Source organism: Limnohabitans sp. TS-CS-82 (assembly GCF_002943475.1).
This window is the reverse complement of sequence record NZ_PTQX01000012.1, coordinates 1-56,200: the sequence shown is the minus strand read 5'-3', so window position 1 is coordinate 56,200 and position 56,200 is coordinate 1. Positions and strand designations below refer to the sequence as shown.

Here is a 56,200-nt window from a genome sequence, read left to right as displayed (position 1 = left end):
TGAAATACAAGGGGGATAGAAAAGTAAAGCAGAAACGAAAAAGGCTCCTTGCGGAACCTTTGACTTTTGCTTTTGAAGAAGCGATGGGACTGGTAAAAATGGTGGGCGATGCAAGTTTCGAACTTGCGACCCCACAGTGTAAAGACTCTTTACGCTTGTCCTTTTCAGTTACTCCTTAGGAGCACCAGAGTTCTTGACGATAGCTTCGTAACGTTTCAACTCTGAAGTGGTGAATTTTGCAAACTCAGCAGATGTTCCCCCCATCACCTCAGCCCCCATTTCAACCAACCGAATATTAACTTCTTTAGATTTCAAGATTTTGTTGATTTCGGTGTTGAGGCGATTGACAACATCTTCGGGGGCTCCTGCTGGAAGAACCAATCCGTACCATGCAGACGCAACCATCGGGACACCAGCCTCATTGAATGTTGGCACATGAGGCAGCACAGAAAGTCGCTTAGATGAAGCTACAGCGATAGGTCGCAATAAACCACCTTTGATACTTCCCAGTGATCCAGTATCAATCATCATGTCGATGTGACCAGCGACCAAGTCCTGAGCAGCTGGCCCACTCCCCTTGTATGGCACATGACGTATGTCGATGTTGGCCGTTGTTTTAAATTGAGCGCCCGCCAAGTGTTGTGATCCGCCGATCCCAGCGGAACCATAGGTGAAGTTACCGGGTGATTTGGTAGACGCATCAACGATGTCTTTGAGTGAATTCCAAGGTGACTTCGTTGGTACAACCATCACGTTTGGAATAGAACATAGTGAAACCACAGGTGTGAAATCATTCACTGGATCAAAACCAAGTTTTGAGTAGAGATACGGAGCTGCGGCATTTGTCGAGCTGGTCGCAAGCAACACCGTATAGCCATCAGCTTTTTCTTTTACAAACAACTGTGTACCGATAACACCACCAGCACCGGCCTTGTTTTCCACGACCACAGGAACGCCCAGCGCCTGCGACAGGGGCTGAGCGAGCATACGTCCAACTTGATCAGTCGCACCACCTGGGGCCCAAGGAACAATGATTTTGATCGGCTTCTCAGGATAAGCCGCATAACCAAGAATTGAAGTTAAGCAAAGCAAGCTGCCAATTACTGCATTTCTACGACTCAATTTTTTCATGATGTCTCTCTTTATTTTTCGTTGAAGATTCACAAATAGGACTTATGCGCCCTTTTGACGAAGCAGTTCATCAACCCATGCAGGGCTGTATGCGCCAGATTTGATGTCAGCAATCATTTGGTGCTCAACCAAGACCTTGTCTTTTGCAGCTTTGGCCACAACCAGTGCTTGACTTGAAGGTACAGCAACGACTCCGTCGGAGTCCCCCAAAACAATGTCGCCCGGATTTACCAACATGCCACCTACAGTGATCGGTTCATTAATAGAACCCGGCCCATCTTTATAGGGTCCACGCAGATTCACACCTCTCGCCCAACACGGGAATTTGTGCTCCTCAAACGCATCGACATCACGGATTGCGCCATCAATCACAAATGCAACTGCACCATGAACGATTGCAGATGTCATCATGATTTCGCCAACTAGCGCTCGGGACACATCACCCTCCCCGTCAACTACTAGTACATCTCCAGGTTTGAGCATTTCAAGCGCTTTATGAATCAGCAGGTTGTCGCCAGCCCTCACGCGAACTGTGAATGCATTGCCGCAAACTGAGACGCTCGATCGATTAACAGGATGCAAACCTGTTGTTCCAACCAATCGCCCCATCGCATCACCTACAACAGAGGATGGAAGCCCATTTAAGGCTTGAACTCCCTGTGCAAATGCCTCTACTCTGGGGTTGATATGAATTCCATTGGACATAGTCAGACCGATCTATTAATCTACTTTTGCACCAGAGCGCTTAACCAAAGATTCCCAGTAGGGCAATTCTTTTTGAACAAACTGGTTAAATTGCTCAGCTGAGCCAGCAACGTCACTGGAGCCCATCTTGGCCAGACTTGCAGCTACCTCCGGTGACTTCATGACCTTGTTCAATTCTTGATTCAATCTTTGGACCAATGGGGCTGGCGTTTTAGCAGGAGCAAAGATGCCGTACCAGTTTTCAATCACAAAGTTGTTATAGCCAAGTTCTTTCATGGTCGGTACGTTCTCAAGACCTTTGGTGCGCACACTGCCCGTGGTAGCCAATGGGCGAATGCGTCCTGAGTTGAGCTGTGCGGCAATTGCTGTAGTTGTTTCGAATGCCATTTGCACCTGACCCGCAATCACATCAGCCAAAGCCGGCCCTTGCCCTTTGTATGGAATGTGAGTGATATCTAATTGTTTTTCTAATTTCAGCATCTCGCCCATCAAATGCTGAGGGCTACCGCTTCCACCCGATGCGTAGCTGTACTTGCCTGGGTTCTTCTTCACCTCATCCACAAGTTGATTGAGGTTGGTTGCAGGCACGGTGGTATTGACATAAAGCACTAGCGGCACAGAAGCGACTTCAATCACTGGTGTAAGGCCTTTAACGGGATCGGTACGCAACTTGTAGAGATTACGGTTGATCACCACACCGGTGTTGTTACCCAAAAGAAGCGTGCATCCGTCAGGCGGCGCATTCGCTACATATTCAGTACCAATGTTGCTGCTAGCGCCTGCCTTGTTTTCCACGATGACTGTTGTACCAAGCTCTTTTGACAATCCCGGAGCCAGCAATCTCGACAAGATGTCAGTTGTTCCTGCCGGTGGGTAGGGAGAGATGATTTTTACAGTTGGGCAAGGATAGGCGCTCTGCGCCATTGCACCTACTGATGTAATGACACTGGCTATTGCAACCAATGCGAATTTTGTTTTATTGAGGTATTTCATATCTTCTCCTATGTGATGATTTAAGCGGCAAGGGTTGAGGTTTCTGCCCTCTGAAGGGTGTGATATTTAAATTTTTTGCGGGCCTCGTTCAATGGCATTCCAGATAAAGCAGCCTCGAGAATTTGGATTTCAATCTCTCGAGTAGCGAGAGCTTTGGAAAGAACCTCTTTGATCTTCAAAGAAGGCACTACAACCACCCCGTCGGCATCGGCGACGATTAAGTCACCAGGACGAACACGTACATCGCCCAACATGACAGGCTCGTCATATGCCTCGACCTGTACACGGTCTTTGCCAGTTCGCATGAACTTGCCCAATGCATAGAGTGGATAGTTAGCCGAATCAGCTTCGGCTGTATCTCGACATACGCCATTGATGACCGTGCCACCGAGTTTTTTATGGGCAGCTAGTTGACTAAGAATTCCACCCCAAACAGTGCAATCTATGCGTCCGCCGTTGTCGAGCACAACGACAGTACCCGGGTTCAACCTATCAATGAAGTCACCCACTGTCCCTGGCTTAAAGGGATCGATTGCCGCAAATCGAACCGTGAATGCAAAACCAAATATCTTCTGTGCACCTGCAATTGGCTTGATTCCAAGCGCACTTCCCGGAAGACTCAGCGCATCCAATGCATCTGAAACCTCTGCTGTAGATAGTGATTTGGCGCTTTCAAACCAGGCCTGTTCTTGGAACTCACCACTCATACACACCTCTTGAATAAAACTACGTTTAGGAAGAGTCCATATTCTTTGGTAAAGTTGAATTGATTTCAACCATCATATTTTGAACTTATATTCAATTTTTATGAACATAAAGCAATTGCGCTACTTTTGTGAAGTAGTCGATGCGGGCAATGCCAACATTGCAGCAAAAAACCTATTCGTTGCACCCACAGCCATCAGCATGCAAATCAATTTGCTGGAAGATGAGCTCGGAGGGAAACTCTTCGACAGGGCTTCAAGGCCAATGACATTGACCACCTTGGGCGAGTTTTTTTACCCAAAGGCCAAGTTGCTTTTATCTGATGCATCCCAACTGGTCGAAGAAGCGAAAGAGATCGCCACCGGCAACCTTGGTTGGTTGAGCATTGGATTTACAAGATCAACCATCTTTTCTGTATTGCCTGAGGCTGTTCGCCAGATGAAGTCGAAGCACCCTCAAATCAAGATTGAGCTAATTGAAGTTTTGTCCGAACACCAAGTAGAAGCTCTTCGGAAAGGAACTATTCATATCGGTCTATCGCGCGTGATAGGTCCATATCGCAAGGAAGAAGACGCCACGTATACCCCTCTGATAGAGGATGCCATGTACGCGGCTATTTCGATTGATCATCCACTTGCCAAAAATAAATTCATAACAGCAAGTGACTTCGATGACATCCCTTACATCATGTATCCCAAAGATCCCAACAGTAATTTTGGAAAACAGACCTTGAGGATTTTGGAGAACTCCGGAGCTTCTCCAAAAATTGGCTATGAGGCGATTGAAATTCACACAGCCTTAGGACTAGTTGCCGCTGGGCTTGGCATAACAATGGTCGGTGGAACAGTTACAAAGAACAATCGCACAGACATACGTTTTTTACCGATCAAGGACATCTCCACTAAGGCATCCATTTTTACTGTTCAACTTTCGAGTGTCGAAAATTTACTTTCCACAGAGTTTCTCAACATATTGATGACGAACCTAAGCGTCAAAAAAGCACGAACACTAACACCCCAATTGAGGAGTAAACAAGCATAAGAAGTAGTTGAACTGTTAGACCAGTTCGTAGACATCGCATCAAAGAACCTAATCTCCAGTTTGTTTAAAACTTGCTCACGTAGCGTGAGCATATGAAGTTTTGTAACCCAATTCAATCAGTTCTAGCCTGATGAATCAAACAACAGGATGCAACTTTTGACAGGCGAAAAAAATGCTTCCTAGGGAAGCATATGTAGAACTCTTAAAAAGTAAATTCTGAAAACAACCTAAGTGGCTGATAGCTTTCAGATTTGGCAAAAATGGTGGGCGATGCAAGTTTCGAACTTGCGACCCCCACAGTGTGAATGTGGTGCTCTACCCCTGAGCTAATCGCCCATCTTTACCGGTTTTCCATCTCTGGAAAGACAGCAATTATGCCACAGAATTTTCCAGTTTTCGCCAAACTGTATTTCCACCGCTCGATTTATCAAGCTGAGCCAACACATCGGTGTGCTGCGTCATCTCTTGTTCCGTCGCTGCAATCACGGGCAGCTGATAGCTGCTGAGGTCCACACGGTCTGTGGTGCGGGTTTGTTCGTCGTTGCTCTCCACCTCCATGAGCAAAGCGTCTTGGCCGCGCGTCATGTTGATATACACATCGGCCAACAGCTCGGCATCAAGCAAGGCACCGTGCAGGGTTCGGCCTGAGTTGTCGACCTCTAAGCGGTCGCACAAAGAGTCGAGCGAGTTGCGCTTGCCCGGGAACATTTCTTTGGCCATCACCAAGGTGTCGGTGATGCCATCCACAAACGTGGTGAAACGCGGACGGCCTTGCAGCTCTAGCTCTTTGTTCAAAAAGCCCACGTCAAACGGGGCGTTGTGAATGATGACTTCTGCGCCTTCGATGTATTCCAGAAACTGATCGACCACCTCAGCAAACTTGGGCTTGTCTTTCAAAAACTCATTGGTGATGCCGTGAACGCGCAAGGCGTCTTCATGACTGTCACGCTCAGGATTCAAATAGAAATGCAGGTTGTTGCCCGTGAGCTTGCGATGCAGCAGCTCGACGCAACCAATCTCAATGACGCGGTCGCCGTTCTCGGCCGAGAGGCCTGTGGTTTCGGTGTCTAGAAAAATCTGGCGCATGGTCAGTGGTTTTCTTTGGCGTGGTTGATGGTGTACTTTGGAATTTCCACCACCAAGTTTTGCTGGGCCACGATGGCTTGGCAGCTCAAGCGTGAATTGGGCTCCAAGCCCCAAGCACGGTCGAGCAAGTCATCTTCGTTTTCATCGGCCTCATTGAGCGACTTGAAACCTTCGCGCACGATGACGTGACAGGTGGTGCAAGCGCAGCTCATGTCGCAAGCGTGTTCGATGTTGATGTGGTTTTCCAACAGCACTTCGCAGATGGTGCTACCGGCGATGGCTTGCAACTCTGCGCCTTGTGGGCAGAGTTCGGCGTGAGGCAAAATTTTGATGACAGGCATTTAGATGTTCTCGATGTTTTGTCCGGCCAAGGCGTGTTGAATGCCTCGGTTCATGCGTTGTGCTGCGAAAGCTTCTGTACCTTTGGCCAGCGCTTCTGTAATGGCTTCAATGGTGGCTGCATCTTCCAGCTTTTTAGCGTCAAGCGTTGCAGTCATGAGTGTGTCGATACGTGTCCGATCTTCGACAGACAGCAAATCACCATCAGCTTGCAAGGCGCTTTGTGTGGCCAGCCACATGCGGTCGGCATCCACGCGGGCTTCGACCAAAGCACGCGCTTTGATGTCTTGCTCGGCGGTCTTGAAGCTGTCTTGCAGCATGGCGGCAATTTGGTCGTCCGACAAACCATACGAGGGCTTGACGGTGATGTTGGCCGTGACGCCGCTGAGCTGCTCTAACGCGCCCACGCTCACCATGCCATCGGCATCGACCGTGAAGGTCACGCGAATGCGCGCGGCGCCTGCGGCCATGGGGGGAATGCCACGCAACTCAAAGCGGGCCAAGCTGCGGCAATCAGCCACCATGTCACGCTCACCCTGCACCACGTGCAAAGCCAAGGCGGTTTGGCCGTCTTGGTAGGTGGTGAAGTCTTGCGCCATCGCAGTGGGAATGGTTTGGTTGCGCGGCACGATGCGCTCCACCAAACCGCCCATGGTTTCAATACCCAGCGACAAAGGAATCACGTCAAGCAATAGCAACTCACCATCGGGGTTGTTGCCTGCGAGTTGGTTGGCTTGAATAGAGGCACCGAGTGCCACCACTTCGTCAGGGTTGAGGTTGTTCAGGGGTGCGCAGCCCAACAGATCAGCCACGGCTTGCTGCACTTGCGGCATGCGGGTGGAGCCGCCCACCATGACCACGCCTTTGATGTCGTCTTTGCTGAGCTTGGCATCACGCAAGGCTTTGCGCACAGCAGACAAGGTGCGCTGGGTCAACGCGGCCGTGGCGGCTTCAAACTCGGTGCGTGTGACGGTGTGGCGCAATGCGCCGCTCGACAAAGTCACTTCAAACGTAGCGCTATCAACTGCGGACAAAGTTTCTTTACAAGCACGCGCAACTACCAACACGTTCGATTTATCTGCCGGTGTGGCAATGACGCAGCCGGTTTGAGCTTGCACCCAATCGACCAAAGCGCGGTCGTAATCGTCGCCGCCCAAAGCGGAATCGCCACCGGTGGCCAACACTTCAAACACGCCGCGTGTCAAACGCAACACAGAGATATCAAACGTGCCGCCGCCTAGGTCGTACACGGCGTACACGCCTTCGCTGGCTTGGTCTAAACCGTAAGCAATGGCCGCAGCGGTGGGTTCGTTGATGAGGCGCAGCACGTTGATGCCTGCGAGTTGCGCAGCGTCTTTGGTGGCTTGGCGTTGGGCATCGTCAAAGTACGCGGGCACGGTGATGACCGCGCCGTACAAATCGTCGTTGAAGGTATCTTCGGCGCGAAAGCGCAAGGTGGCCAAAATTTCAGCGCTCACCTCAACAGGCGACTTTTCGCCCACACGGGTTTGAATGGCCAACATACCGGGCTTGTCGACAAACACGTAGGGCAACTGATCGCGGTTGGCAATGTCAGCCACGCCACGGCCCATGAAACGCTTGACAGACACCAGCGTGTTTTGTGGGTCTTCGGCTTGCGAAGCCAACGCAGCACGGCCAATTTGGCGGCCATCGTTTTCAAGGTAGCGCACTGCCGACGGCAAGATGACATGACCCTCAGCATCGGGCAAGCACTCGGCAAAACCGTTGCGCATGGAAGCCACGAGCGAGTGGGTGGTGCCTAAGTCAATGCCCACCGCGATGCGTCGCTGGTGTGGGTCTGGGGCTTGGCCAGGTTCGGAAATTTGTAACAACGCCATAGGTGTGTATTGTCGCTTTCAGGAGGCGTCTAGTTGGTCAATTCGGGCTTCGATGTCGTGCAAAAACTTCTCGATGAACATCAGCCCCCTCACCTGCTGCGCGGCAGCGGGCAGGTCGTGTGCGGTGTCGATGAGCTGTGCGCATTGCTGCAAGGCTGTTTTGTGGGCTTGCTGCACTTCGTCAAACAAGGCTTCGAGCGCGGCCACATCGGCGGCATCGTCCATGGCTTCGCGCCATTCCATGTGCTGCATCAAAAATGCAGCGGGCATGGCCGTGTTGTTCTCGGCTTGAATGGGTGCACCGCCCAATTCGCACAAATAGGCGGCGCGGCGCATCGGGTCTTTCAAGCGTTGATACGCCTCGTTGATGCGCACCGACCACTGCATGGCTACACGTTGTGCGGCTGTGCCTTGAGAAGCAAATTTGTCAGGGTGGGCTTCGCGCTGCAAGTCTTTCCAGCGTGCATCAAGCTGGGCGCGGTCTTGTGCAAACTGCACGGGCACGCCGAAGAGTTCAAAGTCGCTGACAGCGAGCTGCGCCGACAACGGCTTGGCCGATTCGTTCACGTCACGCCTCGCTTTGATCTATCGAAATTTAAATACGGAACGATTCGCCGCAACCGCAACGGTCACGTTCGTTCGGGTTCAAAAACTTGAAGCCCTCGTTCAGGCCTTCGCGCACGAAGTCGAGTTGCGTGCCGTCGATGTAGGCCAAGCTCTTGGGGTCGATCAACACCTTCACGCCGTGGTCTTCAAAGATCACGTCTTCTGGTTCTTGGTCATCCACGTATTCGAGCTTGTAAGCCAAACCCGAACAGCCTGTGGTCTTGACACCCAAACGCACGCCCACGCCCTTGCCGCGTTTGGCAAGATAGCGGGTCACGTGTCGTGCCGCGGCTTCAGTCAATGTGATGGCCATGGTGTTCTTCTTGGGTTAGGCAGTAGCGTGTTTCTTTTTGTAATCATCCACAGCCGCCTTGATGGCGTCTTCAGCCAAGATGGAGCAGTGAATTTTCACAGGTGGCAGCGCCAGCTCTTCAGCGATTTCGCTGTTTTTCAAAGCCGCTGCTTCGTCCAAAGTTTTACCCTTGACCCACTCGGTCACGAGTGAAGAAGAAGCGATGGCAGAGCCACAACCGTAGGTTTTGAAACGTGCATCTTCAATCACGCCCGTCACAGGGTTGACCTTGATTTGCAACTTCATCACGTCGCCGCAAGCGGGCGCGCCCACCATGCCAGTGCCCACAGAATCGTCGCCCTTATCAAATGAGCCCACGTTGCGGGGGTTTTCGTAGTGGTCAACCACTTTTTCAGAATAAGCCATGGTGAATCTCCTAAATTAGTGAGCAGCCCATTGGATGGTGCTGATGTCGATGCCTTCTTTGTACATGTCCCACAAGGGGCTCAGTTCACGCAGCTTGGCCACGTTGAGGCGAATGGTTTCAATCGCGTAGTCGATTTCTTCTTCGGTGCTGAAACGACCAATCGTCATGCGCAAGCTGCTGTGTGCCAACTCATCGCTGCGGCCCAAGGCGCGCAACACATAGCTAGGCTCCAAGCTGGCGGATGTACAGGCGGAGCCAGACGACACTGCCAAGCCCTTGATGCCCATGATGAGCGACTCGCCTTCCACGTAGTTGAAACTGATGTTCAAGTTGTGTGGCACACGGTGCTCCATGTTGCCGTTGATGAAGACTTGCTCCATATCTTTGAAGCCATCCAGCAAACGCTTTTGCAAAGCTTTGGCTTTGGCCAAGTCTTTGGCCATGTCTTCTTTGGCAATGCGAAACGCTTCGCCCATACCCACGCACTGGTGGGTTGGCAATGTGCCGCTGCGCATGCCGCGCTCGTGGCCACCGCCGTGCATTTGCGCTTCGAGGCGCACGCGAGGTTTGCGACGCACATACAAAGCGCCAATGCCTTTGGGGCCATAGGTTTTGTGAGAGGCCAAGCTCATCAAGTCGACAGGCAATGTCGCCAAATCGATCTCAACTTTACCGGTGGCTTGTGCAGCATCCACGTGGAAGATGATGCCTTTTTCGCGGCACATCGCGCCAATGCCAGCGATGTCTTGGATCACACCGATTTCGTTGTTCACGAACATCACGCTGATCAAAATGGTGTCAGGGCGAATGGCTGCTTTGAGCGCATCCATGCTGAGCATGCCGTCTTCTTGCACGTCGAGGTAGGTCACTTCAAAGCCTTGACGCTCCAACTCACGCATGGTGTCGAGCACGGCTTTGTGCTCGGTCTTCACGGTGATGAGGTGCTTGCCCTTGGACTTGTAGAAATGTGCTGCGCCTTTGATGGCGAGGTTGTTTGACTCTGTCGCGCCCGAAGTCCACACGATTTCACGTGGATCAGCGCCGATGAGTGAGGCGACATCTTCACGGGCTTTCTCAACGGCGGCTTCTGCTTCCCAGCCCCATGCGTGGCTGCGAGAAGCGGGATTGCCAAAGTGCTCGCGCAACCAAGGAATCATGGCGTCCACAACGCGTGGGTCACACGGGTTGGTCGCGCCGTAGTCGAGGTAAATGGGGAAATGGGGTGTCATGTCCATGATGGGTCCGTAAAAATTAAAGAGGCTTCGCGAAGGCGTTGCCTAAAGCAAACACCGAGTTGGGTGCATTGACGCGAATAGGTTTGACCACAGGCATGGGCTGAATAGCGCGCTTCAACGTGGGCTTGTTTTCAATTTCCACGCCTTTGGCGATTTGTTCGTCCACCAGCTTTTGTAGATTGACCGAGTCTAAAAACTCAACCATGCGTTGGTTGAGCGATGCCCACAGCTCATGCGTCATGCAGCGGCCGGTTTCGCCCAAACAGTTTTCTTTGCCGCCGCAGTGGGTAGCGTCGATGGGCTCGTCCACCGACAAGATAATGTCGGCCACGGTGATGTCGGCAGCCTTGCGCCCCAGCGAATAACCGCCACCTGGGCCACGGGTGGATTCCACCAAGTCGTGGCGGCGCAATTTACCGAACAGCTGCTCGAGGTAAGACAACGAGATTTGTTGGCGCTGGCTGATGGCCGCCAAGGTGACGGGGCCTGTGTTTTGACGCAGGGCCAAATCGATCATGGCAGTGACCGCAAAACGGCCTTTGGTGGTGAGACGCATGGCAAGCTCCTTGATGGTTGGGCTTTGTCGACTAATTAGGTCAAGTATAGCTTAATCCCCACGGATTTGCTCGGGTACTCGGCCAATAACCCTACTTGTCGATGACAAGAACGAAGGGTTGGCTGTCAGGCTTTTTGCGCCAGCACCGCCACGTTGTCGTGCCCCGCTCCGCCAAAAGCTTGCTCACGCAGAGTAGCAAGTTGGTCACGCACGCGGGCGGCGTTTTCAAACTCTAGGTTGCGGGCGTGTTCCATCATCAGCTTCTCTAAGCGTTTGATTTCCTTGGCTACATCGCGTTCGCTCATGTCTTCGAAAGCGGCGCGTTGGATCTCGCGCTCTTGTGCCTCTTTGCCCGCCTTCTCGCTGTAAACGCCATCAATCAAATCGCGAATGCCCTTGACCACACCGCGTGGCGTGATACCCATCTCGAGGTTGTGCGCGATTTGCTTGGTGCGGCGACGCTCGGTTTCGCCAATCGCTTTCTTCATCGACTCGGTCATGCGGTCGGCATACAAAATGGCTTTGCCACTCAGGTTACGCGCCGCACGGCCAATGGTTTGAATCAAGCTGCGCTCAGAACGCAAAAAGCCTTCTTTGTCGGCATCCAGAATGGCCACCAGCGACACCTCGGGCAAGTCGATGCCCTCGCGCAGCAAGTTGATACCCACCAGCACGTCAAAGGTGCCCAAGCGCAAATCGCGCAAGATTTCCACGCGCTCCACCGTGTCCACATCGCTGTGGATGTAGCGCACTTTCACACCGTTGTCGGTCAGGTAATCGGTCAGCTGCTCAGCCATGCGCTTGGTGAGTGTGGTGATCAGCACGCGCTCATTTAGATCCACACGGATGCGAATTTCTTGCAGCACGTCGTCCACTTGGTGTGTGGCTGGGCGCACTTCCACCAAGGGGTCGACCAAGCCCGTGGGCCGCACCAACTGCTCCACCACTTTGCTGGCATGGGTCTTTTCGTAGTCGGCGGGCGTGGCCGACACAAACACAACTTGGCGCATGCGCTTTTCAAACTCTTCTAGCTTCAAGGGGCGGTTATCCAAGGCGCTGGGCAAACGGAAGCCGTATTCCACCAGCGTGGTCTTGCGCGCACGGTCACCGTTGTACATGCCACCCAGCTGGCCAATCATGACGTGGCTTTCGTCCAAAAACATCACCGAGTCTTTGGGCATGTAATCGGTCAAGGTGCTGGGTGGCGCACCAGGAGGTGCACCCGACAAATGGCGGGTGTAGTTCTCAATGCCTTTGCAGTGGCCGACTTCGCTGAGCATCTCAAGGTCAAAGCGTGTGCGTTGCTCTAAGCGCTGCGCTTCGACAAGTTTGTTCATGCCCACCAGTTCTTTCAAGCGGTCAGCCAACTCCACCTTGATGGTTTCTACCGCAGCCAACACGCGGTCACGAGGTGTGACGTAGTGGCTGGACGGGTAAATGGTGAAGCGCGGAATTTTTTGGCGAATACGGCCTGTGAGTGGGTCAAACAGTTGCAGGCTTTCGATTTCGTCATCGAACAGTTCAATGCGAATCGCCAGCTCAGAGTGTTCTGCGGGGAACACATCAATCGTGTCGCCACGCACGCGGAACTTACCGCGTGAAAAATCTTGGTCGTTGCGCTCGTACTGCATGCGCACCAGCTGGGCAATGGCGTCGCGCTGGCCCACTTTGTCGCCGGCACGCAGCGTCATGATCATCTGGTGGTAGCTCTCGGGCTCACCAATACCGTAGATGGCCGACACCGTGGCCACCACGATCACATCGCGGCGCTCCAAGATGCTCTTGGTGCAACTCAAGCGCATTTGCTCGATGTGTTCGTTGATGGCACTGTCTTTTTCGATGAACAAATCGCGTTGCGGCACATAGGCCTCGGGCTGGTAGTAGTCGTAGTAGCTGACGAAATACTCCACCGCGTTGTTGGGGAAAAACTCACGGAACTCGCTGTACAGCTGCGCGGCTAAGGTTTTGTTGGGCGCAAAGATGATGGCTGGCCTGCCTAGCTGAGCAATCACATTGGCCATGGTGAAGGTTTTGCCCGAGCCCGTCACGCCCAGCAGGGTTTGAAACACCTCGCCGTCATTCACCCCTTCCACCAGCTGGGCAATGGCCGTGGGCTGGTCACCCGCAGGCGGGTAAGGCTGAAACAGCTCAAACGGCGAGCCTGGGTAGCTGACCATCGTGCCCTTTGGCTGTTCTGGCGCTTCTGTGGCGGCTGGCGATGCGTCAGGAAGTGTTTCTGCGGTGTCAGACATGGTGGTGCAAACGGTATGGCTCGAAAAAAACGCATGATTTGAAAAACCATACGGGTTGACCCTTAAAATTGGGGCCGAACACGCAAGCCTACCGCAGACTGCGACTGTTTACCTAACCTCCCCTCTTTATCCGTGATCAAGGACTGACGATGTCAATGTTTACCGCTGTCGAAATGGCACCCCGCGACCCCATCTTGGGTCTCAACGAGCAATACAACGCCGACACCAACCCCAACAAGGTCAACCTCGGCGTGGGTGTGTACTTCGACGACAACGGCAAACTGCCCCTGTTGCAATGCGTGCAAGCCGCTGAAAAAACCATGATGGCCACGCCCACTGCCCGCGGCTACTTGCCCATCGACGGCATCGTGGCGTATGACGCCGCTGTCAAAGGCTTGGTCTTCGGTGCTGACTCCGAGCCCGTCACGTCTGGCCGCGTGGCCACGGTGCAAGGCATTGGCGGCACAGGCGGCTTGAAAATCGGCGCTGACTTCTTGAAGCGCCTGAGCCCCAACGCCACTGTGTTGATCTCTGACCCCAGCTGGGAAAACCACCGCGCGTTGTTCACCAACGCTGGTTTTAAGGTCGACACCTACGCTTATTACGACGCTGAAAAACGCGGCGTGAACTTTGAAGGCATGTTGGCTTCGTTGAACGCTGCCGCTGCTGGCACCGTCGTGGTGTTGCACGCTTGCTGCCACAACCCAACCGGCTACGACATCACTGCGGCCCAATGGGACCAAGTGGTGGCAGTTGTCAAGGCCAAAAACCTGACCGCCTTCTTGGACATGGCCTACCAAGGCTTTGGCCACGGCATTGCCGAAGACGGCGCTGTGATTCAAAAGTTTGTGGCTGCTGGCCTGAACTTCTTTGTATCCACCTCGTTCTCTAAGAGCTTCAGCTTGTACGGCGAGCGCGTGGGTGCGTTGAGCGTTTTGTGCGCTGACAAAGAAGAGTGCAGCCGCGTGTTGTCACAACTCAAAATCGTGATTCGCACCAACTACTCCAACCCACCTATCCACGGCGGTGCTGTGGTGGCTGCGGTGTTGAACAACCCAGAGCTGCGCGCTTTGTGGGAAAAGGAGTTGGGCGAAATGCGCGTGCGCATCAAAGCCATGCGCCAAACCTTGGTCGACGGCCTCAAAGCGGCTGGTGTGAAGCAAGACATGAGTTTCATCACCACCCAAATCGGCATGTTCAGCTACTCAGGTTTGAGCAAGGACCAAATGGTGCGCTTGCGCTCTGAGTTTGGCGTGTACGGCACCGACACAGGCCGTATGTGCGTGGCTGCGTTGAACAGCAAGAACATCGACTACGTGTGCCAAGCCATCGCGAAAGTGATGTAACTGCACACCGTTTGCACGCATCACGTGCAACAAAGAAAAAGGGCCGTGAGGCCCTTTTTTCATGGTGCTGCGAACCTCAACATTGCGCGGCCGAGATTCAATTGGACTCAATTCAGCCCCAAATGACAGAACGCATCGCAATCGATGCCAGCTGATACCCCTCGTTAAAAAACTCAACCGGCTCACCCGCCTCTGCTGCCCCCGCGGCATAGAGCAATGGCAAGAAGTGGTCGTAGCTGGGGTGCGACATCTTTGCAGCTTCGCCTTGGGCTTGAAAGTCCACCAAAGCTTCAAGATGGCCCGATGTAATTTGCTGAGCCACCCATTGGTCAAACTTAATCGCCCAATCGTAGGCTTGGTTGTCAGCGGCTGAGCGGTTCATGGTGCGCAGGTTGTGCACGGTGTTGCCGCTCGCCAGGATCAACACGCCCTGCTCGCGCAAGGCACGCAACTGCTGACCCAACGCAAAGTGTTCAGCGGCTGGGCGATGGTAATCAATGCTCAGCTGCACCACAGGAATATCTGCAGCAGGAAACATGGGCTTGAGCACCCCCCACGCGCCGTGGTCTAAACCCCAGGCGGTCATATCCACGCCCACGGGTTGACCATTGTTTGGCTGACGCAACTGCTGCGCTGTGTGTGCAGCCCACTCAGGCGCACCGGGTGCGGGGTATTGCTGGTCAAACAGCTCTTGCGGAAAACCACCAAAGTCGTGAATGGTTTTCGGTTGTGCCATACCCGTCAACCACCAGCCTTGCGTGATCCAGTGCGCAGAGACGCACAAAATCAGTTTGGGCTTGGGCCAACGCACGCCAAACTGGACACCCAAGTCTTGCCATGCGCGGCGATAAGGGCTGTCCTCGATCACATTCATAGGGCTGCCGTGGCCGACAAACACAACCGGCATGCGTGTAATATTTATGTATGAATTCATCAGTAGCCTTCGTCGGTGCCTGCTTTATGTCAATTGGAGGACAAACTCCATTTTCAACCAAGTAAGTGCGCTATATTGCACTGCAACATTTTTGAGACAACACCATGCTTTACCAAATCTTCGAGACGCAACGTAGCCTGATGGAGCCGTTCGCAGACTTTGCGCAAGCCGCCTCCAAACTTTACGGCCAAACCAACTCCCCCATTGCACAAAACCCAATGGCTCAGCGCGTATCCGCCGGTTATGACTTGCTCTACCGCTTAGGAAAAGACTACGAAAAGCCACAATTCGGCATCAAATCTGTCGAAGTCGAAGGCACAGAGGTTGCCATTCACGAACGCATCGAAATGGACAAACCGTTTTGTGAGCTGCGCCGCTTCAAGCGCTTCACCGACGACGCCGCCACACTGACCAAACTCAAAGCACAACCTGTGGTGCTGATCGTGGCCCCCTTGTCTGGCCACTACGCCACCTTGCTGCGCGACACCGTCAAAACCATGCTCAAAGACCACAAGGTCTACATCACCGACTGGAAGAATGCACGCTTGGTCCCACTGAGCGATGGTGAATTCCACCTCGACGACTACGTGAACTATGTGCAAGAGTTCGTCCGTGATTTGCAAAGCAAATACGGCAACTGTCACATCATGAGCGTGTGCCAGCCAACCGTTCCTGTGCTGGCTGCTGTGTCTCTCATGGCCAGCCGTGGCGAGAAGACCCCCATCACCATGACCATGATGGGCGGCCCGATTGACGCCACCAAGTCGCCCACAGCGGTGAACAACTTGGCGATGAACAAGAGCCACAGCTGGTTCGAGAACAACGTGATTTACCGCGTGCCCGACAACTTCCCAGGCGCCGGTCGTCGCGTCTACCCAGGCTTCTTGCAGCACACGGGCTTCGTGGCCATGAATCCCGATCGTCACTTGAAGAGCCATTACGACTACTTCAAGGACTTGATCAAAGGTGACAACTCCAGCGTCGAGTCACACCGTGATTTTTATGACGAGTACAACGCCGTGCTCGACATGGATGCCGACTATTACTTGGAAACCATCAACACCGTGTTCCAAGACTTCAAGCTGGTGCTCGGTACGTGGGAAATCAAAAACCCACAAGGCAAGCTCGAGTTGGTGCGCCCACAAGACATTCGCACCACAGCGTTGTTGACTGTGGAAGGCGAGTTGGACGACATCTCTGGCTCAGGCCAAACCGAAGCCGCGCACAAGCTGTGCAGCGGCATCGTGCGCCAAGAACACCACCACCTCGAAGCCAAAGGCGCAGGCCACTACGGCATCTTCAGTGGCCGCCGTTGGCGCGATGTGGTGTACCCACACGTCAAGAGCTTCATCTTGGAACACAACAAAGGCCAAGGCGCGGCAAAGGCGGTTGCAGTTAAGCCCAAAGCTAAAGTTGTTGCCAAGACAGCCGCACCCGTTGCGAAAAAAGCTGCGCCAGTCAAAGCCGCTGCAAAGCCTGCCGCTAAAAAAGCTGCTGCCGCACAAAAGTGAGTCTGGTCGAACAGCTCAACAACGCCCTGCCACAAACGCAATGCACGCGTTGTGGCTACCCTGACTGTCAGCAATACGCCGAGGCCATCACCCAAGGCGAGGCTGACATCAACCAGTGCCCACCAGGCGGTACAGAAGGCGTTGAACGGCTGGCAGCCCTCACAGGCAAGCCTGCCCTACCCCTGAACCCAGAAAACGGCTTAGAAGGCCCGCGCACCATCGCCATCATTGACGAGGCGTGGTGCATTGGCTGCACGCTGTGCATTGCGGTATGCCCAACCGATGCAATCATCGGCGCCAACAAGCGCATGCACACCGTGGTGGAAAGTTATTGCACGGGCTGCGAGCTCTGCATTCCTGCTTGCCCTGTGGACTGCATCTCACTCGAACCCATCGACATCAACCTCAGCGGTTGGGCCTCATGGCCGCAAGAACTGGCTAACCTCGCGCGTCAGCGCTACGACACACGCCTTGCCCGTTTGAAGCGTGAGGCAGTAGAACATGACGAGCGCTTGCAAGCCAAAGCTGTGAAAAAACTTGCCGACCTGCCCGCACACACCAAAGGGACCGAGCACGCACCCGAGGTCGATCGCAAACGTGCGATCATTGAGGCTGCACTCGCCAAAGCCAAAGTCCGCCAAGCCACCAAAGCTTGACTGACACAGCGGCATCAAAGGGCACCTTCTGCCCTCCCCGCGATACCTGACATTTCAATGCACACCCAACTCACTGCACGCAGAGAACTTCTGCTTCTTTTGTCGCTCGCCGGCATTCAGTTCACACACATCGTGGACTTCATGATCATGATGCCGCTCGGCCCACAGCTGACCAGCTTGTTTGCAATCAGCTTCGCGGAGTTTGGTTTGTTGGTCTCGGCCTACACCGTGGCGGCGGGCCTGTCTGGCTTGTTTGCCACCACTTTCATTGACCGCTTTGACCGCAAGCGTTTGTTGCTCACGCTCTATGTGTTGTTCGCCCTCACCACCGTGGCCTGCGGCATTGCACCCACCTATGGCTGGCTGATGGCCGCACGCATTGCCTCTGGCTTTTTTGGAGGCGTGCTGTCCACCATGACGCAAACCATCATTGGCGACGTGGTGCCGTTCGAACGCCGTGGTCGCGCCACCGGCATTGTGATGACGTCGTTCTCTGTGGCCACCGTGGCTGGCGTGCCTGCCGGTTTGCTGTTTGCCAACCTCTGGGGTTGGCACACCGCCTTCTTTGGAATTGGTGTGATGTGCATCGCTGTGGGCGTGTTGGCCAACTACAGCGTGCCCAAGTTAGATGCCCATGTGGCCCACGCCAAAGACAAACATGTGCTGCACGCCATGGGCCAAGTGCTGAGCGAGCCCAACCAACGCATGGCCTTGCTGTTATCAGCCACCATGATGTTTGCCGCCTTCACCATCATTCCGTACATCACGCTGTATTTGCAAAACAACCAGGTGATGGCCCCCCACGAGATTCCGTGGCTGTACTTTTGTGGCGGTGTGGTCACCCTGTTCAGCGGTCGCTGGGTGGGCGGCGTCACAGACCGCTTGGGCAAGCGTGAAACGTTTCAACGCGCGGTGCTGTTCTCAATCATTCCGATGTTTGCCATCACGTTGATCGAGCCTGTGCCGCTGTATGTGGTGTTGCTGGTCACCAGCACTTTGTTCTTCGCCATGAACGCACGCATGATTCCAGGCATGGCCTTGCTCACCTCGGCAGCCAATCCTAAATTCCGTGGCACGTTCATGTCACTCAACGGTGCGGTTCAATCGTTCTCCATGGGGGTAGCAGCCTGGGTCGGCGGCATGCTGCTACAGAACGAACCGAGCGGACAAGTCACGCACTATTGGCTGTGTGCCGTCGTGGCAACCTGTGCGTCTTTGCTGGCATATCAACTTGCCAAACGCGTGCACATGAACGAATAAAAGAGACTCTTGGAACGCAACAAAAAAGCCGTGACTGCATCGCAGCCACGGCTTTTAATTTGTAAAAACACTTAGGCTTTGTCGAGGCCCAACAAACGCACCGCGTTGTCTTTCAAGATGCCAGGCATCACTTCAGGTTTGAAGCCTGCGACTTCAAAGTCTTTCATCCAGCGCTCAGGCGTGATCAGCGGGTAGTCACTGCCAAACAACACGCGGTCTTTCAACAAGGTGTTGGCGTATTGGATGAGTTGCTTCGGAAAGTACTTGGGGCTCCAGCCTGAGAGGTCAATCCACACATTGGGCTTGTGCGTGGCCACGCTCAAGGCCTCGTCTTGCCAAGGGAAGCTGGGGTGCGCCATGACGATTTGCATGTCAGGCCAATCAATCGCCACATCATCCAAGTGCATGGGGTTGCTGTAGGCCAAACGCAGGCCGCCACCGCAACGCATGCCGCTGCCAATGCCGCTGTGGCCTGTGTGGAAGATGGCAGGCAATTTGTATTCGTTGATCACCTCATAGATGGGCCATGCCATCTTGTCGTAAGGGTGGTAGCCCTGCACCGTCGGGTGAAATTTGAAACCTTTGATGCCGTCTTCTTTGATCAAGCGCTCAGCTTCGCGTGCGCCCATCTTGCCCTTGTGCGGATCAATGCTGGCGAAGGCCACCATCATGTCGCTGTTCTTTTTGGCAGCATCTGCGATCTCTTCGTTCGAGATGCGACGACGCCCTGTCTGGGATTCGCTGTCCACCGTGAACATGACCAAGCCCATTTTGTGCTCCCGGTAGTACGCCACGGTTTCGTCAATCGTGGGGCGATGGCTGGAGCCAAAGTATTTATCGGCTGCGCGGTCGTACTCTTCGCCGTAGTTGTCAAAGGGGTTACGACAGCTCACCTCGGCGTGGGTGTGGATGTCAATGGCAATCAGATTTTTGTAGTCCATGGTCAATCTCCAGAGTGGTTTTATTTTCCAACAAGTTTAGGGTAAGTCCCAATTATTTAGTTATTAGACATAACCATAATTCATTTCCAGATCAAAAGCAACCACGAGCAAACCCGACCATGAATCAAAACTCAGACATCCACTTTGAAATGCGCGGCGACATCGCGGTCATCCGTTTGACACGCCCAGCAAAGCGCAACGCTCTCAACGATGCCTTGATTGCCTCTCTGCGTCATATTTTTGAGAACCTGCCCGAGAACGCGAAAGCCGCTGTCATCGCAGGCGATGGTGACCATTTCTGCGCGGGCTTGGACTTGAGCGATTTGAAAGAACGCGATGCCGGCCAAGGCATGCACCACTCACGTTCATGGCACTACGCCTTGGAGCGTTTGCAATACGGCCCCGTGCCTGTCGTCGCTGCCTTGCATGGCGCAGTGGTGGGCGGTGGTTTAGAACTAGCCAGCGCATGCCACATCCGCGTAGCAGATGAAAGCACCTTTTACGCACTGCCCGAAGGCACACGCGGTATTTTCGTGGGCGGTGGCGGTGCCGTGCGTATCCCTCGTTTGATTGGCGTCGCGCGTATGACAGACATGATGATGACCGGCCGCGTCTACAACGCGGTGGACGGCGAGCGTGCTGGTTTTGCGCAATACCTGGTACCCACTGGCACATCGTTTGACAAAGCCTTCGAGTTGGCACAACGCATTGGCAGCAATGCCCCACTCACCAACTACGCCTTGATGAATGTGTTGCCACGCATTGCGGAGCAACCTGCGGACCAAGGCTTCATCACCGAATCCATGATGTCGGCGATTGCACAAGCGGCCCCCGAAGCCAAGCAGCGTGTGCGTGATTTCTTAGAAGGCCGCGCCGCCAAGGTTCAGAAGAGCTGATCACAGCCTCAACCGGAGACACCCCATGACTGCAGTGAAATTTCGTGACATGAAGTTTGGCGTCACACGCGTGAACATGCGTGAAGGCCGAAACGGCATCCGCTACATGATGGCCGACCAAGCACTCGCCCCCTATGCCGAACGCATGACCGACCGCTTGGTGCACTGGGCCAAAGAAAAGCCCGAGCAAACTTTGTTTGCGCGTCGCGTTAAAAATGCAGATGGCACTTCGGGTGACTGGCAACACATCAGCTTCTCTCAAGCGCTGGATTCGGCTCGCCACATTGCACAAGGTTTGATCAACCGCGGGCTCAACGCCGATCGCCCTGTGGTGATCTTGTCTGAGAACGACCTTGAACACGCCTTGATGGCTTTGGGTTGCATGGTGGCCGGTGTGCCGTATTGCCCTGCATCGCCCGCCTACTCCACCATCAGCCAAGACTACGACAAGCTGCGCCACATCCTCAGCACGCTCACGCCAGGTTTGGTATTTGCCGCTGATGCCGCGCGCTACGGCAAAGCCATTCAAACAGCAGTTCCCGCTGATGTGGAAGTGGTGCTGACGCACGGCACCGCAGAAGGCCACACCAACACCTCGTTTGCAGACCTGTTGGCCACCCCCATCACACCTGCCGTGGATGCAGCCATGCAAGCCACAGGGCCTGACACCATCGCCAAGTTTTTGTTCACCTCGGGCTCCACCAAGATGCCCAAGGCCGTGATGAACACCAACCGCATGTGGTGCGCCAACCAACAGCAAATGTGCCAATCCATGCCCTTGTTGGCCGAGCAGCCACCTGTGCTGATCGACTGGTTGCCATGGAACCACACCTTCGGTGGCAATCACAACTTCGGCATGGTCATCTACAACGGCGGCACGCTCTACATTGACGATGGCAAACCCACGCCCGCATTGATACAAGAAACCTTGCGCAACTTGCGCGAGATTGCCCCCACGGTTTACTTCAACGTGCCCACTGGTTTTGAAGCCATTGCCAGCGCGATGCAAACCGACGATGTGCTGCGCAAAAACTTGCTCAGCCGCGTCAACATGTTTTTCTATGCAGGTGCTGCGATGGCTCAGCCTATTTGGGACAGCCTGTACGCCAGCCAAGAGCGCGAAGTGGGTGAACGCATTGCCATGACCACAGGCTTGGGCATGACCGAGTCTGGCCCCTTCGCTTTGTTTGTCACCAACCCGCATGTGAAAACCGCCGACCTGGGCGTACCCACACCCGGCTTGGAAATCAAGCTCATTCCCGATGGCGACAAAATCGAAATTCGCTACAAAGGCCCCAACATCACGCCCGGCTACTGGCGCGCGCCCGAAGAGACACGCGACCACTTTGACGAAGAAGGCTTCTTCTGCACAGGCGATGCGGTGAAGTGGATTGATGAGTCCGATGTGCACCAAGGCCTGCGGTTTGATGGCCGCATCGCCGAAGACTTCAAACTCGCCACAGGCACCTTTGTGAGCGTGGGCCCTTTGCGCGCCAAAGTGATTGGCGCCGGTGCGCCGTACATCCAAGACGTGGTGGTCACAGGCTTGAACCGCAAAGAAGTGGGCGCCATGATTTTTCCAACCGCCGCTGTGCGTGGCCTGAGTGGTTTAAGTGCAAACGCCAGCATGGCCGATGTACTGGCCAGCGCCCCCGTGGTGGCGCACTTTCAAGGTGTGCTCAACCACTTGGCTGAAACCGCCACCGGCAGTGCCTCGCGCATTGCGCGTGCAGTGTTGCTGAGCGAGCCGCCCTCCATCGACAAAGGTGAAGTGACCGACAAAGGCTCTATCAACCAACGCGCTGTGCTCAAACACCGCGATGCTTTGGTGCAAGCCATGCACGAAGGCACCGCCCCCAACATCTTGCTGCCTCAGTAAAGGACAACGCACATGGACATTCAAGGACAAGCCGTTTTAGTCACCGGTGGCGCATCAGGCCTCGGTGAAGCCACCGCACGCGAACTGGCGCGACTGGGCGCCAAAGTCGCCGTCATCGACGTGAACTTAGAGCTCGCTGAAAAAGTGGCCGCAGACATCGGCGGCGTTGCTTGCCAATGCGACATCACAAACACCGACAGCGTGCAAGCAGCCTTGGCCAAAGCCACTGCAGCGCATGGCCCTGCCCGCATCTTGATGAACATTGCAGGCATTGGCACCGCCAAACGCATCGTGGGCAAAGACGGCAATGCCGCCCCCTTGGAAGACTTTGCACGCGTGGTCAATGTCAACCTTGTGGGCGCTTACAACATCAGCCGTTTGTTTGCCGCTGAATGTGCCAAGTTACCTGCAGGCGTCGATGGCCAACGCGGCGTGATGATGTTCACCGCATCGGTCGCGGCCTTCGACGGACAAGTGGGTCAACAAGCCTACAGCGCCTCCAAAGGCGGCTTGGTCAGCATGACCTTGCCCATGGCGCGTGACTTGGCGCAACACGGCATTCGCGTGTGCACCATCGCCCCCGGCCTGTTTGCCACACCACTGATGAAGACATTGCCCGAAGCGGTGCAACAGTCATTGGCCGCATCGATTCCCTTTCCTTCGCGCTTGGGTAAACCCGAAGAGTTTGCCCAACTCGCTTGCCATATCGTGACCAACGACCACTTGAACGGCGAAGTCATTCGCTTGGATGGTGCTTTACGTATGGCACCCCGTTAATTCGTTTTCCCTCACTCAACTCACCACAACCATAGCTAGGAGACAAAACCATGAGCAACCGTCGTCAATTCATCCAAACCGCCCTCACGCCCGTCGCGATGGCAGCCATTGCACCTTTCAGTGCTTTTGCACAAAGCGGTGCACTGCCTTTGGAGCAAATCAAAATCATCAACGGCTTTCCTGCCGGTGGCACCGCTGACGTGACCAGCCGCCGTATCGGCGACAAGCTGGGCAACGGCGCGTACAGCAAAAACGCTGGCGTCGTCGAAAACAAAACCGGTGCTGCAGGTCGCATCGCTGTTGAGGCCGTCAAGATTGCTCCCGCCGATGGCGGCACTTTGTTGCTCACGCCTTACTCCATGATGTCGATCTATCCACACATCTACAGCAAGCTCAGCTACGACCCGTTCAAAGACTTCGTGCCTGTTGCGATCGCATCTATGCTGACGCATGGTTTGGCTGTTGGCCCCATGGTGCCCGCCTCTGTGAAAAACGTGAAAGACTTTTTGGCTTGGGCCAAAGCCAATCCAAACGATGCCAGCTACGGATCGCCCGCTGCGGGCTCTACCCCTCATTTCTTGGGCGCGTTGTTGAGCATCAACACAGGTGTTGAACTCAAGCACATCCCCTACCGCGGTTCTGTGCCTGGTGTCACCGATGTCATTGGCGGCCAGCTCGCCGCCATGGTCACACCACACGGCGACTTCTTGGCCAACCACAAAGCCGGCAAGTTGCGCGTGATCGCCACCTCTGGTGCCAAGCGTTCACCTTTCTTGCCCGATGTGCCAACTTTTGCTGAGCAAGGTTTCCCTGATTTGGTGATTGAGGAGTGGTTCGGTTTCTACGCGCCCGCCAAAACACCCGTCAACGCCGTGGCTGCTGCCAATGCCGCCATCAACGTTGCTTTGAAAGACAAAGTGGTCATCGACAGCTTGGCACTCTCTGGCTTGGTGCCTGTCGGCGGCACCCCCGAAGACATGGTGCGCGACATGAAGAAGCAATACGACGTGTGGGGCCCACTCGTCAAACGCATTGGCTTCACCGCTGAATCTTGATCAACCGCTAGAGCACACACATGAACTACCAACCCCGTCTTGAAGATATCCAATTCATTTTGGAGAAGGTGCTTCATGTGCCACAACGCATTGCTGAATTACCAGCGTTTGCGGAAGTTGATGCCGACTTGATGAACCAAGTGCTCGACGAAGCTGGCAAATTTGTGGCCAACGAAATCGCGCCACTCAATCGCGTCGGCGATGAAGTCGGCGCACAATTCAACCAAGGGCATGTGACCATGCCGCCTGGTTTCAAAGACGCGTACCAAGCGTTTTGGCAATCGGGCTGGGCATCTTTGTGCACAGCCACCGAAGATGGCGGTCAAAGCCTACCTGCCGTGCTTGAGAGCGTGTTGTACGAGTGGCTCTCTGCTGCCAACCATGGCTGGACCATGGCGCCCGGTTTGTTGCACGGCGCATATGAGTGCATCAAGCACCACGCCAGCGACGAGCTGAAAGCACAGTACCTCAGCAAAGTAGGCACAGGCGAATGGCTGGCTACGATGTGCTTGACCGAGCCCCATGCGGGCAGCGACTTGGGGCTGGCACGTACCAAAGCCGTGCCGCAAGCGGATGGCAGCTACCACATCAGCGGCACCAAAATTTTCATTTCTGGCGGCGACCACGACCTGACCGAAAACATCGTGCACTTGGTGTTGGCACGCTTGCCCGAGGCACCGGCAGGCCCCAAAGGTTTGTCACTCTTTTTGGTGCCCAAGTTTTATGCCGATGGCTCGTGCAGTGCGGTGCATTGCGAACGCATCGAAGAAAAAATGGGCATCCACGGCAGCCCCACTTGTGTGATGCGCTTTGATGAAGCCAAAGGCTGGTTGGTCGGCGAAGTGGGCAAAGGCCTCAACGCTATGTTTGTGATGATGAACGCCGCACGCCTGCATGTGGGCCTGCAAGGCGTTGGCTTGCTCGATGCCGCTTGGCAAAAAGCCAATGCCTACGCACACGAGCGCCGCCAAATGCGCGCGCCCAAACCTGCAGGTGTGAAGGGTGAGCCCACCGACTTCATCATTGAACACCCCGCCATGCGCCGCATCTTGGACACGCAACGTGCGTGGATTGATGGCTCGCGCGTGCTGGCTTATCAAACTGGCCTCGCATTGGACATTGCCAAGCATCACCCCGATGCAGCGCAGCGCGAATCTGCGCAGCGCTGGTGCGCACTGACCACGCCCATCTTGAAAGCGGCTTGCACCGAGCAAGGTTTCCACGGTGCGAGCGACTGCTTGCAAGTGTTTGGTGGCCACGGCTATGTGAGTGAATGGGGCATTGAACAAAACGTGCGTGATGCCCGCATCGCCATGATTTACGAAGGTACCAACGAAATTCAAGCCATCGATCTGCTGATGCGCAAAGTCTTGGGCGATGGCGGTGTCGCTTTGAATGCCATGTTGGACGAACTGTCCGCTGGCTTGAATGCGCAAGCACCGCACGAAGCGCAAGTGCTGCACTTGTTTGCACAACTGCGTGACATCACCCAACAAGCCACGCAAGTGCACACACGCCCCGATGGCAGTGTGACCTTGAGCTGGATTACCGGTGACTACTTGCGTGTGGCCACCCTCGCCTTGCTGGCTTGGAGCTGGACACGCATTGAAGCCGCTCAGCCCACCGATGCTGCCCGTTGGCATGCACCTGCGGCTGCCTTGCGTGCTTGGGTAATGCCAGAGTTTGAAATGCGCTTGAACATAATTCGCGCACAATTCAAACCAGCATGACCGACAAGATAGACACCCGTTACCTCGAAACCCTCCTCGGCTACAACACCCGCCGCGCCACCCTGACCATCATCAGTCGCTTCATCGAGCGCATGGCTGAGTTTGATCTGAGGCCGGTGGATTTTTCGGTGCTGTCATTGATTGGGCATAACCCAGGCATCACCTCGCGTGAGCTGTGTAATGCGCTGAACATCTTGCCTCCCAACATGGTGGGGTTCTTGAAAGCGTTTGAAAAACGTGAGTTGATCGACCGTGCCCCCCATCCCACCGATGGAAGGGCCATGGGTTTGTCGCTCACACAAAAAGGTCAGCAACTCATGCAAAAAGCAGAAGTTGCGGCCATTGAATCAGACGCCAGCGCCGCGCATCAACTCAGTGCAGCAGAGCAAAAAACATTGATGCGTTTGCTGCAAAAGATTTACAGAACCCCTGATTGATCAAGCTTCACGCCATTTTTCTGGCAACAAAAAAGCCGTGACTGCCTAAGCAATCACGGCTTTTTGTTGCCAAAGTTTAAGCGTGCGAAGCCGCCAAAGCTGCAAAAGCCTTCACCACTTCAGCTGGTGCTTGCACCAACTCAATCAAAACGCCTTCGCCACCGATGGGGAACTCATCGTTCGCCTTGGGGTGCATGAAGGTGATGTCAAAGCCAGCAGCGCCCTTGCGGATGCCGCCGGGTGCAAAGCGCACACCTTGCGCCGTGAGCCATTCCACAGCCACGGGCAGATCATCGATCCACAAGCCAATGTGGTTCAACGGCGTGGCGTGCACCGCAGGCTTTTTCTCGATGTCCATGGGCTGCATCAAATCGACTTCGACCTTGAAGGGGCCGACGCCAATGGCGCAGATGTCTTCGTCCACATTCTCGCGTTCGCTTTGAAACGTACCCGTGACTTCTAGGCCAAACATGTCAACCCACAGCTTCTTCAAGCGGCCCTTGTCAGGGCCGCCAATGGCGATTTGTTGAATGCCGAGAACTTTGAATGGGCGGCTTGCGGCGCTCATTTATTCGAACTCCACAATCATCTGGTCCACAGTCAATGATTCGCCCTTCGCGGCCACCACTTTTTTGACCACGCCGTCTGCGGCTGCAAACAACACGTTTTCCATCTTCATCGCTTCAATGACAGCCACGCGCTCGCCCGCTTGCACTTTTTGGCCAGGTGTCACAGACACTTCGACCAACAAGCCAGGCATAGGCGACAACACGTACTTACTCAAGTCTGGTGGCGCCTTGAATGGCATGAGTTTGTGCAACTCGGCCATGCGTGGCGACATCACCAAAGCTTCGATGCGTGTGCCGTTGTGCTGCACTTGCAAAGCCAATGGGTTTTTCAAAGTGCCGCGCTCAACTTGCGCTGTGAAAGGCTTGCCGTTGCAAGTGCCTTCGATGCGGATGTCGTTCAAACGTGACTTGCTTTCGATCGCGTAGGTTTTGCCAGCGATGGTGATTTGCGCCACACCGGGTTTGCCGATGAACTCATCCACATGCACCGACACGTAGCGGTTGTCGCCGCCTTGGCCCAATTCGACCACAGCATAGTCTTGACCAACTTGCACGTCGTAGCCAGGCAACTGACCGCTCAAACCCGCAGCGCGTTCGCGTGATTTGCGACGCACAAACGCAGCCAAGGCAGCCAAGAAATCGTGATCTTCGTGCGGCACGTCTTCAGCGCGGAAGCCGTGGGCGTATTGCTCAGCAATGAAGCCCGTGTTGAAGTCACCCGAGACAAACTTGGGGTGCGCCAACAAAGCCGCTTGGAATGGGATGTTCGAGCTGATGCCGCGAATCACAAAGCCGTTCAGGGCTTCGCGCATTTTGGCGATGGCGTCGTTGCGGTCTTTGCCGTGCACGATGAGTTTGGCGATCATCGAGTCATAGAACATCGGAATCTCGCCACCGTCTTGCACACCGGTGTCCACGCGCACGCCGAGCAAGTCAGCGGTGTTGCCTTGGAACATGGTTTGTTTTGGCGTTTGGAAACGCACCAAACGGCCAGTGGAAGGCAAGAAGTTGCGGAATGGGTCTTCGGCGTTGATACGGCACTCAATAGCCCAACCGTTGCGTTTGACATCGGCTTGCGTCAAGGTGAGTTTCTCGCCTGCTGCCACGCGAATCATTTGCTCGACCAAGTCGAGGCCTGTGATGGCTTCGGTCACAGGGTGTTCCACCTGCAAACGTGTGTTCATCTCGAGGAAGTAGAAGCTTTGGTCTTTGCCGACCACAAACTCCACCGTACCTGCGGATTGGTATTTCACCGCCTTGGCCAACTGCACGGCTTGCTCGCCCATGGCTTTACGCGTGGCTTCGCTGATGAAGGGTGATGGCGCTTCTTCAATCACTTTTTGGTGACGGCGTTGAATCGAGCACTCGCGCTCGTTCAAGAACACCACGTTGCCGTGGCTGTCGCCCAGCACTTGGATTTCGATGTGACGCGGCTCTTCGACAAACTTCTCGATGAACACGCGGTCATCGCCAAAGCTGTTGCGCGCTTCGTTGCGGCAAGAGGTGAAACCTTCAAAGGCTTCTTTGTCGTTGAACGCCACGCGCAAGCCTTTACCACCGCCACCAGCCGAAGCTTTGATCATGACGGGGTAGCCAATGCCTTGGGCAATCTTCACAGCTTCTTCAGCGGTGTCGATGGCGTCGTTGTAGCCAGGAATGCAGTTCACGCCCGCAGCGCCAGCCAGTTTCTTGGATTCAATCTTGTCGCCCATGGCGGAGATTGAGAAGTGGCGTGGGCCGATGAAGGCAATGCCTTCGTCTTCGCAGCGCTTAGAGAACTCGGCGTTCTCACTCAAGAAGCCGTAGCCAGGATGAATGGCTTGTGCGCCCGTTGCTTTTGCAGCCGCGATGATTTTGTCAGCCACGAGGTAAGACTCGCGCGAGGCCGCAGGGCCAATCAACACAGCTTCATCAGCCAGTTGCACGTGACGTGCTTCTTTGTCAGCTTCAGAGTAAACGGCCACGGTTTTGATGCCCATCTTGTGAGCGGTGGCGATGACGCGGCAAGCGATTTCGCCACGGTTTGCAATCAGAATTTTTGTAAACATGTTCTTCTTCTCCTAGCGGCTTAGAGCGGAATGTTGCCGTGCTTGCGCCATGGGTTTTCGATCTTCTTGTCTTTCAACATCACCAGCGAGCGGCAGATGCGCTTGCGTGTTTCGTGCGGTTGAATCACGTCGTCGATGAAGCCGCGTGCGCCAGCCACGAAGGGGTTGGCAAAGCGGGCTTTGTATTCGGCTTCGCGGGCAGCCAGTTTTTCTGGATCGTTTTTGTCTTCGCGGAAGATGATTTCCACCGCACCCTTGGCACCCATCACTGCGATTTCGGCGTTAGGCCAAGCAAAGTTCACGTCGCCGCGCAAGTGCTTAGAGGCCATCACGTCATACGCACCGCCGTAGGCTTTGCGTGTGATGACGGTGATTTTTGGCACCGTGCACTCGGCATACGCGTACAGCAACTTGGCGCCGTGCTTGATGATGCCGCCGTACTCTTGTGAGGTACCGGGCATGAAGCCGGGCACGTCCACAAAGGTGATGACGGGAATGTTGAACGCATCGCAGAAGCGAACAAAACGTGCGGCCTTGATCGAGCTCTTGATGTCCAAGCAACCAGCCAACACCAAAGGTTGGTTGGCCACGATGCCGACGGTTTGGCCTTCCATGCGGGCAAAGCCGATCAGGATGTTTTTGGCGTAGTCGGGTTGCAGCTCAAAGAAGTCGCCGTCATCCACAGTTTTGAGGATGAGCTCTTTCATGTCGTAGGCTTTGTTGGGGTTCTCAGGCACCAAAGTATCCAAGCTCATGTCCATGCGGCTCGATGGATCACCGCTGACGCGCACAGGTGCTTTTTCTTTGTTGTTGAGTGGCAGGTAGTTGTAGAGGCGACGCAGCATGAGCAAGGCTTCCACGTCGTTCTCAAAAGCCATGTCAGCCACGCCGCTCTTGGTGGTGTGTGTCAGAGCGCCACCCAATTCTTCGGCTGTCACTTCTTCGTGGGTCACAGTCTTGACCACATCAGGACCGGTCACAAACATGTAGGACGTGTCTTTGACCATGAAGATGAAGTCGGTCAAGGCGGGTGAATACACCGCACCACCCGCTGATGGGCCCATGATCATGCTGATCTGTGGCACCACACCGCTGGCCATGACGTTGCGTTGGAACACGTCGGCGTAGCCGCCCAATGCGGCGACACCTTCTTGAATACGCGCACCGCCCGAATCGTTCAAACCAATCACAGGTGCACCGACCTTCATGGCTTGGTCCATGATCTTGCAGATTTTTTCAGCGTGTGTTTCAGACAAAGAGCCACCCAACACAGTGAAGTCTTGGCTGAACACAAACACCAAACGGCCGTTGATCATGCCGTAGCCAGTGACTACGCCGTCACCTGGAATTTTGTCGTCGCCCATGCCGAAGTCGGTGCAACGGTGTTCAACGAACATGTCCCACTCTTCGAAGGTGCCTTCGTCCAACAACACTTCGATGCGCTCGCGTGCTGTGAGTTTGCCTTTGGCGTGCTGTGCGTCAATGCGCTTTTGGCCGCCACCTAAGCGAGCCGCAGCGCGCTTTTGTTCCAGTTGTTCGATGATGTCTTGCATGGTTGCTCTTTCTTTACTCCAGGAAGATTTTCAAATTAACCCTGCGCTTGATAAGCGCTGAGCAGTTGACGGGAAGCCGTCGAGGCGGCCAGCTGGCCCGCCGCGACTTGTTGACTCAATTGGGGCAGCAACGTTTGCACACGCGGCTGCGCTCTAAAGTTTTGTTTCAAGCCAGCATCGATGCGTTCCCACATCCATGACAGGGCTTGGTTTTGGCGGCGCTCAGAGAAGCGGCCGTTTTGTTTTTGAATGGTTTGAAACTCACCCACCGCTGCCCAAAATACATCCACGCCTTGGCCCAGTAACGCGCTGAGTTGCACCACCTTGGGGTGCCACACCTCGATGTTGCGGTGCGCGTGGCCAGAGCCACCGTGCATGCCCAACAACTGCAAAGCGCTGGTGATTTGCAGCTCGGCGCGCGTGGCTGCGATGGCGTCGATGTCTGCTTTGTTGATGACCACCAAATCGGCAATCTCCATCACGCCTTTTTTGATGGCTTGCAAATCGTCGCCTGCATTGGGCAACTGCAGCAACACGAACATGTCGGTCATGTTGGCCACAGCGGTTTCGCTTTGGCCCACACCCACGGTTTCCACAATCACCACGTCGTAACCTGCGGCTTCGCAGACCAACATCGACTCACGCGTTTTTTCGGCCACACCACCCAAGGTGCCACTCGATGGGCTGGGTCGAATGTAGGCTTGGTCGTGCACACTCAAAAACTCCATGCGGGTCTTGTCACCCAAAATAGAGCCGCCAGATACTGTCGACGATGGGTCAATGGTCAACACCGCCACACGGTGGCCTTGACCAATCAAATACAAACCCAGGGCTTCGATGAACGTGGACTTGCCCACACCCGGCACACCACTGATGCCCAGTCGAAACGACTTGCCCGTGTGCGGCAACATAGCCGTGAGTAACTCATCCGCCAATACACGATGGTCCGTGCGCGTGGACTCCAGCAAGGTGATTGCTTTGGCCATCGCACGGCGTTGCACGGGCGAGTTGCCCTGCAACAGTCCATCGAGCAACTGAGCAGGTGTCACCCAATGGCCTTTTTGATTTGCTCCAACACGTCTTTGGCGCTGGCTGGAATAGGAGTGCCTGGGCCGTAAATGCCTTTGACACCCGCTTCGTACAAGAAGTCGTAGTCTTGACGTGGAATCACGCCGCCCACGAACACGATGATGTCGTCAGCGCCTTGCTTCTGCAACTCAGCAATGATGGCGGGCACCAAGGTTTTGTGGCCAGCAGCGAGTGTTGACACACCTACGGCGTGCACGTCGTTTTCAATGGCTTGGCGAGCGCACTCTTCAGGTGTTTGGAACAAGGGGCCCATGTCCACGTCGTAGCCGAGGTCAGCAAACGCGGTGGCTACCACTTTGGCACCACGGTCGTGGCCGTCTTGGCCCAACTTAGAAATCATCACGCGAGGACGACGTCCATGATCTTCGGCAAACGCTGCGATGTCGGCCTTGAGGGCGTTCCAATATTCCATGGTGTCTCCCACGTTTTCGCCGTCGTCATAGGCAGCGGCGTAAACGCCGGTCACCTTTTGTGTGTCGGCGCGGTGGCGGCCGAACACTTTTTCGAGGGCATCACTCACCTCGCCCACCGTGGCGCGCAGGCGAATGGCCTTGATGGACAAGTCGAGCAAGTTGCCTTCGCCAGTTTCAGCTGATTGCGTCAACGCGGCCAATGCGGCTTCCACCTTGGCAGTGTCACGTGTTGCTTTGATTTTTTGCAAACGCTCAATCTGACCGTCGCGCACGCGGACGTTGTCAATCGACAGGGTTTCGATCGGATCTTCTTTGGCGAGTTTGTATTTGTTCACGCCCACGATGACGTCTTTGCCAGAGTCGATGCGCGCTTGCTTTTCAGCGGCGGCAGCTTCGATCTTCAACTTAGCCCAGCCGCTGTCCACGGCTTTGGTCATGCCGCCCATGGCTTCGACTTCTTCGATGATGGCCCAGGCTTTGTCGGCCATTTCTTGGGTGAGTGACTCCATCATGTATGAGCCGGCCCATGGGTCGATCACGTTGGTGATGTGGGTCTCTTCTTGAATGATGAGCTGTGTGTTGCGGGCAATGCGTGACGAAAACTCTGTCGGCAAAGCAATCGCTTCGTCAAACGAGTTGGTGTGCAGTGACTGTGTGCCACCAAACACCGCAGCCATCGCTTCGATGGTGGTACGCACCACGTTGTTGTAGGGGTCTTGCTCGGTGAGCGACCAACCAGAAGTTTGGCTGTGCGTGCGCAGCATCAAGCTCTTTGGGTTCTTGGCGTCAAAGCCCTTCATGATGCGGCACCACAGCAAACGGGCGGCGCGCATCTTGGCAATTTCCAAATAGAAGTTCATGCCCACCGCCCAGAAGAACGACAAGCGGCCCGCAAAGGCGTCCACATCCAAGCCTGATGCAATGGCGGTTTTCACATACTCTTTGCCGTCGGCCAAGGTGAAAGCCAATTCCAAGGCTTGGTTGGCACCGGCCTCTTGCATGTGGTAACCCGAAATCGAGATCGAGTTGAACTTGGGCATGTGCTTGGCGGTGTAGCCAATGATGTCGCCAATGATCTTCATCGAAGGCTCTGGCGGGTAGATGTAGGTGTTGCGCACCATGAACTCTTTCAGAATGTCGTTCTGAATCGTGCCAGACAGCAACTCTTGGCTCACGCCCTGCTCTTCGGCGGCCACCACGTAGCCAGCCAGCACAGGCAGCACCGCGCCGTTCATGGTCATAGAGACCGACACTTTGTCCAACGGAATTTCGTTGAACAAGATCTTCATGTCTTCCACCGAGTCAATCGCCACACCGGCCTTGCCCACGTCGCCCGTCACACGGGGATGGTCAGAGTCGTAGCCACGGTGGGTGGCCAAGTCAAACGCGACCGACACGCCTTGACCACCGGCGGCCAAAGCCTTGCGGTAGAACGCGTTGGATTCTTCTGCGGTGGAGAAGCCTGCGTATTGGCGAATCGTCCATGGACGCACCGAGTACATGGTGGCTTGCGGGCCGCGCACATAGGGCTCGAAGCCTGGCAATGTGTTGGCGTAAGGGAGGTTTTGGGTGTCTTCAGCGGTGTACAACGGCTTGACGCTGATACCGTCCAAAGTCTTCCAGTTCAGGGCGTTGACGTCGCCGCCTGGGGCTGATTTAGCAGCGGCTTTGGCCCATGCTTCGAGGTTGGCGGCGTTGAATTCGGTTGGCTTTTGGCTCATGGCAAATCACTCTTGAAAGGGGTGTGCAGCGATCAAAGAAACCCAAGGTTAACCTAGGGTTTTGATCCGTTACAGAATCATATCATTCATAATTATTGATTCAAAATCTTATATCAGCTTACAATTCGAGTCCATGTCCGCCGTCACCCTCACCCCTCGTGCCCTCTACGAAGAAGTCGCTGAACTGCTGCGTCAGCGTATTTTTGCGGCCGAATTAGAGCCCGGCAGCTGGATTGATGAGATGCGCTTGGCCGAGGAATACGGCATCAGCCGCACGCCCATGCGCGAAGCCCTCAAGGTGCTGGCCGCTGAAGGCTTGGTCACCATGAAAGTGCGCCGCGGCGCGTATGTGACCGAGGTCAACGAAAAAGACCAGCGCGATGTGTACCACCTGCTGTCTTTATTAGAGTCAGACGCTGCGGGCGTAGTGGCAACGGAGGCAACAGCCGAACAACTGCAAGACTTACAAGCCCTGCACGCCGAGCTGACCGAGGCGAAGGCAGACCGTGAGAAGTTTTTTGAAGTGAACGAGCGTTTTCATATGCGCTTGCTGGAAATCGCCAACAATCGTTGGCGCGACCAAATGGTGGCTGACTTGCGCAAGGTGATGAAGCTCAACCGCCACAACTCGCTGTTCAAAAGCGGGCGCCTCGAAGAATCGCTCAAAGAGCACCAAGCCATCATGGACGCATTGATGGCACGTGACACAGCACTGACGGTGCAGCGCATGAACGAGCACTTTGCCAACGGCTTAGAGGCCGCCAGCTAAAGCGCCATACTGTCAGTTTGTCTCTGCGGGATGTTCTGCGCCGCGAGCCAAAGCCTCACGGGCAATTTTCAGCACTTCACGCGGTGGCAATGGTTTGAGCTTGTGGTTGCTCCATACCTGACGCCACAAACGCGCACCGCGTTGTCCATGAAATAGACCTAGCATGTGACGTGCAATCGGATACCAAGGACAACCATCTTCGGCGTGCGCACGCTCCATGTAAGCGACCATAGCCTCCTCCACCGCTTCGCGGCTGAGAGTTTCATGCGGGTCGTTGTAAAACTCGGCGTCCCACGTGGTCATGAGCCACGGGCGGTAATAAGCTTCGCGCCCCAACATCACACCATCGACATGCTGCAAATGCTCGGCCATCTGCGCGTTGGTGGTGATGCCGCCGTTGATGGCGATTACCAAGTTGGGAAAATCTTTTTTCAGCTGGTAACCCAACTCGTAGCGCAGCGGCGGAATTTCGCGATTTTCTTTGGGGCTCAAACCATCGAGCCACGCATTGCGTGCATGGACGATGAACACCTTGCAACCGGCATCGCTGACCGTACCCACAAAGTCACGCACAAAGTCGTAGCTCTCGATGCGGTCAATGCCAATGCGGTGCTTAACGGTGACAGGAATGCTCACCACATCCATCATGGCTTTCACGCCATCGGCCACGGTTTTGGGCTCGTTCATCAAACACGCGCCAAATGCGCCGCGCTGCACTCGGTCGGACGGGCAACCGCAGTTGAGGTTGATTTCGTTGTAGCCCCATTGCTCGCCCAACTTCGCACCATGCGCCAAATCAGCCGCGTCGCTGCCACCTAATTGCAAAGCAACAGGATGCTCTTCGGCGTTGAAGCGCAAATGCCGCTGCGTATCGCCATGACGCAGCGCACCGGTGGTGACCATCTCGGTATAGAGCAATGTGTTGCGGCTGAGCAGGCGGTGGAAGTAACGGCAGTGGCGGTCAGTCCAATCCATCATGGGTGCAACTGAGGTGCGCCAAAGCGAGGCATCGGGAAAATTCATGCCCCAATTATCCCGTGCCACTCTTTTCAAATTAGGCACAATGGTGATGTACCTAAAAATATTTAGTTCAAGGTGTGAATGATGGATAACCCAACCCTCTGGTTGATCGTCGCAGGCGTGCTCGTGATGGCCGAACTGCTGACCGGCACGTTTTATTTGCTCATGCTCTCGCTAGGCGCTACTGCCGCTGCGCTGACAGCCTATGCAGACGGCACGCTCACTTGGCAAATCGTCACAGCGGCAGTCGTGGGCGGTGGTGCTGCCGTGCTGTGGCACTTGAAAAAACCACTCAGCAACGACGCACAAGACAGCAATGTGCACCTCGACATTGGCGAGACCGTGACGGTAGATGCGTGGGACACCCAAGGCCACGCCCAAGTCAAACACCGTGGCGCGCAATGGACTGCTGTGTGTGCGGCGAACGCGACACCCGAACCTGGCTTGCACCGCATCAGTGAGATGCAAGGCAACCGCTTGGTGCTGGAAAAAATTCAATCCCTCTGAAAGGTCCATCCATGGAAATCGCTCTCCTCTTTTTGGCCATCGCCGTTTTGTTCATCGTCAAAACGGTCAAGGTCGTGCCTCAGCAAAATGCATGGGTGGTCGAACGTTTGGGCAAGTACCACGCCAGCCTCACACCCGGCTTGAACTTTGTGGTGCCCTTCATTGACAACGTGATTCAAAAGCACAGCCTCAAAGAAATTCCGCTCGATGTGCCCAGTCAGATTTGCATCACGCGCGACAACACGCAGCTACAAGTCGACGGCATTTTGTATTTCCAAGTGACCGACCCACGTTTAGCCAGCTACGGCTCGTCCAACTACATCATGGCGGTGACGCAGCTCGCACAAACCAGCTTGCGCAGCGTGATTGGTAAGTTGGAACTCGACAAGACTTTTGAAGAACGCGACATCATCAACGCGCAAGTGGTGGCAGCCATCGACGAAGCCGCCTTGAACTGGGGCGTGAAGGTACTGCGCTACGAAATCAAAGACCTGACACCGCCCAAAGAAATCTTGCATGCCATGCAATCGCAAATCACAGCAGAGCGTGAAAAGCGTGCGTTGATCGCAGCCTCAGAAGGCCGCCGCCAAGAACAAATCAACATCGCCACGGGTGAACGCGAAGCTTTCATTGCGCGCTCCGAAGGTGAGAAGCAAGCGGCCATCAACAAGGCCCAAGGTGAAGCCGCTTCCATCACCGCAGTGGCTGATGCCACGGCGCAAGCGATTGAACGCATTGCCGCCGCCATTCGCCAACCGGGTGGCGAACAAGCGGTGCAACTCAAAGTGGCAGAGCAAGCGGTGCAGGCATATGCCAAGGTGGCGTCTGACGCCAAGACCACACTCATCGTGCCCAGCAACATGACTGAGGTATCGGGCCTCATTGCCTCGGCCATGCAAATGGTCAGCACAGGCAAGTCGGCGTCTTAATCTTTCGCTGCCAAGGCCACGCGGATGGACTGCGTGGCCACCTCTTCGAGCCAGCCCAAATCCATATGCTGATGCGCTTCGCAAATGAACCACGGCTCGCGTGAGTCAGGTTCGAGCATCACACCACGCGCAATCAATTCCCACGCAAACTTGCGATACAGCTCGCTATTGGTCACGCGCCAATCGCGGTAGTTGGTAGGCACAGTGGCGCTGAAGTGAATGCCAAACATCGCAGGCGGTCCTGCGAAAGCATGCTCTAGGCCTGCCGCAGTGAACACACGGCCCAGCACCGCTTGAATCTGTTCACCCGCATGGTTGATGGTTTGCTGCGCGTGGGTCTCCGCCAAAATTTTGAGCGTGGCGTGTGCCGCACTGAGCGCCACCAAGTTGGCCGTGTACGTGCCGCCATGCACCACACCGCCGGGGTGCGAACCCACCACATCCATCACATGGGCTTTACCGCCAAAGGCTGCCACGGGGTAACCGTTGCCCATGGCTTTGGCGTAGGTGGTGAGGTCAGCGTGAATGCCATACAACTCTTGCGCCCCGCCCTTCGCGACACGAAAACCAGATTTCACTTCGTCAATGATGAGCACCGTGCCGTGCTGTGTGCACAGATCACGCAAACGCTGCAACCATTCTTGGCTGGCCGCTACGCTACCGGCGTTGCCAATGATGGGCTCTATCACCACGCAGGCCAAGGTGTCGCCTTGTGTGGCAAACAAGTTTTCTAAATCTTCAAAGTCGTTGTGGCTGATGATGGTCAACAACTCGCGGCTGCGCTCTGGAATACCGCCGCCAAATGGAATGACCTTCGGTGCTGTTTTGCTGCCTGGCTGCCAATGCTCGATGTCTGACTTCCACATCATCTCGTCGTACAAGCCGTGGAACGAACCTTCCACAATGGCCACGCGATCACGCCGCGTGTAGCCACGTGCGGTGCGCACTGCGCCCATCACCGCCTCTGTGCCCGAGTTGGCAAAACGCATCTTGTCGATGTTGGGGCACATGGCTTTGATTTGCTTGACCACCGTCGTGTCGAGCTCCGTCGAGAAGCCAGACAGCGTGCCTCGCTGTGTGATTTGTTCAATCACCGCGTTGTCGACGCGTTCGTCGCGGTAACCCAAGATGATGGGGCCGTAGCCTAGGCGAAAGTCCACATAGGTTTTGCCGTCCACATCGGTGAGCATGCAGCCTTTGGCGCTGGCGATGAACACCGTGTCTTTTTCACCCCAATAGCGATAGTTCTCAGCCACGCCTTGCGGCATGTGCAAATGGGCTTCGGCTAGCAAACGAGATTGTTGGGTCATGGTCGCAGCATGTGTCCCACACGCTCTTCTAAAAGTTTCACCACATGCAGCTCGGCCGCTTCGGGGCCATAGGTGGCCATGGCTTGTTGAAACAACTGTTGCGCCATGCCTCCCATCGGTAAATCGTAGCCTTGTGATTTGGCAATGCCGTTGATGAGGCCCAAATCTTTGCAGCACAAGGCCAGCGAAAAACTCGGGTCGTAGTGCCCTGCAAAGATGGATGGCACATCGTGCTCTGCCACCCAGCTGTTGCCCGCGCTTGACTTGATCGCTTCCCACACGGTGTGCAGCGGAATGCCAGCTTTGGCACCCAGCATCAAGCCTTCGCCAATCGCGGCGGCACTGACAAACCACAGCAAGTTGGTGAGCAGCTTGATGGTCGCGCCGTTGCCGGGCTCGCCCACATGAAAAATCTTTTCGCCAATGACGTCGAAGATGGGTTTGTGTTTTTCAAAGGTGGCTGGGTCGCCGCCCACAAAAATAGACAAGCGGCCCAAGGCAGCCATGTCCACCGCATTGGTGACGGGTGCTTCTAAAAAGTCGACGCCTTTGCTGTTGGCCAAAGTCACCAACTCGCGCACCAACTCCACCGCACTGGTAGAGGTGTCAATCACTGTGGCACCTGCTTTGACATGCGCCAGCACGCCCTGCTCGCCCAACATCACTTCTCGCACTTGCACAGGGCCAGGCAATGAGGCCATCACCACGTCGGCCTGAGCCGCACCTTCGGCCAAGCTATCTACCCAAGTAGCGCCCAAAGCGATCAGGTTCTCAGCCTTGGCACGCGACACATCAAACACGGTGACGGGGTAACCCGCCTTCACCAAATTGGCGGCCATGGGGTTGCCCATGTTGCCGACACCGATGAAAAACAACTTCGGTTTTGCAGCGCTCATCATGTCACTTTCTTGAACTGCAAAAACAGTTGGTTGGGGTCTTTCTTGGCGACGTATTCAAACCCATACGCACCCATCAAAACTTGCGCTTCGGCAAAGGTGTAAGTGCGGTAGTGCACCGTTTGGTCCATCACTTTGTGGTCACCATCTTTGAGGTAGTAGTGCTTGGTGAAACCAATATCAGTCGGGTCAATTTGCTGCGAATAGGTCATGCCATTTGAAATGGTCGTTTCGTAGTTGTGGTGTGGGCCTTGAATGCCCAACAACAAGGTGCCACCCACCGCAATGTGCTTGGCCAAGTGCTCAAAGCCCAAATGGTTGGCTTGCTCATCCGCGATGTGACTGACCAAGAAAGGTTCTTTGTCGCCGTCAATCACAAAGTACCAAACGCCACCGTAAGAGAACGCCAGTTCATGCTTCTCATTGAGCGACAGCTCGGTGATGTTTTGCTGCGAGAGTGACACCGTTGAAAACGGTGCCAACCGCTTTTGCGCGATGGACAACATGGGGGCCGTCAAGTCAATGCCGGTGATGGGCAGCTTGGGTTGACGCTTGGCCAACTCTTCCAAAATCAAACCTGTGCCGCAACCAATCTCTAGCACATTGCGCTGCGGATGATGTGCCACAAGGCTATCGACAATCTTCGCGTAATCGTAGTAACCCGAGGTCATGATGACATCGTAGTAACCCGCCATGTTCGTGTAATCGCCCATAGTCCTCCGGCAAATTTGCCATATTTATTAATTAATTCGGCGACTTTAACAAAGTGATGTGACGGGTTAGTACCTAAGCCAAATGGCACATAAAAAAAGCCGCAGACGAGTCTGCGGCTTTTCTGGTTGAAACAAAACGCCAGAGGCGCCATGCATTAACCCATGTGCAAACCACCGTTCACGGCGAAGTCAGCGCCGGTGGTGTAGCCACCGTCTTCGCTGGCCATCCATGCAATGATGGACGCGATTTCGGCAGGCTTGCCCAAACGCTTGACGGGCACTGTGGCCACAATTTTTTCCAGCACATCAGGTCGAATGGCGTTGACCATGTCGGTACCGATGTAGCCAGGTGACACGGTGTTGACCGTCACACCTTTGGTGGCCAGCTCTTGCGCCAACGCCATGGAGAAGCCGTGCATACCGGCCTTGGCAGCCGAGTAGTTGGTTTGACCCGCTTGGCCTTTTTCGCCGTTCACCGATGAGATGTTGATGATGCGGCCCCAGCCACGTTCGACCATGTCTGGCACCACTTGCTTGGTCACGTTGAACATCGAATCGAGGTTGGTGTTCATCACCGCATCCCAATCTTCGCGTGTCATCTTCAAGAACATGCGGTCCTTGGTGATACCGGCGTTGTTCACCAACACGTCGATGGGGCCGTGCTCGGCTTTGGCTTTGGTGAAAGCTTCGACCGTGGAATCCCAATCACCCACGTTGCCGACGGATGCGTAGAAGGTAAAGCCCAAAGCTTTTTGCTCATCCAACCATTTGTTGAAATCACGGGTTGGACCGCAACCGGCGATCACGGTGAAGCCTTCTTTGTGCAGACGTTGGCAGATCGCGGTTCCGATGCCACCCATGCCACCTGTGACGTACGCTACTTTTTTGCTCATTTTTTGTCTCCTGATTTATGAGTTTTTAGTGAAAGAAATCTGAATTCGAGTGAAGTGCGAATCAACGCTGCATCAACGCTCGAGTGCCAACGACACACCCATACCGCCACCGATACACAGCGCGGCCAAGCCCTTCTTGGCATTGGTGCGTTGCATTTCGTGCAGCAAGGTCACCAAGATGCGACAACCGGATGCACCGATGGGGTGACCAATGGCAATCGCGCCACCGTTGACGTTGACCTTGGCTGGGTCGATGTCCAACTGTTGGTTCACGGCGCAAGCTTGTGCAGCAAAGGCTTCGTTGAGTTCGAACAGGTCCACATCTGATGCTTTCCAGCCTGCACGCTCCAAAGCTTTGCGTGAAGCAGACACAGGGCCCATGCCCATGATTTTTGGGTCTAAACCGCTGGTGCCGAATGCGGCGATGCGAGCCAAAGGAGTGAGGCCCAAAGCAGCTGCTTTCTTAGCCGTCATCACCACCACAGCGGCAGCGCCGTCGTTGATGCCTGATGCATTACCGGCCGTCACTGAACCCGCTTTGTCGAACGCAGGACGCAAACCGGCTAACACCTCGGCGGTGGTTTTCTTGTTGATGTATTCGTCGGCGTTGAACACCACGGGGTCGCCCTTGCGTTGGGGAATGTTCACCGACACGATTTCGTCTTTGAACTTGCCCGCGTCTTGAGCAGCCGATGCTTTTTGTTGGCTAGCCAAAGCCAAGGCATCTTGCATGTCGCGGGTGATGTGAAATTCTTTGGCCACGTTCTCAGCCGTGATGCCCATGTGGTATTGGTTGTACACGTCCCACAAACCGTCGACGATCATGGTGTCGATCATGTTCCAGTTGCCCATGCGTTGGCCATCGCGTGAACCCAACAACACATGACCAGAAGCGCTCATGTTTTCTTGACCGCCAGCCACCACGATGTCGCTGTCGCCATACGCCACAGCTTGTGCAGCCAACATAACGGCTTTGAGGCCAGAGCCGCACACCGCGTTGATGGTGAGCGCGGGCACAGAGTTAGGAATGCCCGACTTCAACAAGGCTTGACGCGCAGGGTTTTGGCCAGCGCCAGCAGCCAGCACTTGGCCCATGATGACTTCGCCCACCATCGCAGGATCAACCTTGGCACGCGCCAAGGCTTCACGAATGACGATAGAGCCCAGCTCAGTGGCTGCGATTTTGGCGAGTGAACCACCAAACTTGCCCACGGCTGTGCGTGCGGCTGAAACGATGACGATGTCTTCCATGTGTGTCTCCAAAAATATAAGAAGTTTTTAAAAATTAATGACTGGCGCGTTCTTTCACGTAACGACCAGGTGCAGCCTCGATCGCTTTGTGCTTACCCTTGCCGTAGGCTTTGGGTGCTGCGATTTGTTTGCCTGCATGTGTTTTGAGCCAAGCGGACCAATCGGTCCACCAGCTGCCAGCGTGCTCTTTAGATTTGGCAATCCATTGCTCAGCGTCTTTGGGGAAACTGGTTTCGCTGCCCGTCCAGTAGCAACGCTTGTTGGCCGCGGGTGGGTTGATCACGCCAGCAATGTGGCCCGAGGCCCCCATGACAAAACGCTTCTTGCCGGGGAACACATGTGTGCTGGCATACGCGCCACCGATAGGCACGATGTGGTCTTCACGCGAGCCGTAGATGTAGATGGGCATGTCCACCTTGCGCAAGTCAATCTTCTCGCCGCACACCATGGCTTTGCCAGGCTTGATGAGGTTATTCTCAAGGTAGGTGTTGCGCAAGTACCAGGCATACATGGGGCCTGGCAAGTTGGTGGAGTCGCTGTTCCAGTAGAGCAAGTCAAACGGTGGCGGTGTTTCGCCTTTGAGGTAGTTGCCCACCACGTAGTTCCACACCAAATCATTGGGGCGCAAGAAGCTGAAGGTCGACGCCATGTCTTTACCCTTCATCAGTCCGCCTTCAGCAAACTGGCCTTCGCGGTACTTCACAAACCCTTCGTCAATGAACACATCCAAGATGCCGGTGTCTGTGAAGTCAATCAGCGTAGTCAACAAAGTTGCGCTGGCCACTGGTTTTTCGCCACGCGCGGCCAGCACAGCCAGCGCATTAGAAAGAATGGTGCCGCCCACGCAGAAACCCAGAGCATTAATTTGCTTTGCGCCGCCAATTTCTTGTACCACCTTGATGGCTTGAATGGCCACATCCTCCACATAGTTGTCCCATGTGGTGTTGCGTAGGCTTTCATCAGGATTGCGCCAGCTCACCACAAACGTGCGATGACCTTGGGCCACGGCGTAGCGGATGAATGAGTTTTCAGGCTGCAAGTCCAAGATATAGAACTTGTTGATGCAAGGCGGGATGAACAAGAACGGACGCTCATACACCTTGGCGGTGAGTGGCTTGTATTCGAGTAACTGGAAAAACTCGTTTTCAAACACCACTTTGCCTTCGGTGGTGGCCACGTTTTTGCCCACTTCAAACAGGCTTTCGTCGGTCATCGACACATGGCCTTGCTGCATGTCGTGCAACAAGTTTTGAATGCCTTTGGAAATGCTCTCGCCTTTGGTCTCAATCGCTTTTTGCTGAGCTTCTGCGTTGAGTGCCAAGTAGTTGCTAGGCGCAGCAGCAGCAGCCCATTGCTCAACGGCGAATTGAATACGTGCTTTGGTTTTGGCGTCAGTTTCGGCGGCTTCGGTGAGCGCCATCATCGTGCGGGTGTTGAGCAAATACGCCGCCGCGGTGAATGCGGCCATGGGGTTGTGTGCCCATGCATCGCCTTTGAAACGGCGGTCTTTCACTTCTGGTTTGCCGTGCAAACTTTGGTTCCACAAGTCAGTGGCTTCTTCGATGTACTGCTTTTGCAGGGCTTCCAGTTTGTCTGGCGAGAAGCTCAACGAAGGCGTTTTTGCATCTCCACCACCGCCGATTGTTTGAAATGAGGCCAAAGCTTTGAGCCAGCTATCCCCTAGGCTCTTGAGGGCCGCATTCTGATCCATCGCACATCTCCTATACAGTCGCAGTTGTCTTTTTAACTGTCACCAGTATGTCAGTGATTTACCTTCGAATTTCTGACAGATATCAAACTCAAGAGAAAACCCCTAGATGTATTTGGTCCTGATCGCGTGGATTTACGTGGCTTTGATGATGGCAATCGCTGAAGCGACAAGCCCAGTGGGCTCTTTGCTTGGCGCCCTGTTTACTTTCTTGCTCTATGGCTTATTACCCATGGGCGTGGTCGGCTACATCATGGGCACGCCTTCAAGGCGCCGTGCCATCAAGGCAAAAGAAGCCGCAGAACGCGCACAAGCGCTTGCGGCAAACGGTATACAAAACGCTGGCGGTGATGGCGCTTCAGTTGCGCCAAATACACACGGCAAAGCGTCCGGTGACACCATCGCGCCGGTACGAAAAGAGCCTTGAGCGCTGCGCGACCGTGCACCACTCGGGCGTGCTGTCGTTGCCTGCGATCGACGTAACGCCTAAAGCCTGCAAGCGCAAACGCGCCAAGCCTGCAAGATCAGCCAACCATTTGCCTGCGTGAGATGGGTGCGGTTTGAAAAAACCTTGGGCTTGGGTTGGGTCTACAGCATCGCCCGAAGTAAACGCCACACGCACATCGTCCCCCACCTCAAACGCATCAGAGCCAATGCATGGTCCCAGCCACACACGCACTTGCGCTGCAGACACGCCTGCTTGTGCACACACCCCATTCACCGTTTGTTCAATCACACCCGAAGCTAAGCCACGCCATCCAGCATGTGCGGCAGCCACCACTTGGCCAGCATCATCGGTGAACAACAAAGGCAAACAATCGGCCACCATGATGGTGCAAGCCACTCGGGACTCTTGCGTGAGGCAAGCATCAGCTTCTGTGCCATCGGGCGTCACGGCGCTGAGCTGAGCCACCTCCACGCCGTGCACTTGACTGAGAAACACAGGCCGCGCCCCCCCCAGCTGCGCTTGTAGCAAAGCGCGGTTTTGCGCGACAGCCTGTGTGTCGTCTTGTACGTGGTCCCCCAAATTGAAACCATCAAACGGAGCTTGCGACACACCGCCCACACGCGTGGTGCAGAGCGCTTGCACACCCGCAGGCAATGCCCAATCCATGGGCCAAAACAAAGGCGGTGTGGTCGTATCAGATGTGTGGCTCATAAGGCGAAAGGATATCCCGAATGCGACGGCTGGCTGGGCGCTGTGACGGTAGACTTGGGCTCAGTTTTAACTTGCAAGACACACACCATGATTCTCGAACTCGTCGACATTCGCATTCAACCCGGTCAACAAGCCGCATTTGACGAAGCCATCCAACGCGGCGTGAACACCGTCATCGCCAAGGCCAAAGGCTTTCAGGGCTTCAAAATCAACCGTGGCATCGAGTCACCCGAGCGCTATCTGCTGCAAATTTTTTGGACCACGCTTGAAAACCACACCGTGGACTTCCGTGAGTCCCCTGCCTTTGGCGAGTGGCGCGCCATCGTAGGCCCCTTCTTTGCACAGCCTCCCATCGTGGAGCACTTCGAGCTCGTGAGCAAATCACAAGGCTAAGTCTTTTCAACTGGAGCACGCTATGAGCTATGCGTTTGAACCTACGCCCGTTGTGTCTGTGCCCGTGGTGGGCAAAGCTGAACGTTTTCCTGTGCACCGCATTTACTGCGTGGGCCGCAACTACGAAGAACACGCCAAAGAGATGGGCTTCACAGGCCGTGAGCCGCCCTTCTTCTTCATGAAGCCTGCAGACGCTGTGTTGGTGGTCAATGCGGGTGAAACGGGTGACATGCTCTACCCCAGTCTCACCAAAAATTTGCACCACGAAATTGAGTTGGTGGTGGCCATTGGCAAAGGCGGCAAGAACATCCAAGCCGCAGATGCAATGAGCCACATCTACGGCTACGCCGTGGGCTTGGACATGACACGCCGCGATTTGCAAAACGACATGAAAAAACAAGGCCGCCCTTGGTGCATTGGCAAAGGCTTTGACCACAGCGCGCCCATTGGCCCTATCACCCCCGCAGCACTTGCGGGCGATGTGGCACACGCTGAGATTTATGTGCAAGTCAACGGCCAAGACCGTCAACGCAGCAGTGTGAGCCAACTCATTTGGAACATCGCTGAAACCATCGAGCATGTGTCTGCCGCATGGGAGCTGCAACCCGGTGATTTGATTTACACCGGTACCCCCGAAGGCGTGGGTGCGGTGGTGGCGGGCGACACCATGGTGGGTGCGGTGAGCGGCTTGGGCGAACTCAAAGTTCGCCTGGTCTAACGCCATGCTGCACCGCCCACTCATCCAACATTGCAAAGCCTGCGGCAGCGCTGTGACCTACCGCCTGCCTGACGATGGCGACACGCGCGAGCGTGCGGTGTGCAACGCTTGCCACACCATCCACTACGAAAACCCACTCAATGTGGTGGGCACCGTGCCTGTGTGCGGTGACAAAGTGCTGCTGTGCAAGCGCAACATCGAACCGCGCTTGGGCAAGTGGACCTTGCCCGCTGGCTTTATGGAACTGAACGAAACCGTGGCGCAAGGCGCTGCGCGTGAAACAGTGGAAGAAGCCGGTGCGCAGTTTGAAATGCAAGAGCTGTTCACGATGATGAACGTCACACGCGTGGGCCAAGTGCATTTCTTTTACCGTGCCCAACTCACCAGCGATACGTTTGATCCCGGCCACGAAACGCAAGAAGCGCGTTTGTTTGCTGAGCATGAAATACCGTGGGACGAGATTGCGTTTCGCACCGTCAAAGAAACTTTGCAGCACTACTTTGCCGATGCGAAGACGGGCAAGTTTGAGCTGCACCACGTCGACATTGTGTAAGTGCATTCAGCGACGCCAGAAAAGACAAGCCATAAAAGACAAAAGGGCTAGCAATTTGCATTGCTAGCCCTTGGTCATTTTGGTCGGTGTGAAAGGATTCGAACCTTCGACCCCTTGCACCCCATGCAAGTGCGCTACCAGGCTGCGCCACACACCGAATCACGCTGAAATTATAACGCCTACTCAGTGCAGCTCAGAGAGCAAGTCGCGAATTTGTGTGAGTTCTTTGCGCAAGGTTTGCAGCGCTTCGTCGCTGCTGTTCAACGCCAGCGGAGGCAAGGCATGTGCGTCATCCGCATCGACATCCAAGTCATCCTCAAATCCATCGTCATCGGGCAAGTCCACATCAATTAACTCACCGCCCACGCGACGACGCTCACGCTCAGATTGCACCAACTCTTGCAACTTGTTGCGTGCACCGGTGATGGTGAAGCCTTGGTCATACAAGAGGTCGCGAATACGGCGAATCATCAGCACTTCGTGGCGCTGGTAATAGCGGCGATTGCCGCGACGCTTCATGGGACGCAGCTGCGTGAATTCCTGCTCCCAATAGCGCAGCACGTGCGGCTTGACGCCGCACAATTCGCTCACTTCACCAATGGTGAAATAGCGCTTGGCTGGAATGGGGGGAAGGAGGGATTTCTCCATGAAAATCAGTAGCTTGTAAACGGGACCGCAGAGGTTACACGAAGAACAGCCCTGAATCTTATCGCCTGACAGTTTTATCAAAAAAAAGAGGCCTGCTCGGCCTCTTTTTCAATCAGTTGTCAACTTTGGGATTACTGTCGCCCTGTATTTGCTCTTTCAATTTGTGACTCGCATGGAAAGTCACCGCACGTCGCGCCTCAATCGGAATTGACTCCCCTGTGCGCGGGTTACGACCAGGCCGTGGTGCCTTGGTGCGAATCTGAAAATTGCCGAAGCTTGAAATTTTCACATCGGTGCCATCGACCAAACTTTGTGCGATGAGATCAAAGAAGGCATCAATCATGTCTTTGGACTCACGCTTGTTCAAACCGATTTGCTCAAACAACAAATCAGCCAACTGCGCTTTGGTCAAGGCTGGCGTTTCTAAGCTCTCAAAAGAAAGTTCCATACGGTTCTCTTGTTAACGTGTGAACATCAAGCGCGCAAACGCGCAGAGACTTGAGCGGCCAACTCGGCCAGCACGGCTTGCACCACACCTTCGATTTGGGCTTCGTTCAACGTAGCTTCATCGCTGTTGAGCGTGAGGCGCACGGCCAAGCTCTTCTCGTCCATTGCCATGGCGGCACTTTCAGCCTTGGGGCGATACACGTCAAACAACACGGCATTGCGCAGCAAGCCTTGTGTTTTGGCGGCATGCACACCAGCCATCAATTGCGCGTGCGTGACGCTGTCTTTGACGATCACTGCAATGTCACGCTCAACGTTAGGGAACTTGGCCACACCAGTGGACTTGGGCACATCGCGGTGCAACACGGCATCGAGCGAGAGCTCAAACATCACAGGGGCTTGGGCCAAGTCCCAGCTTTGACGCCAGCGTGGGTGCAACTCACCCACATGACCCACGGCTTGGCCATTGACCAACACCTTGGCACAACGGCCGGGGTGCATGGCTGGGTGCTCAGCCGCTTCAAACTGCGGGACAGCGGGGGCCAACAGAGCTTCCACATCAGCTTTCACGTCGAAGAAGTCTGCGGCTTGTTCTTTGGTGCCCCATTGCAAAGGTGCAGCGCTGCCAAAAGCAATACCTGCCACTTGCATGGGCTGGTCAAAGCCTTGCACGGTGGTGTCTGTGTTTTGCACGGAAGCGTCTTTGTGAAACACGCGACCCAGCTCAAACACGCGCACGCGTGAGGCCTTGCGATCGACGTTGAACTTCACCACGTTGAGCAAGGAGCCCAACAAGGTGGACCGCATCACGCTCATTTGGCTGGCAATGGGGTTGAGCAATTTGATGGGGTTGGCATTGCCTGCCAACTCGTGTTCCCAACGCTCATCCACAAAGCTGTAGTTGATGGTTTCTTGGTAGCCCAAAGCTGCCAAGTGGTGGCGCAAAGCGTGTGGGCTACGTTGCGCTTCTTGACACGCGCTGGCCGTGATGGGTGCCAACGGTGGCGTGGTGGGCAGGTTGTTGTAACCCACCATGCGCGCTACTTCTTCAATCAAATCTTCTTCGATTTGCAAATCGAAACGGAAGGATGGGGGCTGCACGGTGACAACACCCTCCCCCTCGGTGACAGGTAAGCCTAAGCCACGCAAAGCATCAGTCACGCGTTGTTGCGTGAGTGGCATACCGATGACTTTCTCAGCACGTGCCACGCGCAACGTGACAGGCTTGGCCACAGGCATGTTCACGCGTTGGTCGTCAATCGGGCCTACGGTGGTGTTGGGTGTGCCGCAAATGTCAATCACTAACTGGGTGATGCGCTCAATGTGCTCTACCGTCAACTCAGGATCGACACCGCGCTCAAAGCGGTGGCCAGCATCGGTGCTGAAGTTGAAGCGGCGTGAGCGGCCTCCGATGGCCGAGGGCCACCAGAAGGCGGCTTCGATGTAAATGTTTTGCGTGTCGTCGCTCACGGCAGTGGCGTCGCCGCCCATGATGCCTGCGAGTGATTCGACTTGATGTGCATCAGCGATGACGCCCACTTTGTCGTCCACGGTCACGGTGTTGCCGTTCAAGAGCTTAAGCTGTTCACCGGCTTTGCCCCAACGCACCTCCAAGCCGCCTTGAATTTTGTCGAGATCAAAGATGTGTGAAGGACGACCCAGCTCGAACATCACGTAGTTGGAGATGTCGACCAAGGGGCTCACGCTGCGCTGACCGCAGCGGGCCAAGTGGTTCACCATCCATGCAGGGGTTTGTGCCTTGGTATTCACGCCACGCACCACGCGGCCAGAGAAACGGCCACACAAATCGGGGGCGCTGATGTTCACAGCGACTTTGTCAGCGTTAGTCGCAGCTACGGCTGGAAAAGTAGGCGCCTTCAACGGTGCGCCTGTGAGGGCTGACACTTCGCGGGCAATGCCGTAGACGCTCAAGCAATGCGCCAAGTTTGGCGTGAGCTTCAAGGTCATCAAGGTGTCGTCGAGGTTCAAGTACTCGCGGATGTTTTGACCCAAAGGTGCATCGGCTGGCAACTCAAGCAAACCGCCGTTGTCGTCTGCAATTTTGAGTTCTTTAGCCGAGCACAACATGCCTTGGCTTTCCACGCCACGCAGCTTGCCCACTTTGATTTTGAAGGGCTTGCCGTCTTCGCCCGGTGGCAACTCTGCGCCAACGGTGGCGCATGGAATTTTGATGCCCACGCGTGCATTGGGTGCGCCGCACACGATGTTGAGCAATGCGCCCTGCCCCACGTCCACTTGGCAAATGCGCAAGCGGTCAGCGTCTGGGTGCTGCACGGCTTCTTTGATTTCACCGACGACGATGCCTGTGAAAGGCGGTGCAACGGGTTGGAGTTCTTCCACTTCCAAACCGGCCATGGTCAATGTATCGGCCAGCTCTTGGGTGGTGAGTGAGGGGTTGCAGAATTCGCGCAACCAGGATTCGGGGAATTGCATGATGAATCTCGTGTGTGCGTGAAATTATTGGAACTGGCTCAAGAAGCGAATGTCGCCATCGAAGAACAAGCGCAAGTCGTTCACGCCGTAACGCAGCATGGTGAAACGGTCCATGCCCATGCCAAAGGCAAAACCGATGAAACGTTCAGGGTCGAGGCCCATGTTGCGCACCACGTTCGGGTGCACTTGGCCTGAGCCCCCCACTTCGAGCCAACGGCCCGCCAAAGCGCCGCTTTGGAACTGGATGTCAATCTCAGCGCTGGGCTCTGTGAATGGGAAGAAGCTGGGGCGAAAGCGCAGCACCAAATCGTCGCTCTCAAAGTAAGTGCGGCAGAAATCGGTGATGACCACTTTGAGGTCTTTGAAGCTTACGTTCTCGCCAATCCACAAGCCTTCGCATTGGTGGAACATGGGCGAGTGTGTGGCATCGCTGTCCACACGGTAGGTGCGGCCGGGTGCGATGACGCGAATTTCGGGCATGCCTTGACCGGCATCCAAACGTGCTTGGTAGCGCTTGACGTGTTGCACGGCGTGGCGCACTTGCATGGGGCTGGTGTGTGTGCGCAACAAGTTGGGCGCTTCGGCGCTGCCACCTTCCACATAGAAGGTGTCGTGCATGGAGCGTGCAGGATGGTCTTCCGGCGTGTTGAGCGCGGTGAAGTTGAACCAATCGGTTTCGATCTCTGGGCCTTGGGCCACTTCGAAACCCATCGATCCAAAAATGGCTTCGACGCGTTCAAGTGTGATGGTCACAGGGTGCAAGCCACCAGCCATGCGAGCGCGACCGGGCAAGGTCACATCCAAGGCTTCGGCTTTGAGTTGGGTCTCGAGTTCGGCATCGGCCAAGGCTTGGCGGCGTGCCGTGAGCGCGGCTTCAATCGCTTGCTTGGCCACGTTGATGGCGGCACCGGTCGATTTCTTTTCTTCGACGCTCAATGCGGCCATGCCTTTCATCATCTCGGTGATGCGGCCTGACTTGCCCAAGAACTGGGCCTTGGCGTTTTCAAGATCAGCCGGTGTGGTGCTTTGTGCAAACAGGGCCTGGGCACTGGCGACCAGAGAGTCCAACTCGTTCATAAGAATTTGGGGAGAGGAGAAAACAAAAAAAGGGATTGAAGCTGTGTAGCCCCAACCCCTTTACTCGTGGGTGGTTAACCCTTGACTATCAAGCGGCCAATTTGGCTTTGACTTGATTCACGATACTGGCGAAAGCAGCCATGTCGTGAACGGCCAAGTCGGCCAACATCTTGCGGTCGATTTCGATCGCTGCCTTTTTCAGGCCGTTGGCGAATTGGCTGTATGTCAGACCGCACTGACGTGCAGCAGCATTGATACGAGCGATCCACAGCTGACGGAACACGCGCTTTTTAGTGCGGCGGTCGCGGTAAGCATATTGACCAGCCTTCATCACCGCTTGTTTAGCGATGCGGAAGACGTTACCGCGGCGACCGCGGAAACCTTTGGCTAAAGCCAGAACTTTTTTGTGACGGGCACGGGCCGTAACACCACGTTTAACGCGAGGCATATTTTTTCTCCTTGTTCGTCAGTTAATTACAGGCCGCACTTGGGCAGCATTTGCGCCATGTGACCCATGTTGGTCTCATGCACAGCCACTGAACCGCGGAGGTGACGCTTGTTCTTGGTTGTCTTCTTGGTCAAGATGTGACGCTTGAAGGCTTGACCGCGTTTAACGGTACCGCCTGGACGAACGCGGAAGCGCTTTTTAGCGCTGCTTTTGGTCTTCATTTTGGGCATTTAGATGCTCCTTTAATTTGTGCTCGCGAGGCGCCTACACAGGGTGTGTAGTCTTGTAAGCCCCGAGACACTAATCTGCGTCGCCTTTTATGCAGACGCTGCCGGAGCAGCTTCTGCAGCGGGTTTGGCGACGCCACCCGATTTCTTCTTACCAGGCGCGATCATCATGATCATCTGACGCCCTTCGAGCTTGGGGAACTGTTCAACAACGATCAGGTCCGCCAACTCATCACGGATGCGCTGCAACAGCGCCATACCGATTTCTTGATGCGTGATCTCGCGGCCACGAAAGCGCAGCGTGATCTTGCATTTGTCGCCGTCATCTAAGAAGCGCTTGATGTTGCGCATCTTGATGTTGTAGTCACCATCATCGGTACCGGGACGGAACTTGATTTCCTTGACCTCGATGACCTTTTGCTTAGACTTCGCTTCGGCAGCCTTCTTTTGCTCTTGGTACTTGAACTTACCGTAGTCCATCAAACGGCACACTGGCGGCACAGCCGTAGCGGCAATTTCAACCAAGTCAACGTCAATCTCACCGGCCATACGCAAGGCATCAGCCAAGCTCACGATACCGAGGGGTTCGTTGTCAGGACCTGAAAGGCGGACTTCCGGGGCCATGATTTCCCGGTTAAGGCGGTGTTTGCGTTCCTCGCGCTGGCGGCGGTCGCGAAATTCTGTAGCGATGGTGACTATCCTTAAAAATCAAAAACAAACCGACACACGTGTGCGACGCACAACTCTTGGCAATTCCTAAATGAAATTAGCTTTTGAGAGAGATGTCAGAGGCAATCTTTTGGGAGAAGGCTTCGAGGGACATCACACCGAGGTCTTGGTTGCCTCGGGCGCGCACTGCGACGGCGCCAGCTTCCTTCTCTTTGTCGCCTACGACCAAGATGTAGGGAAGCTTTTGCATTGAATGCTCGCGTATTTTATACGTGATTTTCTCGTTGCGGAGGTCTAAATCGACCCTAAGCCCTTGATTTCGCAGTGTTTTCGCAACTTCTTTGCAATATTCGGCCTGTGAATCGGTGATATTGAGCACCGCAACTTGGGTTGGCGCCAGCCAAGTAGGCAAGGCCCCAGCATGCTGTTCAATCAAAATTCCGATGAAACGCTCCATGCTGCCCACGATGGCGCGGTGCAAGATGACGGGGCGTTGGCGTGAGCCGTCTTCTGCGGTGTATTCAGCATCCAAGCGCTCAGAGAGGTTGAAGTCCACCTGAATCGTGCCGCACTGCCATTCACGGCCAATCGCGTCTTTCAGGGTGTATTCAATCTTGGGGCCATAGAAAGCGCCGTCACCTTCAGAGATGACGTACTCACAACCTGATGCCGTCAAGCTGTCCATCAAAGCCTTTTCGGCCTTGTCCCACAACTCATCGGAGCCAATGCGGGCTGCAGGACGGGTCGAGACTTTGTACAAAATGTTGGTGAAGCCAAAATCTTCGTAGACCTTCTTGAGCACTTTGGTGAAGGTGTCGCACTCGGGCAAGATTTGGTCTTCGGTACAGAAGATGTGGCCATCATCCTGCGTGAAACCACGCACACGCATGATGCCGTGCAAGCCGCCCGATGGCTCGTTGCGGTGACATTGGCCAAACTCGCCGTAGCGCAGTGGCAGGTCGCGGTAGCTCTTGATGCCTTGCTTAAAGATCAAGATGTGGCCAGGACAGTTCATCGGCTTCAGAGCGTAGTCACGCTTTTCAGACTCGGTGGTGAACATGTTGTCGCGGTACTTGTCCCAGTGACCAGTTTTTTCCCACAGCGACTTGTCAATGATTTGCGGGCCTTTGACTTCAAGGTAACCGTTGTCACGGTAAACCTGGCGCATGTACTGCTCGATGGTCTGCCACACGCTCCAACCCTTGGGGTGCCAGAACACCAAGCCAGGTGCGTGTTCGTCGATGTGGAACAAATCAAGTTCGCGGCCCAGCTTGCGGTGGTCGCGCTTTTCAGCCTCTTCGAGGCGCTTGAGGTACAGCTGCAAATCGTCTTTGCTGGCCCAAGCTGTGCCGTAAATGCGTTGCAGCATTTCGTTTTTGCTGTCGCCACGCCAGTAGGCACCAGCCACTTTCATCAGCTTGAAATGCTTGAGCTTGCCAGTGCTGGGCACGTGTGGGCCACGGCACAAGTCTTCAAAATTGCCTTCGCGATACAGGCTCACGTCTTCGTTGCTAGGAATGCTGGCAATGATTTCGGCTTTGTAGCGTTCGCCCAAGCCCTTGAAATAAGCCACGGCTTCGTCGCGCGGCAACACACGGCGCACCACGGCCTCGTCTTTGTTCGCCAACTCGGTCATGCGCTTTTCAATGGCGGCCAAGTCTTCAGGCGTGAAGCCACGGGTGAATGAAAAATCGTAAAAGAAACCGTCGTCAATGACGGGACCAATGGTCACTTGCGCCTCTGGGAACAGTTCTTTCACCGCATAGGCCAACAAATGGGCGGTGGAGTGACGAATCACCTCCAAGCCTTCAGCGTCTTTGGCTGTGACGATGGCCAAGCTCGCGTTGCTGTTCATCGTGTAGCTGGTGTCCACCACCTTGCCATCAACTTTGCCTGCCAAAGCAGCCTTGGCCAAGCCAGCGCCAATCGACGCAGCCACTTCGGCCACCGTCACGGGGCCTGGAAATTCACGTTGCGAACCGTCGGGAAGAGTAATTTGAACCATGTGTATGTAATTTAAAGCGCGATAGACCACTGATTTTACGCCCCTCACGATGCGCCCCTGATGCATGGGTATCATCCAAAACGATCATGAACAAATACACCGCCTTCACCTGCCTTAGCGCCGCACTCTTGTGCGGCTGTGCCAATAGTTTTCTCAAACCAGCCGCAGGCTCTGAACGCGTGCTGCTGATGAAGACCAATCAAGTGAAGCACTGTCAGTCACTTGGCAAAGTCAATGTAAATGTAAATGTAGTCACCAAAGTGGGCATCTACAACCGCGACGCCGATGCCGTAGAGGCCAACTTGCTGCAACTCGGGCAAAACAATGCGGTGGAATTAGGCGGCGACACATTGGTAAAAGACGCCGCGCCTGAATTTGGCAAGCAAATATTTGCGGTCTACAAATGCAAGCGCTGATCGCCTAAATAAAAAAACACCCAACGCTCGCGCACTGAGTGGTCTTAAGCCTGTTTAAACCAAGAGACAACCCTCTCAGGCCATCTCTCAGTTGAAGCGCTTAGTGGAACTGCTCTTCTTCAGTAGAACCTGTGAGGGCTTTCACAGAAGATGAACCACCTTGGATCACGGTGGTCACGTCGTCGAAGTAGGCTGCGCCCACTGGCAGGAACCTAACTCAGATTAGCGAACTAGCTCTGCTGGACTAAGGACTAAAGCGGTCCGTGCTGACACACCATCGACACGACCAAGAATTTCCACTTCATTGCCAGTCTGTAACTTCAACAAGATCTGAATATCTTGATCATCTCTTGGTGCCACGAAAGCCACCACTGCAAATTTTCCGAATGATCCTGCCGCTGAGCTTTCCATCAATTCAGACATGACACGATATCGTCCATCTTCTTTGGCAATGTCGTAAACCTTGAACCGCCAAGACACACTTGGACGTTACTGGTTCCTGTCAAGTAACAGACCTCCTCATTCGGTCATCAAGGCCCTGAACAAGAAGAACAAAAAGAACAGTGCCCAAAGTGGGTTTTGCATCACAAGCATGTTGAATTGCATCCAATAGTGAGCCACTAAACCTAGGTATTTGCATCCAAATTTGACCCACGTAGTCAAACTGTCCTGCTCAGCATTGAGCAGGAGGCACAGGAGTGATCAACGTGGCGTTATTAAGTGTGATCAGGCGGTGGCACCTGAGAGATGGAATGAGCATTCGGGAAATATCCCGACGAACGGGTTTATCGCGCAACACCGTGCGCAAGTACCTAACCAGCGGCGTGGTCGAGCCCAAATATCCGGCACGCTCCGTTGCCAATAAGCTCGATGCCTTTGCCCCAAAGCTAGAGGGCTGGCTCAAGAGCGAGGTTAAGAAAGGCCGTAAACAGCGGCGTAACACCCGCC

The 56,200-nt window shown here is 54.9% G+C and carries 56 protein-coding genes and 2 tRNA genes; 19 read left to right on the top strand and 39 right to left on the bottom strand.

Annotated elements, in window-relative coordinates; translation table 11 throughout:
• Positions 1–168 precede the first annotated feature (168 nt).
• From C5F52_RS20655 to C5F52_RS20640, 4 genes are read right to left on the bottom strand one after another with little or no spacing between them, the layout of a single operon-like run.
• Positions 169–1,131, bottom strand: a complete 963-nt coding sequence (locus C5F52_RS20655; RefSeq protein ID WP_104800248.1) for a tripartite tricarboxylate transporter substrate binding protein — start codon at positions 1,129–1,131, stop codon at positions 169–171.
• Between the two features lie 42 nt (positions 1,132–1,173).
• Positions 1,174–1,836: an RraA family protein gene (locus C5F52_RS20650; RefSeq protein ID WP_104800247.1), complete on the bottom strand. Its 663-nt coding sequence runs from the start codon at positions 1,834–1,836 to the stop codon at positions 1,174–1,176.
• A 15-nt stretch (positions 1,837–1,851) separates the two neighbouring features.
• Positions 1,852–2,829, bottom strand: a complete 978-nt coding sequence (locus tag C5F52_RS20645; protein WP_104800246.1) for a tripartite tricarboxylate transporter substrate binding protein — start codon at positions 2,827–2,829, stop codon at positions 1,852–1,854.
• Between the two features lie 20 nt (positions 2,830–2,849).
• Positions 2,850–3,605, bottom strand: a complete 756-nt coding sequence (locus C5F52_RS20640) for an RraA family protein (RefSeq protein ID WP_369953607.1) — start codon at positions 3,603–3,605, stop codon at positions 2,850–2,852.
• Positions 3,606–3,636: 31 nt separating this feature from the next.
• On the opposite strand from C5F52_RS20640, the gene C5F52_RS20635 reads away from it, so the two are divergent.
• Positions 3,637–4,575: a LysR family transcriptional regulator gene (locus tag C5F52_RS20635; RefSeq protein WP_104800244.1), complete on the top strand. Its 939-nt coding sequence runs from the start codon at positions 3,637–3,639 to the stop codon at positions 4,573–4,575.
• 261 nt (positions 4,576–4,836) lie between these two features.
• Here the strand turns inward: C5F52_RS20635 and C5F52_RS20630 are convergent.
• From C5F52_RS20630 to uvrB, 10 genes are all read right to left on the bottom strand, one after another.
• Positions 4,837–4,911: transfer RNA gene (locus C5F52_RS20630), tRNA-Val, on the bottom strand.
• Positions 4,912–4,947: 36 nt separating this feature from the next.
• Positions 4,948–5,661, bottom strand: coding sequence for a DNA polymerase III subunit epsilon (gene dnaQ, locus C5F52_RS20625; protein ID WP_104800243.1), 714 nt, complete (start codon positions 5,659–5,661; stop codon positions 4,948–4,950).
• A 2-nt stretch (positions 5,662–5,663) separates the two neighbouring features.
• Complete coding sequence (gene fdx, locus C5F52_RS20620) at positions 5,664–6,002, bottom strand: ISC system 2Fe-2S type ferredoxin (protein ID WP_104800242.1); 339 nt, start codon at positions 6,000–6,002, stop codon at positions 5,664–5,666.
• Positions 6,003–7,859, bottom strand: coding sequence for a Fe-S protein assembly chaperone HscA (gene hscA / locus C5F52_RS20615; protein WP_104800241.1), 1,857 nt, complete (start codon positions 7,857–7,859; stop codon positions 6,003–6,005).
• Between the two features lie 18 nt (positions 7,860–7,877).
• A complete protein-coding gene (gene hscB, locus C5F52_RS20610; RefSeq protein WP_236657946.1) occupies positions 7,878–8,426 on the bottom strand; it encodes a Fe-S protein assembly co-chaperone HscB in 549 nt (182 codons plus the stop codon).
• Between the two features lie 28 nt (positions 8,427–8,454).
• On the bottom strand, positions 8,455–8,778 hold the full coding sequence (gene iscA / locus C5F52_RS20605) for an iron-sulfur cluster assembly protein IscA (protein ID WP_104800240.1): 324 nt from the start codon (positions 8,776–8,778) through the stop codon (positions 8,455–8,457).
• 15 nt (positions 8,779–8,793) lie between these two features.
• On the bottom strand, positions 8,794–9,183 hold the full coding sequence (gene iscU, locus C5F52_RS20600; protein ID WP_104800239.1) for a Fe-S cluster assembly scaffold IscU: 390 nt from the start codon (positions 9,181–9,183) through the stop codon (positions 8,794–8,796).
• Between the two features lie 15 nt (positions 9,184–9,198).
• Positions 9,199–10,419, bottom strand: coding sequence for an IscS subfamily cysteine desulfurase (locus C5F52_RS20595; protein WP_104800238.1), 1,221 nt, complete (start codon positions 10,417–10,419; stop codon positions 9,199–9,201).
• A gap of 16 nt (positions 10,420–10,435) precedes the next feature.
• A complete protein-coding gene (gene iscR / locus C5F52_RS20590; protein WP_104800237.1) occupies positions 10,436–10,975 on the bottom strand; it encodes a Fe-S cluster assembly transcriptional regulator IscR in 540 nt (179 codons plus the stop codon).
• Positions 10,976–11,100: 125 nt separating this feature from the next.
• Positions 11,101–13,152, bottom strand: coding sequence for an excinuclease ABC subunit UvrB (uvrB, locus tag C5F52_RS20585; protein ID WP_104800374.1), 2,052 nt, complete (start codon positions 13,150–13,152; stop codon positions 11,101–11,103).
• Between the two features lie 224 nt (positions 13,153–13,376).
• Between uvrB and C5F52_RS20580 the strand changes: the two genes are divergently transcribed.
• On the top strand, positions 13,377–14,573 hold the full coding sequence (locus tag C5F52_RS20580; protein WP_104800236.1) for an amino acid aminotransferase: 1,197 nt from the start codon (positions 13,377–13,379) through the stop codon (positions 14,571–14,573).
• Between the two features lie 112 nt (positions 14,574–14,685).
• Here the strand turns inward: C5F52_RS20580 and ygiD are convergent, their stop codons facing one another.
• A complete protein-coding gene (gene ygiD / locus C5F52_RS20575) occupies positions 14,686–15,507 on the bottom strand; it encodes a 4,5-DOPA dioxygenase extradiol (protein WP_104800235.1) in 822 nt (273 codons plus the stop codon).
• A 104-nt stretch (positions 15,508–15,611) separates the two neighbouring features.
• On the opposite strand from ygiD, the gene C5F52_RS20570 reads away from it, so the two are divergent.
• Genes C5F52_RS20570 through C5F52_RS20560 form a run of 3 tightly spaced genes read left to right on the top strand, consistent with a single transcriptional unit; the run spans position 15,612 to position 18,934 of the window.
• Positions 15,612–17,018 carry a polyhydroxyalkanoate depolymerase gene (locus C5F52_RS20570; protein ID WP_104800234.1) on the top strand — a complete coding sequence of 469 codons (1,407 nt, stop codon included), beginning with the start codon at positions 15,612–15,614 and terminating at the stop codon, positions 17,016–17,018.
• Entirely contained in the window at positions 17,015–17,674 is a 660-nt protein-coding gene (gene rsxB, locus C5F52_RS20565; RefSeq protein WP_104800233.1) for an electron transport complex subunit RsxB, read from the top strand. The genes C5F52_RS20570 and rsxB overlap by 4 nt, the downstream gene beginning before the upstream one ends.
• Before the next feature lie 57 nt (positions 17,675–17,731).
• Entirely contained in the window at positions 17,732–18,934 is a 1,203-nt protein-coding gene (locus C5F52_RS20560) for an MFS transporter (protein WP_104800232.1), read from the top strand.
• A 71-nt stretch (positions 18,935–19,005) separates the two neighbouring features.
• Here C5F52_RS20560 and C5F52_RS20555 read toward each other — a convergent pair whose 3' ends face one another.
• Positions 19,006–19,875, bottom strand: coding sequence for an amidohydrolase family protein (locus C5F52_RS20555; RefSeq protein WP_104800231.1), 870 nt, complete (start codon positions 19,873–19,875; stop codon positions 19,006–19,008).
• Between the two features lie 119 nt (positions 19,876–19,994).
• Between C5F52_RS20555 and C5F52_RS20550 the strand changes: the two genes are divergently transcribed.
• Genes C5F52_RS20550 through C5F52_RS20525 form a run of 6 tightly spaced genes read left to right on the top strand, consistent with a single transcriptional unit; the run spans position 19,995 to position 26,649 of the window.
• A complete protein-coding gene (locus C5F52_RS20550) occupies positions 19,995–20,771 on the top strand; it encodes a crotonase/enoyl-CoA hydratase family protein (RefSeq protein WP_104800230.1) in 777 nt (258 codons plus the stop codon).
• A gap of 25 nt (positions 20,772–20,796) precedes the next feature.
• Entirely contained in the window at positions 20,797–22,650 is a 1,854-nt protein-coding gene (locus tag C5F52_RS20545; protein WP_104800229.1) for a feruloyl-CoA synthase, read from the top strand.
• A gap of 12 nt (positions 22,651–22,662) precedes the next feature.
• The gene (locus tag C5F52_RS20540; protein ID WP_104800228.1) at positions 22,663–23,427 is read left to right on the top strand and encodes an SDR family NAD(P)-dependent oxidoreductase; all 765 of its coding nucleotides are present in this window, start codon (positions 22,663–22,665) and stop codon (positions 23,425–23,427) included.
• Positions 23,428–23,477: 50 nt separating this feature from the next.
• Positions 23,478–24,482 (top strand): Bug family tripartite tricarboxylate transporter substrate binding protein, encoded by a 1,005-nt coding sequence (locus tag C5F52_RS20535; RefSeq protein ID WP_104800227.1) that lies wholly within the window; start codon positions 23,478–23,480, stop codon positions 24,480–24,482.
• A gap of 20 nt (positions 24,483–24,502) precedes the next feature.
• Positions 24,503–26,212 (top strand): acyl-CoA dehydrogenase family protein, encoded by a 1,710-nt coding sequence (locus C5F52_RS20530; protein ID WP_104800226.1) that lies wholly within the window; start codon positions 24,503–24,505, stop codon positions 26,210–26,212.
• On the top strand, positions 26,209–26,649 hold the full coding sequence (locus C5F52_RS20525) for a MarR family winged helix-turn-helix transcriptional regulator (protein ID WP_104800225.1): 441 nt from the start codon (positions 26,209–26,211) through the stop codon (positions 26,647–26,649). Before C5F52_RS20530 ends, C5F52_RS20525 begins: the two co-directional genes overlap by 4 nt.
• Positions 26,650–26,725: 76 nt before the next feature.
• Here C5F52_RS20525 and C5F52_RS20520 read toward each other — a convergent pair whose 3' ends face one another.
• Genes C5F52_RS20520 through scpA form a run of 5 tightly spaced genes read right to left on the bottom strand, consistent with a single transcriptional unit; the run spans position 26,726 to position 34,042 of the window.
• Positions 26,726–27,217 carry a VOC family protein gene (locus C5F52_RS20520; RefSeq protein WP_104800224.1) on the bottom strand — a complete coding sequence of 164 codons (492 nt, stop codon included), beginning with the start codon at positions 27,215–27,217 and terminating at the stop codon, positions 26,726–26,728.
• A complete protein-coding gene (locus C5F52_RS20515; protein WP_104800223.1) occupies positions 27,218–29,266 on the bottom strand; it encodes an acetyl/propionyl/methylcrotonyl-CoA carboxylase subunit alpha in 2,049 nt (682 codons plus the stop codon).
• Between the two features lie 20 nt (positions 29,267–29,286).
• Positions 29,287–30,819 carry an acyl-CoA carboxylase subunit beta gene (locus C5F52_RS20510; RefSeq protein ID WP_104800222.1) on the bottom strand — a complete coding sequence of 511 codons (1,533 nt, stop codon included), beginning with the start codon at positions 30,817–30,819 and terminating at the stop codon, positions 29,287–29,289.
• A 35-nt stretch (positions 30,820–30,854) separates the two neighbouring features.
• Positions 30,855–31,868, bottom strand: a complete 1,014-nt coding sequence (gene meaB, locus C5F52_RS20505) for a methylmalonyl Co-A mutase-associated GTPase MeaB (protein ID WP_104800221.1) — start codon at positions 31,866–31,868, stop codon at positions 30,855–30,857.
• A complete protein-coding gene (gene scpA / locus C5F52_RS20500; RefSeq protein WP_104800220.1) occupies positions 31,865–34,042 on the bottom strand; it encodes a methylmalonyl-CoA mutase in 2,178 nt (725 codons plus the stop codon). Before scpA ends, meaB begins: the two co-directional genes overlap by 4 nt.
• 133 nt (positions 34,043–34,175) lie before the next feature.
• Between scpA and C5F52_RS20495 the strand changes: the two genes are divergently transcribed.
• Positions 34,176–34,811 (top strand): GntR family transcriptional regulator, encoded by a 636-nt coding sequence (locus C5F52_RS20495; protein WP_104800219.1) that lies wholly within the window; start codon positions 34,176–34,178, stop codon positions 34,809–34,811.
• A gap of 12 nt (positions 34,812–34,823) precedes the next feature.
• Here C5F52_RS20495 and dusA read toward each other — a convergent pair whose 3' ends face one another.
• The gene (dusA, locus tag C5F52_RS20490; RefSeq protein WP_104800218.1) at positions 34,824–35,834 is read right to left on the bottom strand and encodes a tRNA dihydrouridine(20/20a) synthase DusA; all 1,011 of its coding nucleotides are present in this window, start codon (positions 35,832–35,834) and stop codon (positions 34,824–34,826) included.
• 81 nt (positions 35,835–35,915) lie between these two features.
• On the opposite strand from dusA, the gene C5F52_RS20485 reads away from it, so the two are divergent.
• Positions 35,916–36,338 (top strand): NfeD family protein, encoded by a 423-nt coding sequence (locus C5F52_RS20485; protein WP_104800217.1) that lies wholly within the window; start codon positions 35,916–35,918, stop codon positions 36,336–36,338.
• 11 nt (positions 36,339–36,349) lie between these two features.
• On the top strand, positions 36,350–37,267 hold the full coding sequence (locus tag C5F52_RS20480; protein WP_104800216.1) for an SPFH domain-containing protein: 918 nt from the start codon (positions 36,350–36,352) through the stop codon (positions 37,265–37,267).
• On the opposite strand, the gene C5F52_RS20475 is transcribed toward C5F52_RS20480, so the two are convergent.
• From C5F52_RS20475 to pgeF, 7 genes are all read right to left on the bottom strand, one after another.
• Positions 37,264–38,577: an aspartate aminotransferase family protein gene (locus C5F52_RS20475; protein WP_104800215.1), complete on the bottom strand. Its 1,314-nt coding sequence runs from the start codon at positions 38,575–38,577 to the stop codon at positions 37,264–37,266. The genes C5F52_RS20480 and C5F52_RS20475 overlap by 4 nt on opposite strands.
• Positions 38,574–39,476, bottom strand: a complete 903-nt coding sequence (locus C5F52_RS20470; protein WP_104800214.1) for an NAD(P)-dependent oxidoreductase — start codon at positions 39,474–39,476, stop codon at positions 38,574–38,576. Before C5F52_RS20470 ends, C5F52_RS20475 begins: the two co-directional genes overlap by 4 nt.
• Positions 39,473–40,186, bottom strand: a complete 714-nt coding sequence (locus C5F52_RS20465; RefSeq protein ID WP_104800213.1) for a class I SAM-dependent methyltransferase — start codon at positions 40,184–40,186, stop codon at positions 39,473–39,475. The genes C5F52_RS20470 and C5F52_RS20465 overlap by 4 nt, the downstream gene beginning before the upstream one ends.
• A gap of 155 nt (positions 40,187–40,341) precedes the next feature.
• Positions 40,342–41,079: an acetoacetyl-CoA reductase gene (phbB, locus tag C5F52_RS20460; RefSeq protein WP_104800212.1), complete on the bottom strand. Its 738-nt coding sequence runs from the start codon at positions 41,077–41,079 to the stop codon at positions 40,342–40,344.
• A gap of 72 nt (positions 41,080–41,151) precedes the next feature.
• Positions 41,152–42,330, bottom strand: coding sequence for an acetyl-CoA C-acetyltransferase (locus tag C5F52_RS20455; protein ID WP_104800211.1), 1,179 nt, complete (start codon positions 42,328–42,330; stop codon positions 41,152–41,154).
• Between the two features lie 34 nt (positions 42,331–42,364).
• Positions 42,365–44,041 (bottom strand): alpha/beta hydrolase, encoded by a 1,677-nt coding sequence (locus C5F52_RS20450; RefSeq protein WP_104800210.1) that lies wholly within the window; start codon positions 44,039–44,041, stop codon positions 42,365–42,367.
• Between the two features lie 355 nt (positions 44,042–44,396).
• Complete coding sequence (gene pgeF / locus C5F52_RS20440; RefSeq protein ID WP_104800208.1) at positions 44,397–45,197, bottom strand: peptidoglycan editing factor PgeF; 801 nt, start codon at positions 45,195–45,197, stop codon at positions 44,397–44,399.
• Between the two features lie 87 nt (positions 45,198–45,284).
• Here pgeF and C5F52_RS20435 point away from each other — a divergent pair, with 87 nt between their 5' ends.
• The 3 genes from C5F52_RS20435 to C5F52_RS20425 are packed head-to-tail and all read left to right on the top strand — an operon-like array spanning position 45,285 to position 46,861.
• Positions 45,285–45,590, top strand: coding sequence for an antibiotic biosynthesis monooxygenase (locus C5F52_RS20435; protein WP_104800207.1), 306 nt, complete (start codon positions 45,285–45,287; stop codon positions 45,588–45,590).
• 22 nt (positions 45,591–45,612) lie between these two features.
• Positions 45,613–46,308, top strand: coding sequence for a fumarylacetoacetate hydrolase family protein (locus C5F52_RS20430; protein WP_104800206.1), 696 nt, complete (start codon positions 45,613–45,615; stop codon positions 46,306–46,308).
• Between the two features lie 4 nt (positions 46,309–46,312).
• Positions 46,313–46,861 carry an NUDIX hydrolase gene (locus C5F52_RS20425; protein ID WP_104800205.1) on the top strand — a complete coding sequence of 183 codons (549 nt, stop codon included), beginning with the start codon at positions 46,313–46,315 and terminating at the stop codon, positions 46,859–46,861.
• Between the two features lie 80 nt (positions 46,862–46,941).
• On the opposite strand, the gene C5F52_RS20420 is transcribed toward C5F52_RS20425, so the two are convergent.
• The 9 genes from C5F52_RS20420 to thrS all read right to left on the bottom strand — a co-directional run bounded on the left by C5F52_RS20420 (position 46,942) and on the right by thrS (position 54,836).
• Positions 46,942–47,018, bottom strand: a tRNA-Pro gene (locus C5F52_RS20420).
• A 26-nt stretch (positions 47,019–47,044) separates the two neighbouring features.
• Entirely contained in the window at positions 47,045–47,509 is a 465-nt protein-coding gene (locus tag C5F52_RS20415; RefSeq protein ID WP_104800204.1) for a MerR family transcriptional regulator, read from the bottom strand.
• A 112-nt stretch (positions 47,510–47,621) separates the two neighbouring features.
• Positions 47,622–47,957 carry an integration host factor subunit alpha gene (locus C5F52_RS20410; protein ID WP_104800203.1) on the bottom strand — a complete coding sequence of 112 codons (336 nt, stop codon included), beginning with the start codon at positions 47,955–47,957 and terminating at the stop codon, positions 47,622–47,624.
• A gap of 26 nt (positions 47,958–47,983) precedes the next feature.
• On the bottom strand, positions 47,984–50,410 hold the full coding sequence (gene pheT / locus C5F52_RS20405; protein WP_104800202.1) for a phenylalanine--tRNA ligase subunit beta: 2,427 nt from the start codon (positions 50,408–50,410) through the stop codon (positions 47,984–47,986).
• A gap of 24 nt (positions 50,411–50,434) precedes the next feature.
• Positions 50,435–51,487: a phenylalanine--tRNA ligase subunit alpha gene (gene pheS / locus C5F52_RS20400; RefSeq protein ID WP_100134216.1), complete on the bottom strand. Its 1,053-nt coding sequence runs from the start codon at positions 51,485–51,487 to the stop codon at positions 50,435–50,437.
• 88 nt (positions 51,488–51,575) lie between these two features.
• Complete coding sequence (gene rplT, locus C5F52_RS20395; protein ID WP_104800201.1) at positions 51,576–51,935, bottom strand: 50S ribosomal protein L20; 360 nt, start codon at positions 51,933–51,935, stop codon at positions 51,576–51,578.
• 26 nt (positions 51,936–51,961) lie between these two features.
• Positions 51,962–52,165 carry a 50S ribosomal protein L35 gene (gene rpmI / locus C5F52_RS20390; RefSeq protein ID WP_100134218.1) on the bottom strand — a complete coding sequence of 68 codons (204 nt, stop codon included), beginning with the start codon at positions 52,163–52,165 and terminating at the stop codon, positions 51,962–51,964.
• A gap of 87 nt (positions 52,166–52,252) precedes the next feature.
• Complete coding sequence (infC, locus tag C5F52_RS20385; RefSeq protein WP_104800200.1) at positions 52,253–52,861, bottom strand: translation initiation factor IF-3; 609 nt, start codon at positions 52,859–52,861, stop codon at positions 52,253–52,255.
• Positions 52,862–52,928: 67 nt separating this feature from the next.
• Positions 52,929–54,836 carry a threonine--tRNA ligase gene (gene thrS / locus C5F52_RS20380; RefSeq protein ID WP_104800199.1) on the bottom strand — a complete coding sequence of 636 codons (1,908 nt, stop codon included), beginning with the start codon at positions 54,834–54,836 and terminating at the stop codon, positions 52,929–52,931.
• Between the two features lie 86 nt (positions 54,837–54,922).
• On the opposite strand from thrS, the gene C5F52_RS20375 reads away from it, so the two are divergent.
• Positions 54,923–55,252: a DUF4156 domain-containing protein gene (locus C5F52_RS20375; protein ID WP_104800198.1), complete on the top strand. Its 330-nt coding sequence runs from the start codon at positions 54,923–54,925 to the stop codon at positions 55,250–55,252.
• A gap of 222 nt (positions 55,253–55,474) precedes the next feature.
• On the opposite strand, the gene C5F52_RS29755 is transcribed toward C5F52_RS20375, so the two are convergent.
• Complete coding sequence (locus C5F52_RS29755) at positions 55,475–55,675, bottom strand: hypothetical protein (protein ID WP_146100133.1); 201 nt, start codon at positions 55,673–55,675, stop codon at positions 55,475–55,477.
• Positions 55,676–55,950: 275 nt separating this feature from the next.
• On the opposite strand from C5F52_RS29755, the gene C5F52_RS29750 reads away from it, so the two are divergent.
• The coding region (locus C5F52_RS29750; RefSeq protein ID WP_146100132.1) for a helix-turn-helix domain-containing protein at positions 55,951–56,200 on the top strand (250 nt) is incomplete at its 3' end.

What these genes read in the sequence shown, in the direction of transcription:
- C5F52_RS20655 (WP_104800248.1), bottom strand. Translation starts at nt 1,131, where the DNA reads ATGAAAAAATTGAGTCGTAGAAATGCAGTAATTGGCAGCTTGCTTTGC.
- C5F52_RS20650 (WP_104800247.1), bottom strand. Translation starts at nt 1,836, where the DNA reads ATGTCCAATGGAATTCATATCAACCCCAGAGTAGAGGCATTTGCACAG.
- C5F52_RS20645 (WP_104800246.1), bottom strand. Translation starts at nt 2,829, where the DNA reads ATGAAATACCTCAATAAAACAAAATTCGCATTGGTTGCAATAGCCAGT.
- C5F52_RS20635 (WP_104800244.1), top strand. Translation starts at nt 3,637, where the DNA reads ATGAACATAAAGCAATTGCGCTACTTTTGTGAAGTAGTCGATGCGGGC.
- dnaQ (WP_104800243.1), bottom strand. Translation starts at nt 5,661, where the DNA reads ATGCGCCAGATTTTTCTAGACACCGAAACCACAGGCCTCTCGGCCGAG.
- fdx (WP_104800242.1), bottom strand. Translation starts at nt 6,002, where the DNA reads ATGCCTGTCATCAAAATTTTGCCTCACGCCGAACTCTGCCCACAAGGC.
- hscA (WP_104800241.1), bottom strand. Translation starts at nt 7,859, where the DNA reads ATGGCGTTGTTACAAATTTCCGAACCTGGCCAAGCCCCAGACCCACAC.
- iscA (WP_104800240.1), bottom strand. Translation starts at nt 8,778, where the DNA reads ATGGCCATCACATTGACTGAAGCCGCGGCACGACACGTGACCCGCTAT.
- iscU (WP_104800239.1), bottom strand. Translation starts at nt 9,183, where the DNA reads ATGGCTTATTCTGAAAAAGTGGTTGACCACTACGAAAACCCCCGCAAC.
- C5F52_RS20595 (WP_104800238.1), bottom strand. Translation starts at nt 10,419, where the DNA reads ATGGACATGACACCCCATTTCCCCATTTACCTCGACTACGGCGCGACC.
- iscR (WP_104800237.1), bottom strand. Translation starts at nt 10,975, where the DNA reads ATGCGTCTCACCACCAAAGGCCGTTTTGCGGTCACTGCCATGATCGAT.
- uvrB (WP_104800374.1), bottom strand. Translation starts at nt 13,152, where the DNA reads ATGGTCAGCTACCCAGGCTCGCCGTTTGAGCTGTTTCAGCCTTACCCG.
- C5F52_RS20580 (WP_104800236.1), top strand. Translation starts at nt 13,377, where the DNA reads ATGTCAATGTTTACCGCTGTCGAAATGGCACCCCGCGACCCCATCTTG.
- ygiD (WP_104800235.1), bottom strand. Translation starts at nt 15,507, where the DNA reads ATGAATTCATACATAAATATTACACGCATGCCGGTTGTGTTTGTCGGC.
- C5F52_RS20570 (WP_104800234.1), top strand. Translation starts at nt 15,612, where the DNA reads ATGCTTTACCAAATCTTCGAGACGCAACGTAGCCTGATGGAGCCGTTC.
- C5F52_RS20560 (WP_104800232.1), top strand. Translation starts at nt 17,732, where the DNA reads ATGCACACCCAACTCACTGCACGCAGAGAACTTCTGCTTCTTTTGTCG.
- C5F52_RS20555 (WP_104800231.1), bottom strand. Translation starts at nt 19,875, where the DNA reads ATGGACTACAAAAATCTGATTGCCATTGACATCCACACCCACGCCGAG.
- C5F52_RS20550 (WP_104800230.1), top strand. Translation starts at nt 19,995, where the DNA reads ATGAATCAAAACTCAGACATCCACTTTGAAATGCGCGGCGACATCGCG.
- C5F52_RS20545 (WP_104800229.1), top strand. Translation starts at nt 20,797, where the DNA reads ATGACTGCAGTGAAATTTCGTGACATGAAGTTTGGCGTCACACGCGTG.
- C5F52_RS20540 (WP_104800228.1), top strand. Translation starts at nt 22,663, where the DNA reads ATGGACATTCAAGGACAAGCCGTTTTAGTCACCGGTGGCGCATCAGGC.
- C5F52_RS20535 (WP_104800227.1), top strand. Translation starts at nt 23,478, where the DNA reads ATGAGCAACCGTCGTCAATTCATCCAAACCGCCCTCACGCCCGTCGCG.
- C5F52_RS20530 (WP_104800226.1), top strand. Translation starts at nt 24,503, where the DNA reads ATGAACTACCAACCCCGTCTTGAAGATATCCAATTCATTTTGGAGAAG.
- C5F52_RS20525 (WP_104800225.1), top strand. Translation starts at nt 26,209, where the DNA reads ATGACCGACAAGATAGACACCCGTTACCTCGAAACCCTCCTCGGCTAC.
- C5F52_RS20520 (WP_104800224.1), bottom strand. Translation starts at nt 27,217, where the DNA reads ATGAGCGCCGCAAGCCGCCCATTCAAAGTTCTCGGCATTCAACAAATC.
- C5F52_RS20515 (WP_104800223.1), bottom strand. Translation starts at nt 29,266, where the DNA reads ATGTTTACAAAAATTCTGATTGCAAACCGTGGCGAAATCGCTTGCCGC.
- C5F52_RS20510 (WP_104800222.1), bottom strand. Translation starts at nt 30,819, where the DNA reads ATGCAAGACATCATCGAACAACTGGAACAAAAGCGCGCTGCGGCTCGC.
- scpA (WP_104800220.1), bottom strand. Translation starts at nt 34,042, where the DNA reads ATGAGCCAAAAGCCAACCGAATTCAACGCCGCCAACCTCGAAGCATGG.
- C5F52_RS20495 (WP_104800219.1), top strand. Translation starts at nt 34,176, where the DNA reads ATGTCCGCCGTCACCCTCACCCCTCGTGCCCTCTACGAAGAAGTCGCT.
- dusA (WP_104800218.1), bottom strand. Translation starts at nt 35,834, where the DNA reads ATGAATTTTCCCGATGCCTCGCTTTGGCGCACCTCAGTTGCACCCATG.
- C5F52_RS20485 (WP_104800217.1), top strand. Translation starts at nt 35,916, where the DNA reads ATGGATAACCCAACCCTCTGGTTGATCGTCGCAGGCGTGCTCGTGATG.
- C5F52_RS20480 (WP_104800216.1), top strand. Translation starts at nt 36,350, where the DNA reads ATGGAAATCGCTCTCCTCTTTTTGGCCATCGCCGTTTTGTTCATCGTC.
- C5F52_RS20475 (WP_104800215.1), bottom strand. Translation starts at nt 38,577, where the DNA reads ATGACCCAACAATCTCGTTTGCTAGCCGAAGCCCATTTGCACATGCCG.
- C5F52_RS20470 (WP_104800214.1), bottom strand. Translation starts at nt 39,476, where the DNA reads ATGATGAGCGCTGCAAAACCGAAGTTGTTTTTCATCGGTGTCGGCAAC.
- C5F52_RS20465 (WP_104800213.1), bottom strand. Translation starts at nt 40,186, where the DNA reads ATGGGCGATTACACGAACATGGCGGGTTACTACGATGTCATCATGACC.
- phbB (WP_104800212.1), bottom strand. Translation starts at nt 41,079, where the DNA reads ATGAGCAAAAAAGTAGCGTACGTCACAGGTGGCATGGGTGGCATCGGA.
- C5F52_RS20455 (WP_104800211.1), bottom strand. Translation starts at nt 42,330, where the DNA reads ATGGAAGACATCGTCATCGTTTCAGCCGCACGCACAGCCGTGGGCAAG.
- C5F52_RS20450 (WP_104800210.1), bottom strand. Translation starts at nt 44,041, where the DNA reads ATGGATCAGAATGCGGCCCTCAAGAGCCTAGGGGATAGCTGGCTCAAA.
- pgeF (WP_104800208.1), bottom strand. Translation starts at nt 45,197, where the DNA reads ATGAGCCACACATCTGATACGACCACACCGCCTTTGTTTTGGCCCATG.
- C5F52_RS20435 (WP_104800207.1), top strand. Translation starts at nt 45,285, where the DNA reads ATGATTCTCGAACTCGTCGACATTCGCATTCAACCCGGTCAACAAGCC.
- C5F52_RS20430 (WP_104800206.1), top strand. Translation starts at nt 45,613, where the DNA reads ATGAGCTATGCGTTTGAACCTACGCCCGTTGTGTCTGTGCCCGTGGTG.
- C5F52_RS20425 (WP_104800205.1), top strand. Translation starts at nt 46,313, where the DNA reads ATGCTGCACCGCCCACTCATCCAACATTGCAAAGCCTGCGGCAGCGCT.
- C5F52_RS20415 (WP_104800204.1), bottom strand. Translation starts at nt 47,509, where the DNA reads ATGGAGAAATCCCTCCTTCCCCCCATTCCAGCCAAGCGCTATTTCACC.
- C5F52_RS20410 (WP_104800203.1), bottom strand. Translation starts at nt 47,957, where the DNA reads ATGGAACTTTCTTTTGAGAGCTTAGAAACGCCAGCCTTGACCAAAGCG.
- pheT (WP_104800202.1), bottom strand. Translation starts at nt 50,410, where the DNA reads ATGCAATTCCCCGAATCCTGGTTGCGCGAATTCTGCAACCCCTCACTC.
- pheS (WP_100134216.1), bottom strand. Translation starts at nt 51,487, where the DNA reads ATGAACGAGTTGGACTCTCTGGTCGCCAGTGCCCAGGCCCTGTTTGCA.
- rplT (WP_104800201.1), bottom strand. Translation starts at nt 51,935, where the DNA reads ATGCCTCGCGTTAAACGTGGTGTTACGGCCCGTGCCCGTCACAAAAAA.
- rpmI (WP_100134218.1), bottom strand. Translation starts at nt 52,165, where the DNA reads ATGCCCAAAATGAAGACCAAAAGCAGCGCTAAAAAGCGCTTCCGCGTT.
- thrS (WP_104800199.1), bottom strand. Translation starts at nt 54,836, where the DNA reads ATGGTTCAAATTACTCTTCCCGACGGTTCGCAACGTGAATTTCCAGGC.
- C5F52_RS20375 (WP_104800198.1), top strand. Translation starts at nt 54,923, where the DNA reads ATGAACAAATACACCGCCTTCACCTGCCTTAGCGCCGCACTCTTGTGC.
- C5F52_RS29755 (WP_146100133.1), bottom strand. Translation starts at nt 55,675, where the DNA reads ATGTCTGAATTGATGGAAAGCTCAGCGGCAGGATCATTCGGAAAATTT.